Annotated in this window: 47 protein-coding genes and 1 pseudogene (2 of these 48 cut by a window edge); 25 read left to right on the forward strand and 23 right to left on the reverse strand. The window is 64.3% G+C overall.

All coding sequences use genetic code 11. The features are described from left to right. The 4 genes from oxc to ABIB78_RS16450 all read left to right on the forward strand — a co-directional run. Window positions 1–270 carry the end of an oxalyl-CoA decarboxylase gene (gene oxc, locus ABIB78_RS16435; protein WP_429026265.1) on the forward strand. 1,476 nt of this gene lie to the left of the window's left edge, so the window shows 270 of its 1,746 coding nt (coding positions 1,477–1,746); its start codon lies off the left edge, out of view; it ends in the stop codon at window positions 268–270. A 160-nt stretch (window positions 271–430) separates the two neighbouring features. After that, entirely contained in the window at window positions 431–1,708 is a 1,278-nt protein-coding gene (frc, locus tag ABIB78_RS16440; RefSeq protein ID WP_429026268.1) for a formyl-CoA transferase, read from the forward strand. Between the two features lie 148 nt (window positions 1,709–1,856). Further along, on the forward strand, window positions 1,857–2,339 hold the full coding sequence (locus ABIB78_RS16445; protein ID WP_429026270.1) for a hypothetical protein: 483 nt from the start codon (window positions 1,857–1,859) through the stop codon (window positions 2,337–2,339). 259 nt (window positions 2,340–2,598) lie between these two features. Continuing rightward, window positions 2,599–3,819 (forward strand): MFS transporter, encoded by a 1,221-nt coding sequence (locus ABIB78_RS16450; RefSeq protein WP_429026780.1) that lies wholly within the window; start codon window positions 2,599–2,601, stop codon window positions 3,817–3,819. Between the two features lie 84 nt (window positions 3,820–3,903). Here the strand turns inward: ABIB78_RS16450 and ABIB78_RS16455 are convergent, their stop codons facing one another. Both ABIB78_RS16455 and ABIB78_RS16460 read right to left on the reverse strand, forming a co-directional pair. Then, complete coding sequence (locus ABIB78_RS16455; protein ID WP_429026783.1) at window positions 3,904–4,146, reverse strand: helix-turn-helix domain-containing protein; 243 nt, start codon at window positions 4,144–4,146, stop codon at window positions 3,904–3,906. An 11-nt stretch (window positions 4,147–4,157) separates the two neighbouring features. After that, on the reverse strand, window positions 4,158–4,715 hold the full coding sequence (locus ABIB78_RS16460) for a DUF2975 domain-containing protein (RefSeq protein WP_429026271.1): 558 nt from the start codon (window positions 4,713–4,715) through the stop codon (window positions 4,158–4,160). A gap of 134 nt (window positions 4,716–4,849) precedes the next feature. Between ABIB78_RS16460 and ABIB78_RS16465 the strand changes: the two genes are divergently transcribed. From ABIB78_RS16465 to ABIB78_RS16495, 7 genes are all read left to right on the forward strand, one after another. Further along, window positions 4,850–5,356 (forward strand): DUF2147 domain-containing protein, encoded by a 507-nt coding sequence (locus ABIB78_RS16465; RefSeq protein ID WP_429026273.1) that lies wholly within the window; start codon window positions 4,850–4,852, stop codon window positions 5,354–5,356. A 364-nt stretch (window positions 5,357–5,720) separates the two neighbouring features. Next, window positions 5,721–5,858, forward strand: coding sequence for a hypothetical protein (locus ABIB78_RS16470; protein ID WP_429026276.1), 138 nt, complete (start codon window positions 5,721–5,723; stop codon window positions 5,856–5,858). A gap of 255 nt (window positions 5,859–6,113) precedes the next feature. Beyond that, the gene (gene oxlT / locus ABIB78_RS16475) at window positions 6,114–7,406 is read left to right on the forward strand and encodes an oxalate/formate MFS antiporter (RefSeq protein ID WP_429026278.1); all 1,293 of its coding nucleotides are present in this window, start codon (window positions 6,114–6,116) and stop codon (window positions 7,404–7,406) included. 234 nt (window positions 7,407–7,640) lie between these two features. Next, on the forward strand, window positions 7,641–8,957 hold the full coding sequence (oxlT, locus tag ABIB78_RS16480) for an oxalate/formate MFS antiporter (protein ID WP_429026280.1): 1,317 nt from the start codon (window positions 7,641–7,643) through the stop codon (window positions 8,955–8,957). Window positions 8,958–9,199: 242 nt separating this feature from the next. Continuing rightward, window positions 9,200–9,634 carry a CBS domain-containing protein gene (locus tag ABIB78_RS16485; RefSeq protein ID WP_429026282.1) on the forward strand — a complete coding sequence of 145 codons (435 nt, stop codon included), beginning with the start codon at window positions 9,200–9,202 and terminating at the stop codon, window positions 9,632–9,634. Window positions 9,635–9,880: 246 nt separating this feature from the next. Continuing rightward, entirely contained in the window at window positions 9,881–10,876 is a 996-nt protein-coding gene (locus ABIB78_RS16490; protein WP_429026283.1) for an NAD(P)H-dependent flavin oxidoreductase, read from the forward strand. A gap of 178 nt (window positions 10,877–11,054) precedes the next feature. Continuing rightward, complete coding sequence (locus ABIB78_RS16495) at window positions 11,055–12,023, forward strand: zinc-binding dehydrogenase (protein ID WP_429026285.1); 969 nt, start codon at window positions 11,055–11,057, stop codon at window positions 12,021–12,023. Window positions 12,024–12,212: 189 nt separating this feature from the next. Here ABIB78_RS16495 and ABIB78_RS16500 read toward each other — a convergent pair whose 3' ends face one another. Then, complete coding sequence (locus ABIB78_RS16500) at window positions 12,213–12,707, reverse strand: RlpA-like double-psi beta-barrel domain-containing protein (RefSeq protein WP_429026287.1); 495 nt, start codon at window positions 12,705–12,707, stop codon at window positions 12,213–12,215. Window positions 12,708–12,937: 230 nt separating this feature from the next. Here ABIB78_RS16500 and ABIB78_RS16505 point away from each other — a divergent pair. From ABIB78_RS16505 to ABIB78_RS16520, 4 genes and pseudogenes are all read left to right on the forward strand, one after another. Next, a pseudogene (locus tag ABIB78_RS16505) lies at window positions 12,938–13,164 on the forward strand (zinc-binding dehydrogenase); the annotation flags it as partial. 90 nt (window positions 13,165–13,254) lie between these two features. Continuing rightward, complete coding sequence (locus ABIB78_RS16510; RefSeq protein WP_429026290.1) at window positions 13,255–14,565, forward strand: NAD(P)/FAD-dependent oxidoreductase; 1,311 nt, start codon at window positions 13,255–13,257, stop codon at window positions 14,563–14,565. A gap of 886 nt (window positions 14,566–15,451) precedes the next feature. Next, on the forward strand, window positions 15,452–16,825 hold the full coding sequence (locus tag ABIB78_RS16515; RefSeq protein ID WP_429026293.1) for a cation-efflux pump: 1,374 nt from the start codon (window positions 15,452–15,454) through the stop codon (window positions 16,823–16,825). 191 nt (window positions 16,826–17,016) lie between these two features. Beyond that, window positions 17,017–19,338, forward strand: coding sequence for an ATP-binding protein (locus ABIB78_RS16520; RefSeq protein WP_429026295.1), 2,322 nt, complete (start codon window positions 17,017–17,019; stop codon window positions 19,336–19,338). 8 nt (window positions 19,339–19,346) lie between these two features. Here the strand turns inward: ABIB78_RS16520 and mdoH are convergent, their stop codons facing one another. The 3 genes from mdoH to ABIB78_RS16535 form a co-directional block, all read right to left on the reverse strand. After that, on the reverse strand, window positions 19,347–21,470 hold the full coding sequence (gene mdoH, locus ABIB78_RS16525) for a glucans biosynthesis glucosyltransferase MdoH (protein ID WP_429026297.1): 2,124 nt from the start codon (window positions 21,468–21,470) through the stop codon (window positions 19,347–19,349). Beyond that, a complete protein-coding gene (locus tag ABIB78_RS16530; protein WP_429026785.1) occupies window positions 21,458–22,924 on the reverse strand; it encodes a glucan biosynthesis protein G in 1,467 nt (488 codons plus the stop codon). The genes mdoH and ABIB78_RS16530 overlap by 13 nt, the downstream gene beginning before the upstream one ends. Window positions 22,925–23,188: 264 nt before the next feature. Beyond that, entirely contained in the window at window positions 23,189–24,085 is an 897-nt protein-coding gene (locus ABIB78_RS16535) for a LysR family transcriptional regulator (RefSeq protein WP_429026299.1), read from the reverse strand. 256 nt (window positions 24,086–24,341) lie between these two features. On the opposite strand from ABIB78_RS16535, the gene ABIB78_RS16540 reads away from it, so the two are divergent. Genes ABIB78_RS16540 through ABIB78_RS16560 form a run of 5 tightly spaced genes read left to right on the forward strand, consistent with a single transcriptional unit; the run spans window position 24,342 to window position 30,313 of the window. Beyond that, window positions 24,342–24,818 (forward strand): formate dehydrogenase subunit gamma, encoded by a 477-nt coding sequence (locus tag ABIB78_RS16540; protein ID WP_429026301.1) that lies wholly within the window; start codon window positions 24,342–24,344, stop codon window positions 24,816–24,818. After that, on the forward strand, window positions 24,815–26,380 hold the full coding sequence (locus ABIB78_RS16545; RefSeq protein ID WP_429026302.1) for a formate dehydrogenase beta subunit: 1,566 nt from the start codon (window positions 24,815–24,817) through the stop codon (window positions 26,378–26,380). Before ABIB78_RS16540 ends, ABIB78_RS16545 begins: the two co-directional genes overlap by 4 nt. Window positions 26,381–26,392: 12 nt before the next feature. Further along, a complete protein-coding gene (gene fdhF, locus ABIB78_RS16550) occupies window positions 26,393–29,269 on the forward strand; it encodes a formate dehydrogenase subunit alpha (protein ID WP_429026304.1) in 2,877 nt (958 codons plus the stop codon). A gap of 2 nt (window positions 29,270–29,271) precedes the next feature. After that, the gene (gene fdhD, locus ABIB78_RS16555) at window positions 29,272–30,108 is read left to right on the forward strand and encodes a formate dehydrogenase accessory sulfurtransferase FdhD (RefSeq protein ID WP_429026307.1); all 837 of its coding nucleotides are present in this window, start codon (window positions 29,272–29,274) and stop codon (window positions 30,106–30,108) included. Next, window positions 30,092–30,313, forward strand: a complete 222-nt coding sequence (locus ABIB78_RS16560) for a formate dehydrogenase subunit delta (RefSeq protein WP_038382187.1) — start codon at window positions 30,092–30,094, stop codon at window positions 30,311–30,313. The genes fdhD and ABIB78_RS16560 overlap by 17 nt, the downstream gene beginning before the upstream one ends. Before the next feature lie 151 nt (window positions 30,314–30,464). On the opposite strand, the gene ABIB78_RS16565 is transcribed toward ABIB78_RS16560, so the two are convergent. The 12 genes from ABIB78_RS16565 to ABIB78_RS16620 form a co-directional block, all read right to left on the reverse strand. Next, on the reverse strand, window positions 30,465–33,428 hold the full coding sequence (locus ABIB78_RS16565; protein WP_429026309.1) for a bifunctional [glutamine synthetase] adenylyltransferase/[glutamine synthetase]-adenylyl-L-tyrosine phosphorylase: 2,964 nt from the start codon (window positions 33,426–33,428) through the stop codon (window positions 30,465–30,467). Further along, the gene (locus tag ABIB78_RS16570) at window positions 33,425–34,879 is read right to left on the reverse strand and encodes an ATP-binding protein (protein WP_429026311.1); all 1,455 of its coding nucleotides are present in this window, start codon (window positions 34,877–34,879) and stop codon (window positions 33,425–33,427) included. The genes ABIB78_RS16565 and ABIB78_RS16570 overlap by 4 nt, the downstream gene beginning before the upstream one ends. Next, the gene (locus ABIB78_RS16575) at window positions 34,863–35,543 is read right to left on the reverse strand and encodes a response regulator transcription factor (RefSeq protein WP_106319421.1); all 681 of its coding nucleotides are present in this window, start codon (window positions 35,541–35,543) and stop codon (window positions 34,863–34,865) included. The genes ABIB78_RS16570 and ABIB78_RS16575 overlap by 17 nt, the downstream gene beginning before the upstream one ends. Window positions 35,544–35,808: 265 nt before the next feature. Then, a complete protein-coding gene (locus ABIB78_RS16580) occupies window positions 35,809–37,401 on the reverse strand; it encodes a Do family serine endopeptidase (RefSeq protein ID WP_429026312.1) in 1,593 nt (530 codons plus the stop codon). A 170-nt stretch (window positions 37,402–37,571) separates the two neighbouring features. Beyond that, complete coding sequence (locus ABIB78_RS16585; RefSeq protein WP_429026314.1) at window positions 37,572–38,078, reverse strand: cytochrome c-type biogenesis protein; 507 nt, start codon at window positions 38,076–38,078, stop codon at window positions 37,572–37,574. Continuing rightward, window positions 38,078–40,060: a heme lyase CcmF/NrfE family subunit gene (locus ABIB78_RS16590; RefSeq protein WP_429026315.1), complete on the reverse strand. Its 1,983-nt coding sequence runs from the start codon at window positions 40,058–40,060 to the stop codon at window positions 38,078–38,080. The genes ABIB78_RS16585 and ABIB78_RS16590 overlap by 1 nt, the downstream gene beginning before the upstream one ends. Beyond that, window positions 40,057–40,554 carry a cytochrome c maturation protein CcmE gene (gene ccmE / locus ABIB78_RS16595; protein WP_429026317.1) on the reverse strand — a complete coding sequence of 166 codons (498 nt, stop codon included), beginning with the start codon at window positions 40,552–40,554 and terminating at the stop codon, window positions 40,057–40,059. Before ccmE ends, ABIB78_RS16590 begins: the two co-directional genes overlap by 4 nt. A gap of 59 nt (window positions 40,555–40,613) precedes the next feature. Beyond that, the gene (gene ccmI / locus ABIB78_RS16600) at window positions 40,614–41,741 is read right to left on the reverse strand and encodes a c-type cytochrome biogenesis protein CcmI (protein WP_429026320.1); all 1,128 of its coding nucleotides are present in this window, start codon (window positions 41,739–41,741) and stop codon (window positions 40,614–40,616) included. A gap of 440 nt (window positions 41,742–42,181) precedes the next feature. Continuing rightward, window positions 42,182–42,979 (reverse strand): hypothetical protein, encoded by a 798-nt coding sequence (locus tag ABIB78_RS16605; RefSeq protein WP_429026322.1) that lies wholly within the window; start codon window positions 42,977–42,979, stop codon window positions 42,182–42,184. A 116-nt stretch (window positions 42,980–43,095) separates the two neighbouring features. Then, window positions 43,096–44,490: a hypothetical protein gene (locus tag ABIB78_RS16610; RefSeq protein WP_429026323.1), complete on the reverse strand. Its 1,395-nt coding sequence runs from the start codon at window positions 44,488–44,490 to the stop codon at window positions 43,096–43,098. Window positions 44,491–44,602: 112 nt separating this feature from the next. Further along, entirely contained in the window at window positions 44,603–45,979 is a 1,377-nt protein-coding gene (locus ABIB78_RS16615; protein ID WP_429026326.1) for an ATP-binding protein, read from the reverse strand. Between the two features lie 349 nt (window positions 45,980–46,328). Next, on the reverse strand, window positions 46,329–46,991 hold the full coding sequence (locus tag ABIB78_RS16620; protein ID WP_429026328.1) for a response regulator transcription factor: 663 nt from the start codon (window positions 46,989–46,991) through the stop codon (window positions 46,329–46,331). Between the two features lie 405 nt (window positions 46,992–47,396). On the opposite strand from ABIB78_RS16620, the gene ABIB78_RS16625 reads away from it, so the two are divergent. Beyond that, window positions 47,397–47,750, forward strand: coding sequence for a VanZ family protein (locus tag ABIB78_RS16625; protein ID WP_429026330.1), 354 nt, complete (start codon window positions 47,397–47,399; stop codon window positions 47,748–47,750). Between the two features lie 72 nt (window positions 47,751–47,822). Here the strand turns inward: ABIB78_RS16625 and ABIB78_RS16630 are convergent, their stop codons facing one another. Beyond that, window positions 47,823–48,056, reverse strand: coding sequence for a hypothetical protein (locus ABIB78_RS16630; RefSeq protein WP_429026331.1), 234 nt, complete (start codon window positions 48,054–48,056; stop codon window positions 47,823–47,825). Continuing rightward, window positions 48,053–48,562 (reverse strand): hypothetical protein, encoded by a 510-nt coding sequence (locus ABIB78_RS16635; RefSeq protein WP_429026333.1) that lies wholly within the window; start codon window positions 48,560–48,562, stop codon window positions 48,053–48,055. Before ABIB78_RS16635 ends, ABIB78_RS16630 begins: the two co-directional genes overlap by 4 nt. Window positions 48,563–48,688: 126 nt before the next feature. Here ABIB78_RS16635 and ABIB78_RS16640 point away from each other — a divergent pair, with 126 nt between their 5' ends. Beyond that, window positions 48,689–50,257 carry a hypothetical protein gene (locus ABIB78_RS16640; RefSeq protein ID WP_429026335.1) on the forward strand — a complete coding sequence of 523 codons (1,569 nt, stop codon included), beginning with the start codon at window positions 48,689–48,691 and terminating at the stop codon, window positions 50,255–50,257. Between the two features lie 42 nt (window positions 50,258–50,299). Beyond that, window positions 50,300–51,286 carry a UbiA family prenyltransferase gene (locus ABIB78_RS16645; protein ID WP_429026337.1) on the forward strand — a complete coding sequence of 329 codons (987 nt, stop codon included), beginning with the start codon at window positions 50,300–50,302 and terminating at the stop codon, window positions 51,284–51,286. A 21-nt stretch (window positions 51,287–51,307) separates the two neighbouring features. On the opposite strand, the gene galE is transcribed toward ABIB78_RS16645, so the two are convergent. The 3 genes from galE to ABIB78_RS16660 form a co-directional block, all read right to left on the reverse strand. Then, a complete protein-coding gene (galE, locus tag ABIB78_RS16650) occupies window positions 51,308–52,303 on the reverse strand; it encodes a UDP-glucose 4-epimerase GalE (protein ID WP_429026339.1) in 996 nt (331 codons plus the stop codon). Window positions 52,304–52,862: 559 nt separating this feature from the next. Next, window positions 52,863–53,525: an AAA family ATPase gene (locus ABIB78_RS16655; RefSeq protein ID WP_429026342.1), complete on the reverse strand. Its 663-nt coding sequence runs from the start codon at window positions 53,523–53,525 to the stop codon at window positions 52,863–52,865. Between the two features lie 15 nt (window positions 53,526–53,540). Then, complete coding sequence (locus ABIB78_RS16660; protein WP_429026343.1) at window positions 53,541–54,776, reverse strand: glycosyltransferase family 4 protein; 1,236 nt, start codon at window positions 54,774–54,776, stop codon at window positions 53,541–53,543. Between the two features lie 196 nt (window positions 54,777–54,972). On the opposite strand from ABIB78_RS16660, the gene ABIB78_RS16665 reads away from it, so the two are divergent. Both ABIB78_RS16665 and ABIB78_RS16670 read left to right on the forward strand, forming a co-directional pair. Beyond that, complete coding sequence (locus tag ABIB78_RS16665; protein WP_429026345.1) at window positions 54,973–55,899, forward strand: hypothetical protein; 927 nt, start codon at window positions 54,973–54,975, stop codon at window positions 55,897–55,899. A 300-nt stretch (window positions 55,900–56,199) separates the two neighbouring features. After that, window positions 56,200–57,671, forward strand: partial view of a glycosyltransferase family 2 protein gene (locus ABIB78_RS16670; protein ID WP_429026787.1) — the 5' portion only. 808 nt of this gene lie beyond the right edge of the window; the window shows 1,472 of its 2,280 coding nt (coding positions 1–1,472); the start codon lies at window positions 56,200–56,202; the stop codon falls past the right edge of the window.

The raw sequence follows: 57,671 nt of genomic DNA on the forward strand, positions 1-57,671 counted from the left end.
ATCTATCGCGGCACCGACCTCAACAGCGCGGGCGACGATCCGGCGACCACCGTGTTCGTCAAGGGCTCGCGCTACGACAAGATGATGGAAGCCTTCGGCGGCGTCGGCGTCAACGCCACCTCGCCCGACGAGCTGAAGCGCGCGGTCAATGCGGCGCTGGATTCCGGCACGCCGACGCTGATCAACGCGGTGATCGATCCGGCGGCGGGCTCCGAGAGCGGTCGCATCGGCAATCTCAATCCGCAGAGCGTGCTGAACAAGAAGAAGTGATCTGATCAACCCACCGGCGTCATTCCCTGCGCAGGCGGGGAATCCAGTAAGCGCAGAACTGTCGTGAGACGAAGGCTGCGCCGACTGAATCGACGGTGATTACTGGATGCCCGCCTTCGCGGGCGTGACGGCAAACGGATAGTAGAAGGAGCAAAACGATATGACCAAGGCGCTCAAGGGCGTTCGCATTCTCGATTTCACCCACGTCCAGTCGGGTCCGACCTGCACGCAGTTGCTGGCCTGGTTCGGCGCCGACGTGATCAAGGTCGAGCGTCCCGGCGTCGGCGACATTACGCGCGGCCAGCTGCAGGACATCCCGAACGTGGACAGCCTGTATTTCACCATGCTGAACCACAACAAGCGCTCGATCACGCTCGACACCAAGAACCCGAAGGGCAAGGAAGTGCTGACCGCGCTGATCAAGCAGTGCGACGTGCTGGTCGAGAATTTCGGCCCCGGTGTGCTCGATCGCATGGGCTTCCCCTGGGAGAAGATCCACGCCATCAACCCGAAGATGATCGTGGCCTCGATCAAGGGCTTTGGCCCCGGGCCGTTTGAAGACTGCAAGGTCTACGAGAACGTCGCGCAGTGCACCGGCGGCGCCGCTTCGACCACCGGCTTCCGCGACGGACTGCCGCTCGTCACCGGCGCGCAGATCGGCGACAGCGGCACTGGCCTCCATCTCGCGCTCGGCATCGTCACCGCGCTCTATCAGCGCACGATGACGGGCCAAGGCCAGAAAGTCACCGCCGCGATGCAGGACGGTGTTCTGAATCTCGCGCGCGTAAAACTGCGCGACCAGCAGCGCCTCGCCCATGGTCCGCTGAAGGAATACAGCCAGTACGGCGAAGGCATTCCGTTCGGCGACGCGGTGCCGCGCGCCGGCAACGATTCCGGCGGCGGCCAGCCCGGCCGCATCGTCAAGTGCAAGGGCTGGGAGACCGATCCGAACGCCTACCTCTATTTCATCACCCAGGCGCCGGTCTGGGAGAAGATCTGCGACGTGATCGGCGAACCCGGCTGGAAGACCGATCCGAACTACGCCAAGCCGCCGGCCCGGCTGTCGCGGCTGAACGAGATCTTCGCGCGCATCGAGCAGTGGACGATGACCAAGACCAAGTTCGAGGCGATGGAGATCCTCAACAAGGACGACATCCCCTGCGGCCCGATCCTGTCGATGAAGGAGATCATCGAGGACCAGTCGCTGCGCGCGACCGGCACCGTGGTCGAGGTCGATCACCCGACCCGCGGCAAGTACATCTCGGTCGGCAACCCGATCAAGCTGTCGGATTCACCGAGCGACGTTCAGCGCTCGCCGCTGCTCGGCGAGCACACCGACGAGATCCTGCGCGAGGTGCTCGGCTTCAGCGATCACCAGGTCGCCGAGATCCACGATTCCGGCGCCCTCGATCCGCCGCGCAAGCAGGCGGCGGAGTAAGGGCTGGCGTTCACTCAGAACCACGAATGGCCGCGGGCGACCGCGGCCATTTTTGTTTGCTCGAGGCAAACCCTGCGTCCTGTGTTAAGCTTCGACGTCCCGCTTTCACGGGACGCATATTTTTAATCCATTTTCAGGAGGGAATGCCATGCGAACTACTGCATCAGCCATATTGATCCTCACCTCTATGTCGGCGGCGTTTGCGGTCGAACTGCCAAAGGAGGGCAACTACGACTACACTGCGTGCTGGTCCGGCACGAACAGCATGATCACCTTTTCCAAGACCCACACCGCAGGAAGTTATGAAATGACAGGTGCTATCCGAAGCACCGTTCCGGGCGGCATGTTCGACAAGCATACCTTCCGCTGCGTCGGGATGAATGCTTCGCTCGACGGCAAGAATACCGGAACGACGGTGTGCGAGGCCATCGATGCAGACGGCGACAAGCGCTTGTCGTACTTTTCTCTTGCCAGCGACGGCAAGATCACCCGGGAGAATCTCGTCGGCACCGGCAAATACGACGGCATGGTTGCAAGCGGCACGGTCCAGCCGCTGGGACCTTTTCCGATCATCAAAGCCGGAACATTTCAGGACTGCAATCACCAAACCGGCACCTACAAGCTGAAGTAGGCCACAAGCATCGGAACGCTGCCATGTGAACAGCGACATTCTGAATCCATTGCAGCCTGACGGGCCGTCGGTGCTCCCGGCGGCCTTTCTTACTGACCATCTCGCTTACGCTTCCGTCTCGCGTCGCCTGAATGCTAGCATGTGCGAACGAGATGCCGGTGGAGTCCACCGATGCTCACCGGCCATGAGTTGATGGCGCCTGCCGAAGTGAGCCGGCAGCTGTGCCATGGCCGGATCGCCAGCGAGGACGCTGCAGCAGATGACGGCCGAGCCCAACGTACCTTCCCCGCCGGCCCGTATCCCCGCTGGGGTCTGGGCGCTCGGCTTCGTGTCGATGCTGATGGACATCTCGTCGGAGATGATCCACGCGCTGCTACCGGTCTATCTCGTCACCGTGCTCGGCGCCTCGATGGTGACGGTCGGCTTCATCGAAGGCATCGCCGAGGCGACCGCTTCGATCACCAAGATATTCTCGGGCGCGTTGTCGGACTGGGTCGGCAAGCGCAAGCTGCTGGCCGCGATCGGCTACGGCATCGCCGCCTTCACCAAGCCGATGTTTCCGCTGGCGCCGACTGTCGGCTGGCTGATTGCCGCCCGCTTCGTCGACCGTGTCGGCAAGGGCATACGCGGCGCGCCGCGCGACGCACTCGTCGCCGATATCGCGCCCGCCGAATTGCGCGGCGCGAGCTTTGGGCTTCGGCAATCGCTCGATACCGTCGGCGCCTTCGTCGGTCCCCTGCTCGCGATCGGCCTGATGTGGGTCAGCGCCGACAATTTCCGCGCGGTGTTCTGGCTCGCCGTCATACCGGCCTTCCTCTCGCTCGCCCTGATCGTGCTTGCCGTGAAAGAGCCGAAGCGTCACGCCGACGATGGCGGGACGAAAAATCCCCTGGGCCTTGCGGCTGCGAAGCAACTCGGGGAATCCTACTGGCGCGTGGTCGGGATCGGCGTCGTGTTCACGCTCGCCCGTTTCAGCGAAGCGTTTCTGATCCTGCGCGCACAAAATGTCGGACTTGGCGCGATGTGGGTCCCCGCGGTGCTGGTGCTGATGAACATCGTCTATGCCCTCTCGGCCTATCCGGCCGGCGTGCTGTCCGACCGGATCAACCGCACCGGCCTTCTCGCCGTCGGGCTCGGATGCCTCGCCGCCGCCGATCTCGCGCTGGCCACCCTTGCGAATCTCGGCGGGCTGGCGCTCGGCGTGATCCTTTGGGGTCTGCACATGGGGCTGACTCAGGGCCTGTTCGCAAAGCTGATCGCTGACACCTCGCCCGCTTCGCTGCGTGGCACCGCCTATGGCTATTTCAACCTGTTGACCGGCGTGGCGATGCTTGGCTCAAGCGTCATCGCAGGTGCGCTATGGGACGCACTTGGCCCTGCGGCCACGTTCCTCAGCGGTCTCGCCTTTGCCCTGCTGTCGCTCGCCGGACTGCTTGCCGTCGATGCGGTCAGCAAGGATGCGAACGATCAAGACCGTTGAGCAAGATGCCAGGCGAACGGCGCGGCCAGCGGCGGCCTGACCTCGCCGGCCGCTGCGGTTCATTCGGCTTCATCGCGCGCGCGATCAACTTCCAGCGCCGCCCTCGGCGTCGCCGCCTTCATCGCCCGGCACATATTCCAGAATATCCCCCGGCCGGCAGTCCAGCTCGCGGCAGATCGCCGACAGCGTCGAGAAACGCATCGCCTTGGCCTTTCCGGTCTTCAGGATCGAGAGGTTCTGGATCGAAATGCCGATCGCGTCCGCGAGGTCTCCGAGGCGGCGCTTTCGCTTGGCGAGCATGACATCGAGGTTCACCACGATGGGCACAAGCATTCACCTCAGATCGTGAGCTCGTTTTCGGACTGCAGCAGGATGGCGTGCTCGATCACGAATTTCAGCGCCATCAGGAAGACGCCGCCTGCGACGGTGCTGACATCGACGCCGTAGCTCGGCAGGAAGAACTTGATGTCACCGAGCTGATACAGGGCATAGGTCACCGCAACGGTCGTGATCGTATCCACAAACGGCCAGACCACCAGGAAGATCCCCATCCACCAGACACCCTGCAGCGTTTCGGACACGAAGATCCGCCCGTTGGCGAATCGGTTGACCATGCGATGCAGGATGCCGATCAACACGGCGTAAAACGATACCCCGAGCGCGAACAGCGACCAGAACAGCACCTGGCCCTTGGTCGACATCGTGAGCGGGTTGGCGACGATGCTGGCGCACTTCGCCTGCTCGCCAATGAGACTTTCGGCGATCGTGGCTGACGCCGTGATGGTCCGGTAATAAGCCAGCCACAGCACCACCGGCAACGCGGCCCAGATCAACCAGAACGCCCGATCGAGCCGGCGAAACCAAAGCTGGCGCTGCTCACGAACCGATATCCCCATCGCATCCATCCGAAAAATTTCTTGCCATGCAGGCCGTTACGGCCGGACTGCATCATGCCCCGGCAATGTCATTGACTTAACCTTAAACGTGATTTATTTCATGTTTATCATGAAATTTTTCATGAGGAAGGTGGATGATGACGGTACTCCCGGACCATGACGGCCTGCTTAAGGCCCTGAAGCAATTGATCCACGCTCACCTCACGCGCCGCCTGATCGTGGCGGCGTTCTACATCCCGCTGCTCGGCAGCGCCGCCGATGCCGCCAAGGCCAATGACAAAGCCAACGATCCGGCCGGCGTCTGGCTGACCCAGTCCGGTGACGCCAGAATCAAGGTCCACCGCTGCGGCAGCGCGCTGTGCGGCCGCGTCGTCTGGCTGAAGGATCCGACCGACAGGGCAACCGGCAAGCCGCAGCTCGACGACAAGAATGCCGATCCCGCGCAGCGCAGCCGGCAGGTGATCGGCATCTCGCTGTTCATCAACATGCAGTCCGCAGGGCCCAACAAATGGGCCGGCCGAATCTACAACGCCGATGACGGCAAGACCTATGAGAGCACGGTGACGCTGGTGTCGTCAGGCACGCTGAACGTTCGCGATTGCATGGGAACGCTGTGCGCTGGCGAAGACTGGACGCGGTGAAGGGAGTTGGCCCCGACCCTTCATCGGCCAAGAAGAAAAGCAAACCCAGTCACTCAAGGCCGCCCCGTCAGGCGGCCTTCTTTATGGCGTTTATGGCGGCAGCGACGACGTCGGTCCGGCCGCAAGAGCAACAGAAATCCTGGGTCTGGCGAAGGCCCCGACTGCCCGGGCTTGGCCGCTGCTTCGACGCCGATTTCAATGCGCTCCCCTCATTCCGGGATGCCAACCAGCTCGCCTTGCTGCATTGCACAATTTACCATGCTGCTATGCAAACAAGCTCATTGTATCTGGCATCTGGTATACATAGTTTTGCCCTCAGATGATGAGCCGGCCCATTGCTGGCCTCCAATGAAAGGGGACACCAATGTCCAAGACCACCACACTCGGGCTCGCGCCCTCCGCCACCCTGTTGAGCCGCATCCTGGCCTCGATCGACCGCCTGCTGATGAAGAGCGCGGAGATCTCCAACCGCAATGGCGACCTGCCGCGCTTCGGCCTCTAAGCCGTCAGGATTCCCGGCGCTCTTCGCTGAAGCTGCTTCGGCGCCAAGATGCGACCTGACATTGAACCTTCGACCAATGGCCCCGATTTTCGGGGCCATTTCTTTGCGCGCTGAATTAGTGTTCGCGCACGCGTGAGTCCTTCTGCGGCATTTGCGCACGCTGGACCTGCGACAGCTTGATCCTTGGCATATCAGATACCAAGATGGTCAAGCCGCGCCAAAAGCAGAATGACAAAGCGCGTACTGGGAGGATCAATGTCGGACATGGTTCAGGCAACTGCGGCCCCGACGGCCGCGCGTGTCAGCGACACCTATCGCTGGACGCAACTTGCGATCGGCGTCGCCGCGATGGTGATGATCGCAAACTATCAATACGGGTGGACGTTCTTCGTCCCCGACATCCAGAAGAAATTCGGATGGGATCGCGCATCGATCCAGTGGGCCTTCACGCTGTTCGTGTTGTTCGAGACCTGGCTGGTGCCGGTCGAGGGCTGGTTCGTCGATAAATACGGTCCGCGCCTCGTCGTGCTGATCGGCGGTATCCTCTGCGGGCTCGGCTGGGCGATCAACGCGCAGGCGACCTCGCTGAACGGCTACTATCTCGGCATGATCATCGCCGGTATCGGCGCCGGCGGCGTCTACGGCACCTGCGTCGGCAACGCGCTGAAATGGTTTCCCGACAAGCGCGGACTTGCGGCGGGCATCACCGCGGCCGGCTTCGGCGCGGGCTCGGCGCTTACGGTCGCGCCGATCCAGGCGATGATCAAGGACTCCGGCTTCCAGACCACCTTCCTCTATTTCGGTCTCGGCCAGGGCATCATCATCGTGCTGCTCGCCTTCTTCCTGCTCGCGCCGAAGGCCGGTCAAGTGCCGCAGGTGGTGCAGAACGCCAACCTGATCCAGACTAGGCGCAACTACCAGCCGACCGAAGTGCTGCGGCAGCCGATCTTCTGGCTGATGTACTTCATGTTCGTGATTGTCGGCGCCGGCGGCCTGATGGTGACGGCGAACCTGAAGCCGATCGCGGTCGACTGGAAGGTCGACAGCGTTCCGGTGACGCTGATCGGCATGACCATGACGGCGGTGACCTTCGCCGCGACCATCGACCGGGTCCTCAACGGACTGACGCGTCCGTTCTTCGGCTGGATCTCCGACATGATCGGCCGCGAGAACACGATGTTCATCGCCTTCGGCATGGAAGGCATCGGCATCTGGATGCTCTACCTCTGGGGACACGACCCGGTGTGGTTCGTGCTGCTCTCGGGCTTCGTGTTCTTTGCCTGGGGCGAGATCTACTCACTGTTCCCCTCGACCTGCACCGACACGTTCGGCGCCAAGTTCGCCACCACCAACGCCGGCCTGCTCTACACCGCGAAAGGCACCGCAGCGCTGCTGGTGCCGATCGCCAATTACATGCAGCAGACGTCGGGCCATTGGGACAATGTGTTCGTCATCGCGGCGGGCGCCAACATCCTCGCCTCGTTGCTCGCGATCGCCGTGCTCAAACCGTGGCGAAAAATCGTGGTCGCGAAATCGGCTCCGGCCTGAACAGCCGCTCTCATTCCTGCTGACGAAAGCGCCCGGTCAAAAGCCGGGCGTTTTTCGTTTCTTGCCGTCAGACGCGCCGAACCAGCCGCGTCACATACAACTTTGCTGCGACGCAGCAGAATGATGGGCTTGCTTTCTGGAATATAGTATACCAACATCGGTCGAGCGCTTGCGACGATACGCCACAATAATTGCGACACTCGGTCACAAGACCAGCGCGCTCGGGAGGACTTGATGGTTTCCAGCAATACTGCCGTCACACAAGCTCAACCTTCGTCCAGTGGCTTCCGCTGGCTGCAGCTCGTCATGGGCATCGTCTGCATGGCGATGATCGCGAACCTGCAATACGGCTGGACGCTGTTCGTCGATCCGATCGACGGCGCGCATCACTGGGGCCGCGCGGCGATCCAGTTCGCCTTCACGATCTTCGTGGTGACCGAGACCTGGCTGGTACCGGTCGAGGCCTGGTTCGTCGACAAATACGGCCCGCGGATCGTCATCATGTTCGGCGGCGTCATGATCACGCTGTCCTGGCTGCTGAACGCCTACGCCGATTCACTCACGCTGCTCTATGCCGCCGCGGTGATCGGCGGCATCGGCGCGGGTGCGGTGTACGGCACCTGCGTCGGCAATGCGCTGAAATGGTTTCCCGATCGCCGCGGCCTCGCCGCCGGCGCAACCGCTGCCGGCTTCGGCGCCGGCGCGGCGCTGACCGTGGTGCCGATCGCCAACATGATCGCTTCGAGCGGGTACCAGACCGCGTTCTTCGATTTCGGCATCGGGCAAGGCCTGATCGTGTTCCTGCTCGCCTTCTTCATCCAGAAGCCCACGGTCACGATCCCGCCGAAGAAGAAGCAGCTCAATCTGCCGCAGACCAAGATCGATTTCACGCCGCCGCAGGTGCTGCGCAGCCCGATCTTCTGGGTGATGTATCTGGTGTTCGTGATGGTCGCCTCCGGTGGCCTGATGGCGGCGGCGCAGATCGCGCCGATCGCGCACGACTACAAGATCGCCAATACGCCGGTGTCGCTGGCCGGCTTCCAGATGGCCGCGCTCACCTTTGCGATCTCGCTCGACCGCATCTTCGACGGTTTCGGACGGCCGTTCTTCGGCTGGGTCTCCGACACGATCGGCCGCGAGCACACCATGTTCATCGCATTCGGCACCGGCGCGCTGATGCTGCTGACGCTGTCGACCTGGGGCCACAACCCGCTGGTGTTCGTGCTGGCGACCGCCGTCTATTTCGGCGTGTTCGGCGAGATCTACTCGCTGTTCCCGGCGACCTGCGGCGACACCTTCGGCTCGAAGTTCGCCACCACCAACAACGGCATGCTCTACACGGCCAAGGGCACGGCCTCGCTGCTGGTACCGGCCGCCAGCATCATCGCCGCCAGCTATGGCTGGCACGCAGTGTTCGTGATCGCGGTCGCCCTCAACGCCACCGCGGCGCTGATGGCGCTGTTCGTGATCAAGCCGATGCGCCGCGCTTTCATCCACGGCAACGAGGCTGCCGCCGAGGCCGAGACCGCAGCGAGCGCCAAGACGGCTTGAGCCAAGACAGCCTGATCGGGACCGCCTGATCCCGATATTTTCCCGGTGAACGGAATGGAGGCGTACTTCGGTCAGAGATCGTCCATCGATTTGGCAACTCACGGCTGCTCACAATCGTTCGAAATGTCAGCAAACCTGCCTATTTAAGCTGCTTCCTGGTGGGTAGATTTTCTGCGACGGCCACGTTGACAATTGGTATTTTGTATACCAGAATCCTGCCAACGATAACCAAGGAGGTTGCCATGCAAGTCGGAGATATCCTGCGCAAGAAGGCCCCTCGCGTTGCCACGGTTCGCATGAACGAGACGGTGGCGATCGCCGCGCAACTGATGCGCGCCAGCAATATCAGCGCGCTGGTGGTCAAGGATGTCGTTCGCACCGAGGGCAACACCGCCGTCGGCATGTTCACCGAGCGCGACGTGGTGCGCGCGATTGCCGAGCACGGTGCGGCCGGCGCCGGCATGAAGGTATCGCAATTGGTCTCGGTGCAGCAGCTGGTCTCGTGCACCTCGAGCGACACGCTCGAGCACATCCGTCATCTCATGACCAAGCACCACATCCGCCACGTGCCTGTGATCGACAATTACAGCCTGATCGGCGTCGTCAGCATGCGCGACATCTCGGCCGCCTTCGACGAGGAAACCTCCGCGTCGAAGAAGGACGCGGTGCCGGCGTAACAAGCATCTTCATTGCCCTGCTTTCAGCCAGGCGCGGCGTGTCGATCGTCCGCGCCTGAACAGATGACGAAAGATTTCCGCCCCGCCCTCGCCTGACCGCCGCGCCCCATCATTTCCGCATGGGCGCGCCGCAGGTCGCCGGTAGACATTTGCCGGACACAACTGCATCCTTCCGCTCGACATCCAAAAACAACACCGTGCGCGGCCGTCCGCGTCGCGGAAAATTCTGATGGAAACGAGGGCAGAATGATCAAGACACGTTTCACCGAAATGTTCGGCGTCGACCACCCGATCGTGCAGGGCGGCATGCAATGGGTCGGACGCGCGGAGCTGGTTGCCGCCGTCGCCAATGCCGGCGCGCTCGGCATGATCACTGCGCTGACCCAGCCGACGCCGGACGATCTGCGCAAGGAAATCGCGCGCTGCCGCGAGCTGACCGACAAGCCGTTCGGCGTGAATCTGACCATCCTGCCCGCGATCAAGCCGCCCCCCTACGCCGAATACCGCCAGGTCATCATCGAGAGCGGCATCAAGATCGTCGAGACCGCCGGCAACAAGCCGCAGGAACATGTCGACGAGTTCAAGAAGCACGGCATCAAGGTGCTGCACAAATGCACCAGCGTCCGCCACGCGCTGTCCGCCGAGCGGATGGGCGCCGACGCGATCTCGATCGACGGCTTTGAATGCGCCGGACATCCCGGCGAGGACGACACCCCCGGCCTGATCCTGATTCCGGCCGCCGCCGACAAGGTGAAGATCCCGATGATCGCCTCCGGCGGCTTCGGCGATGCGCGCGGCCTGGTCGCCGCGCTCGCGCTCGGCGCCGAAGGCATCAACATGGGCACGCGCTTCATGTGCACCAAGGAAAGCCCGATCCATCAGCTCGTGAAGGAACGCATCGTCGCCAATGACGAGCGCGAGACCGAGCTGATCTTCCGCACCATGCGCAACACCTCGCGCGTCGCCAGGAACGCGATCTCGACCAAGGTCGTGCAGATGGAGAAGGAAGGCGCCAAGTTCGAGGACGTCCGCGAACTGGTCGCCGGCGCCCGCGGCAAGATGGTCTACGCGTCAGGCGATGCCGACGAAGGCATCTGGTCGGCCGGCCAGGTGCAGGGCCTGATCCACGACATTCCGTCCTGCGCCGAGCTCATCTCGCGCATCGTGCACGAGGCGGAGGCGATCATCCGCGAGCGGCTGGAAGCGATGATGTCCGGCGCCAAGCGCCAGGCCGCGGAATAGCCGTTCTTATCGCGTGCGGCTCTGTCCCCTCATCCCCGCGCAACGGCTTTGCCGTTGTCGCTGGAGGAGCTTGCGAAGCAAGCGTCTCGAAGGACGAGGCCACAGTCGGGCCTCATGGTTCGAGATGCGCGAAGACGCGCTCCTCACCATCAGGATTTAGACCGAAAGGAATGACCTCATGAAAGCCTATGTGTACGGAGCCAATGGCCCTGAGATATCAGACGTCGCGAAACCCACGCCGAAGGGCACCCAGGTGCTGGTCAAGGTTCGTGCCTGCGGGCTGAACCGCGCCGATCTCGGCATGACCAAGGGCCACGCCCACGGCGCGGCCGGCGGCGTCGGCACCGTGCTCGGCATGGAATGGGCCGGCGAGGTCGCCGAGCTCGGCCCCGACGCCAGGGGCGTCAAGGTCGGCGACAAGATCATGGGCTCCGGCGGCGCGGCGTTCGCCGAATACACGCTCGCCGACCACGGCCGGCTGTTCCGCACGCCATCGAACATGAATTTCGACGAGGCCGCCACCCTCCCCGTCGCGCTCGCCACCATGCACAATGCCGTTGTCACCAACGGCGCACTGCATGCCGGGCAGACCGTGCTGATCCAGGGCGCGAGCTCCGGCGTCGGCCTGATGGCGATGCAGATCGCGAAACTGAAAGGTGCGAAGCTCGTGGTGGGATCCTCGACCGATGCGATGCGCCGCGGCCGCTTGAAAGAGTTCGGCGCCGATCTCGCGGTGGATTCCAGGGATTCCGGCTGGGTCGATCAGGTGTTGCAGGCGACCGGCGGCGAAGGCGTAGATCTGATCGTCGATCAGATCTCAGGACCGGTCGCAAACCAGAACCTCAAGGCGACCAGGGTCAAGGGCCGCATCGTCAATGTCGGCCGGCTCGGCGGCACCCATGGCGACTTCAACTTCGACCTGCACGCGGCGCGTCGCATCCAATATATCGGCGTCACCTTCCGCACCCGCTCGATCGAGGAGATCCGCGAAATCTTCGACGAGGTGCGCAAGGACATCTGGCCCGCGGTCGAAGCGCGCAAGCTGCAGCTGCCGATCGACCAGGTCTACAAGTTCGCCGACATCGGCAAGGCGTTCGAGCACATGGAAGCGAACAAGCACCTCGGCAAGATCGTGGTGACGCTGTAGCAGCAGGCTCCGGCGATTGTCATCGTCATTGCGAGCGAAGGGCGGATTAGCGAAGCGTAATCCGCCATCTTTTGCTGGATGCAAGCGCGGATTATGCCGGAGCCTGTCATCGGGCCGCGCTTCGCGCGGACCCGGTGGGCTAATCCGCGCCTGCTGCGTGCTATGCCGCGGCTCTTTCGCGTGCGGTGTTCAGCCGGCCGGTCCGGGAATCCAATAATCCCCCGCAAGCGGGCTGACCTTTACGCCGCTAAGGACTCCGAGCTCCAGGCTTGGATCGAAATAGCGCATCGTCCGCTCATTGAGGTCAATGATGCGGCCAGGCCGTAGTGGCCCCACGTCATTTATCTTCACGATGACCTTCTTGCCTACAGCCTCGACGAGGGCATATTTCGGCCTCGCGCCAAATTCGACCCCACCAAACTTCCGACGCAAACTCGTTTTGATGGCAGCCGCCCAGACCGAGCGATCATAGCGCTCGCCGGAGGCTGTGCTCGGACCGCCCTCCTCCTTGCCGGGCTTGAACGGATTGTACATGGATGCCGCGCCAACGATTGCATCCCCACACGCGGCGTTGACGACGGCGCTTGAATGAACCGCACCGATTTCACTTCGAGCAGCGGTGCCAGAAATGGCGAGCGCAACCAGGGCGCCGCAAATTGCGGCGCTCGAGCCGAACAGCATCATAACTCCTTGATTTATTTTTTTTCGATCGCCCGGTTCCCGATGCCGCAAAACACGGACAAACGAACGCGGAGGCGTTAACGCGTGCCAATTCTTTGCGGATTCGCGCCAGTTCCGGCGACGGAACCATTATGAGAACCGGGGCGGTCCTCACACCGTGCCTTCAGTTTCGCGCCCGACTAAGACAGAGATTGCGTCAGCAAAATGACTGAATGGAGCGGTCTTCGACAGCGCGTGAAGAGCATATCGGAGTCACCTTCCGCACCCGCTCGATCGAGGAGATCCGCGAGGTTTTGACGATGTGCGCAAGGACATCTGGCCCGCAGTCGAAGCGCGCAAGCTGCAGCTGCCGATCGACCAGGTCTACAAGTTCGCCGACATCGGCAAGGCGTTCGCGCACATGGAAGCCAACAAGCATCTTGGCAAGATCGTGGTGACGCTGCAGCGGGCAAGTGCGTAGGGAGGATTGGCCGAAGCAGACGCTTGCAAGCGTACTTTCATTGACCAAAGAGCAATGTTTTCTTCCTCCTTCTGATCTGGGCTGGAGTGGTTGCCTCTCGTCAATCGTCGAAAGTTCCTCCATAGTCCCGTTTTTGCGCAATCGATTGTCGATAAAACGGAGATTATGATGACCAGTGCATCGCCGGATATTGTAATAGTTGGTGGAGGTATTGGCGGTGGTGCGCTGGCGAGCGTGCTCGCCCGCGATGGCATCAAGATCGTCGTGCTCGAACGCGAGACCGTCTTTCCCGATCGAGTTCGCGGCGAATGGATCGCTCCCTGGGGTGTTGCGGAGGCGAACCGGCTTGATCTTCTCAATCTGCTGCGGGAGCACGGCGGTCTCTGCATCTCGCGCAACGTTCTGTACGACGAAATCTGGCCGTCGGATGCCGCCGAGCAGCATGCGATGGATTTGACTGTGATGCATCCGGAAGCACCAGGAGCGTTGTGCATTGGTCATCCGCTGATGTGCAATATCCTTCACGATGCGGCTGTTGAGTGCGGCGTTCGGTTCATCAGGGGCGTCGAGCACATCGAGGTGACGCCAGGCGCGCGGCCTGTGGTGTCCTTTGTTCACGACGGACTGACGACAACGCTGTCACCCCGCCTCGTGATCGGGGCCGACGGGCGCAACTCGCAAGTCAGGAAGCGGCTTGAGTTTCGCGTCGAAGCCGATCTGCCGCACAGCATTATCTGCGGCATGCTGGTGGCCAATGTGCCGGATTGGCCACGCAACGTGCAGGCGATCGGAACCGAGGGCAGGCTTCACTATTTGGTCTTCCCGCAGGGCAAGGATCTCGTTCGCCTGTATGCCTGTTACGATTTTGCCGACCGCGCGCGATTTTCTGGTCCCGACAAGCAAGCCCAGATGCTCCGCGCCTTTCGGCTGAACTGTCTGCCGCTGGGCGAGGCGATTGCAGCAGGCACGCCGATTGGACCATTGAACGGAGTCTCAAACGAGGATCATTGGATCGACAATCCGACTGCACCCGGCGTCGCGCTGATCGGCGATGCTGCTGGCCACAATGATCCCATCACCGGACAGGGCGTCTCGATTACGTTGCGGGATGTGCGATTGATGAGGGACATTCTCCTCGCCGACGGCGACTGGAGCCAGAGCGACTTCGCACCCTATGTCGAGGAACGGCGTGAACGCATGCGGCGGCTGAGGATCGCGGCCCGTCTTGCAAGGCAACTCAGGGTGGAGTTCGGTCCTGATGCGAAAGCGCGCCGGGCTCGCGTGACCATGCGTGCAGCTGAGCGTCGCGTGTCGCCTTACCCGGCCGTGCTGATCGGTCCCGAGCGCTTGCCGCCGGAAGCTTTCCTGCCAGAGACTATTGAAAATCTGTTCGCGGCTTAAAATCAGCATTCCGAAAATGTCTGCATCTGGCCCTGGCTGACCGCAAAGGGGTGGTGGAGCGCAGCTACGGCGGACAAGTCGCTCTACGCATCCTACGGTGCGGCTTGCGACGATGGGTGTTGCCAATTCGACACGACGGGCAACTCAGGAAAACACGTCAAGCCCCGCAACAAAAAATATTTCGCTTTATCAGAAACGCAACTCAGTGTATGGTCCGCCCGTCTCACCCGATCGAGGGGCGCTTCGCGATCGTCACGGGTGTTGCGGTGAGATGCGGTGGCCGCCGCGTGTGTGACTGACGAGCATGCATGAGGCGGACGGCGAAGTCGTGTGGTCCTGACGCCCCAGTGGCAGGTGTCCTCTCGCAAAACGTGAAAGCGTTTTTGCGAGGGCGGTGACAACAAAGCCCGGTCTCGCCGGGGAGAGCACGAAGTAAGCCGTAAAGCCATCGCGCAGGGAATGCCGGAGTGCCTCCGCTGAACCTGTATGCGCGTTTTTGTTTCCACTTTTGCACACGAGACCGCGGGTGCAGCGCGCACCCGGCATTCCCTGCGCCCTCTTCCGAGGGCGAATGATCTTGCAAAGCTCGGGCGAAACTCGCCGCGAGAACGAGGATGTATGGTTGACACGTCGCACAACACATCCAGCGTCGTCCTGGCCTAGTGCGCAATTGCGCACGGGAGCCAGGACCCATTACCCCGAATGCGAGTCATGACGCGATGCAGCTGCTACAGCTCATTCAACAACACGACCCTGTGGTTATGGATCCTGGCTTTCGCCAGGACGACAGCGTGATCTTGGCACTACGATGCACTTGCAAGTGAGTTGCGATTGCGCGTTGCGAACGACACTTGATGTTCACAGATGGACTGCTAAACCGCCGCCCATGAGCGCACCCAACACCAAGACATCAGTCGCCGCGATCTCGATCCTCGCCAGTGGCAGCATGGCCGTGGCGAAGTTCGTCGTCGGCATCGCCATCGGATCGCTGGCGCTGATCTCCGAAGCGCTGCACTCTTCGATCGACCTGGTCGCAACCATCATCACCTGGGCGGTGGTGCGGGTCTCGGATCAGCCGGCCGACGCCGAGCATCACTACGGCCATGGCAAGTTCGAGAGCGTCTCGGCGCTCTTCATCATCGCCCTGCTCTATGTGCTGGCCGGCGGCATCCTGGTGCAGGCCTACAGCCATCTGCGCGAAGGTGCACCGCCGCCGTCGATCTCGGCGATTCCCTTCATCGTTCTCGTCATCGATATCGGCGTCAATCTGTGGCGGGCCCGTGCGCTGCACCGCGCCGCGCGCGACACCAAGAGCCAGGCGCTGGCGGCCGATGCGCTGCATTTTGCCTCCGACGTGATGGGCTCGGCGGCCGTCATTGTCGGCCTGGTGCTGGCAGGCCTTGGCTTCTGGTGGGGCGATGCCGCGGCCGCCATCGCCGTCGCCGTGATGATTGCCCTGCTCGGCCTGCGCATGGCGCGGGAGACGGTCGAGACCCTGCTCGACCGCGCCCCCGAAGGCGCGCTGGAGAAGACCACGGCCGCCATCCGGGCCGTGCCGGGGGTCGTCGACGTCGACCGCCTGCGGGTCCGCATGGTCGGCGCAACGCATTTCATCGATGCCTTCGTCACCGTGCCGCGCACCTATCCGATCGACCGCGTCGAGGACATCAAGCGCAGGGCACAGCAGGCGGTGACCAAGGCGCTGGGCGACGCCGACCTCACCTTCACCGCGGTGCCGGTGGCGCGCGACAATGAGAGCGTGCGCGAACGCATCATGGTGATCGCGCGCAATTCCGGCCTCGCCATCCACCACGTCACCGTGCACGACATCGCCGGCAAGCTGATCGTCGGCATCGACCTCGAGGTCGACAGCGACATGGCGCTGAACGCCGCACACGACATCGCCCACGAGTTCGAGCGCGCGATCCGCGAGGACTTTGGCGAGGACGTCGAGGTCGACACCCATATCGAACCGCTCGAACCGGAGCTGCCGTGGGGAACCGACGCCGCGCCCGACCGCGTCGAAGCCATCAAGGCCGCGCTGACCGGATTTGCCGATGGCGGCGCGATCCATGACATCCATAATGTGCGGGTGCGCAATAGCGACGCCGGCGAGATCGTCAACTTCCATTGCCGCGCTCAGCCTTCGATGAGTGTGATCAAGGTGCACGAAAGCGTCGACGAGATCGAACGCAAGCTGCGCCGCGCGTTCCCCACCGTGAAGCGTGTGATCAGTCACGCAGAACCGACGCGCGCGTAATTCTACGGAGCCGTTCCCGTTTCGGACTCACTTTGCGCCTGATGATTCTCTCTTGGACAAGAATTTTTTCGCATTAACGAATCGTTGACTCTCGACAGCCCGGGAAATCTGGATTCAAATCATCATGATTCGGATGCGACGAGGGGAGCATCCGGACCGGGTAAAAATCAGCTTAGATGGGGGTCTAAGGCATGGCGCGCGCGCATGCAGCGAACGCTTGCGTCCAATCCGATTCGATCAAGGGATTGGCGCAGTCGATCGCGAAACCGGCCTATCACAGGCTCCTGACGGCCGAGCCTGCACTGCGCCGCGCTGTCCCTACGCTGATCATCGCCTTCCTCATCACGATCTGCCTCGGCGCCTTCGTCCAGGTGATCGACCAGAACCGGCAGAAACGCGGCGCGACGAAGCGCGACCTCGCCGCGCTCTCCGACATCCTCGCCGAGCGTCTCGATCGCCTGACCTCGGTGCGCCGCGAGCGGCTCGCCAACATCGAGCGGATGCAGGAGCTGCTGCCGGACCTGATCCCGTCCTGGGGCATCGCCTACGGCCGCCACGTCATCATCACCAGCGCCGATCACCGCGTGCTGGCACGCGTGCCGATCGACGGCGCCGGCGAGAACGACCGCATCCTCGACATCGTCTCCACCGCGCAGCTGCTCGTCGCGCCCGGCCAGCAGGGCGTGGTCAATGACATGACGCTGCCGGGCGGCACCGGCGCGCTGGCGATCTCGCAACTCGTCAAGTCGCTGCCCGGCCAGGTCGTCGTCATCCAGGAGATGAACGAGCCGATCTGGGGATCGGACGCCGCGCTCTCGGTGACGCTGTCGGCGACCACGAGCTTCGTGGTGCTGATCCTCGGCTTCGCCTTCCACTGGCAATCGACCCGCGCCCGCGAGGGCGACCTGATCAACGACGCCGTGCGCGGCCGGATCGACACCGCGCTCAATCGCGGCCGCTGCGGATTGTGGGACTGGGACCTGTCGCGCGGCAGGATCTTCTGGTCGCAGTCGATGTTCACCCTGCTCGGCCTCGATACCCGAAACGACCTCCTCACCTTCGGCGAGGTCAACGCGCTGGTGAACTCCGACGACATCAACCTGTTCGACATCGCCGAGCAGCTGATCTCGAACAAGATCGATCACATCGACCAGAGCTTCCGCATGCGCCATGTCGGCGGCCACTGGATCTGGCTGCGCGTGCGCTGTGAGCTCAGCCACGCCGCGGCGGACAGCGGCCAGCACTTGATCGGCATCGCGATCGACGTCACCGAGCAGAAGAGCCTTGCCGAGAGGTCGGTGGAAGCCGATCTCAGGCTGCGCGACGCCATCGAGACCATTCCGGAGGCCTTCGTGCTCTGGGACGCCGAGGACCGCCTCGTGCTGTGCAACTCGCACTTCCAGCGGCTGCACAAGCTGCCGGATTCCGCCGTCAACCCCGGCACCTCCTACGAGACCGTGATCGAGGTCGGCAGCATGCCCGAAGTACGCACCCGCCTGCACGAGAGTGGCATGCCGGCGCCCGGCGCCCGCACCTTCGAGGCTCAGCTCGACGACGGCAGCTGGCTGCACATCAGCGAGCGCCGCACCAAGGACGGCGGCTACGTCTCGGTGGGCACCGACATCACCCGCATCAAGGCGCACGAGCAGAAGCTGGTCGACAACGATCTACGCCTGCGCGCCACCGTGATCGACCTGCAGCGCTCGCAGTCCGAACTGGAACGGCAGGCCGTCGAGCTCGCCGACCTCGCCGAAAAATATTCGCAGGAGAAGACCCGGGCCGAGGACGCCAACGCCGCGAAGTCGAAATTCCTCGCCAATATGAGCCATGAGCTGCGCACGCCGCTCAACGCCATCATCGGCTTCTCCGAGATCATGGGCAGCGGCCTGTTCGGGACGCTCGGCTCGGACAAGTACGCGGAGTACTGCCACGACATCCTGACATCGGGGAAATACCTGCTCGAGGTCATCAACGACATTCTCGACATGTCGAAGATCGAGGCCGGCCGCATGAAGTTCGACATGGAGCCGCTCGACCTCTCCGGCATCCTCGCCGAGTCGCTGCGGGTGGTCTCCGGCCGCGCCGAGCACAAGGGGCTGTCGCTCGAATCGGATATCGAAAGCACGATCTCTGTTGTCGCCGACCGCCGCGCGGTCAAGCAGATCATCGTCAACCTGCTCTCCAACGCGGTGAAGTTCACGCCCGACAACGGCCGCGTGCTTGTGCGCGGCCAGATGCTGGATGACTCGATCGTGCTGCTGATCGCCGACAGCGGCATCGGCATCGCGCCGGAATCGCTGCGGCGGCTCGGCAAGCCGTTCGAACAGGTCGAGAGCCAGCTCACCAAGAGCTACCAGGGTTCGGGCCTCGGACTTGCGATCGCGCGCTCGCTCACCAACCTGCACGGAGGCTCGATGAGGCTGCGCTCCAAGCTCGGCGTCGGCACCGTCGTCCGCATCACGCTGCCCCGCGATCCACGGAGCTTGCAGACGAAAGTGCGGGAGGCTGCTTAAGTCCGGCGTTACTTCGCAAGCACCCCTTGCAGCAGCGCTGGATCGCCGAGCACTGCCAGCGTCTCGCGCGGCGTGAGATGGCCGACCGCCTCGTCGAAGCTGTCGCTTGCCTCGATCCGCGCGCGCGCCACCGCGAGATGAAGGTCGATCTCGCCAGGGCCGCCGCGCCTCGCCGGCGGAAGCGATGACAGATGACGATGCAGCAAGCCGGAATCCCGCCGCAACGCCGCGAGCGCAGGTGCGGAGCCACGCGGGGGTGACGACGCCAGTTCGTTGGCGCGGGCCAGCACGCTCGGCGGCCTCACCTCCTCCGGCGTCGCGAACAGAGCGCGCATTGCCGGCCTGGCGGTCCAGGCCCCGATCGGGATCGCAAACAGCAGGCCGACGATCACCGGCGACATCCAAAGCAGCAGCGGCAATGACACGGCATAGGCGCTTGCCGCCATCGCGATACCGCAGGCGGTCGGGATGCCGTATTTCCGATACAGCTCGCGCCGCTCGACCTCGCCGTCGTCGCGTCGCTGTGTCTGCCAGCCCGCATCCTGCCCGAGCAATATCTCGACGACGGCTATCGACTGGAACACCATCATGACCGGCGCGATCATTGCCGAAATCAACACCTCGGCGATGACACCTGCAAACGCCCGAAAGCCGCCGCCGAATTGCCGGCGCGTGTCCGACCGCGTCAGCAACAGGATGAAGCCGAGCAGCTTCGGCACGATCAGCAGCGCCATGGTGAGACCAAAGACCCAGGCGGCGAGCACGGGGTCCTGCGCCGGCCAGTTCGGAAACAGCGAGAAGCCCTTCGGAAAATACTCCGGACGAATGAAGCGCGCCTGCAACGAGATCAGGATTCCGAGCAGCAGGAACGACAGCCAGAGCGGCGCGGTGATGTAGGAGCCGATCCCTGTCATGAAATGCAGCCGCGAGACCCAATGCAGCCTGCGCGTCGTCAGTACGGCGAGATGCTGCAGATTGCCCTGGCACCAGCGCCGGTCGCGCGCGGCGAAATCCAGCAGCGACGGCGGCACCTCCTCAAAACTGCCGCCGAGCACCGGCGCCATGTAGATGCCCCAGCCGGCGCGCCGCATCAGCGCCGCCTCGACAAAATCGTGGCTCAGGATATGGCCGCCGAACGGCTTTCGTCCGGCCAGCTCCGGCAGGCCCGCCTGCTCCGCAAAGGCCTGAATCCTGATGATCGCATTGTGTCCCCAATAATTGCCTTCGGAGCCGTGCCACCATGCGACGCCAGCTGCGACCATCGGCCCGTAGAGCCGGCCGGCGAACTGCTGCAGACGGCTGAACAGGCTGCGCGCGTTGACGATGACAGGCAACGTCTGCAGCAGCGCTGCCTGCGGATTGGTCTCCATGGCGTGAACCATCCGCACCATGGTGTCACCCGACATCAGGCTGTCGGCGTCGAGCACGATCATGAACTGGTAGGCGCCGCCGAACCGCGTGATCCACTCGCCGACATTGCCTGACTTCCGCGCCGTGTTGTCGGCGCGATGCCGGTAGTAGAGCCGCCCCCCGCCACAGGCATCGCTGAGCGCGAGGAACGCCTGTTCCTCGGCGATCCAGATATCGGGATCGCGCGTGTCGCTCAGCACGAACCAGTCGAAGCCTTCCCCGTGTCCGGTCGCCTCGACCGACTCGTAGATGGCGTGCAGGCGCGCCATCAATTGATGGGGATTCTCGTTGTAGGTCGGGAGCAGCACCGCAGTCCGGCTCGCGATCTGCGGCAAGGGACCATCGTCCTGGATCGGCAAGGCGTTCCCATGGCGCCGAAGCAGCACGAAAAAGCCGGCGAGCGCCGAGACAAACGAAAACGCGACCCAGGCGAGCAGCGCCACGAACAGCACCAGCACCATGCCTTCCATGATCGTCACGCCGCCGACCTGGACCACCATGTACATCTCGTAGGCGCCGGCGCCGGTCAGCGCCGCCGTCAGCACCAGCACAAACGCGCGGCGCATGAACATGCCCGCGCCGACCGACACCGGCTTGCTCACGGCGCGCGGCGGCTGGTCAAGATCGGCCGCGGACATCGCAAGCGGCGTCTCTTGCGGAAGGAAGCCGTCGGTCGCCGTGGCGGTGACGTCGGGATGAGGCGACGAGACTATGGCGCCCATCGATAGACCCAGATCTCCGAGAGCGGCTTGTCATCCTGCGCCAGATGGGCGCGCAGCTCGATCGGGTCCTTCTTGACGGCACACTGGAAGCTGAGCCGCCATCCGCCCGTATTCGGATTTGGCTGCGTGACGACGTTCGTGATCTCGGCCTTCTCGGCCGACACGACGCCCTTGATGCTGCCCGGATCGATCCCCTTCAGATTGTCCCCGAACAGGTCGAGCACGAACAGCTTGCTGTTCTCGTCATGTGCACCGATGCCGGTGCGGGTGAAGCGCGCGAGCGAATGCGGCTTCGGCGCGTCAGGTCCCCAATGCAGGCGGTAGGTGAGATTGGTCTCGCTCTTGGCGCGAAGCGGCGCCTTCGGTCGCCAGAACGCGGCGATGTTGTCGTGGATCTCCTCCTTGGTCGGAATCTCGAACAGGATCACCGCGCCTTCGCCCCAGTCGCCGATCGGCTCGACCCACAGGCTCGGACGCTTCTCGAAGCGCGATTCGATGTCCTGATAGGCGAAGAAATTCTTCTCCCGCTGCATCAGCCCGAAGCCGTGCGGATTGATGTCCTGGAACGTGCTGATCTGGAGGTCGCGCGGATTGCTCAGCGGACGCCACAGGCTCTCGCCCTTGCCGTTGTAGATCGCAAGCCCGTCGGAATCGTGCACGGACGGCCTGAAGTCATCGACTTCATTGCGATCATTGGGCCCGAAGAAGAACATGCTGGTCATCGGCGCAAGGCCGACGTGCTCGAGATCGGCACGCGGATAAAGCGATGCCTCGACGTCGAAGACCGTAGTCGCTCCAGGCCTGATCGTGAAGCGATAGCTCGCCGCGCAGCTCTTGCTGTCGAGCAAGGCATGAATGACCAGCGAGGTTGCGTTGGGCACCGGACGCTCGAGCCAGAATGCCTTGAAGAACGGAAACTCCTCGCCCTTGGCTTCTCCGGTATCGATCGAAAGGCCGCGCGCCGACAGGCCATAGGTCTCATCCTTGGCGACGGCGCGGAAATAACTTGCGCCCAGGAAGACGCAGACCTCGTCGTAATAGTCCGGCTTGTTGATCGGCGCGTGGATACGAAATCCGGCAAAGCCGAGGTCCGTCTCGGTGAACGCAGGCACGGTCTCACCGAACGAAAACATGTCCTTGCCGTACTTGACTTCGCTGACCTTGCCGTCAGCGACCTCGAAGATATTGATCTTGTTCTTGTAGAAGAAGCCGCGGTGGAAGAACTGCGCTTCGAACGGCAGTTTCGCGCCGCGCCACAACGCGCGCTCGGGCACGAAGCGGATCGACCGGTACTGATCGTAGTTCAGGTCGGTCAGGCCATTCGGCAATTTCTCGTCCGGCGCCTCGAATGACTTGCTGGCAAGGTTGCGGGCGAGCTCCCGCACCATGGACGGGTTGAAGGGGGCGTCCGACGTGTTCCCTGCGGCTGCAGCCGCCCGCGGCGGCAAGAACATCAGTGTCGGCAACACGGCCGATCCATGGAGTAACTCACGACGATTCAAGGCAGCTCCTGCTCGCTGATCGGGATGCCGCAATGAAACCGCTCAACCGTCTGTGAGTTCCATTGTTGCTGCGTGCAGCAGAAGATTGCTTCCCGGCTGTGCACCAGGACTTGCTTCAAGGCGAGGCGACAACGCGCGATTGCTTCCTGGCGCGCCTGGCCAGGCGATTGTCCAATATGGAACCGTGGTGGAAGAGCCGCGACAGATCGCCGAAAGCTACGCGCTCTCCAGCGTCGGTGCGACCTCGCGCGCGACCTGCACCAAGGCCGCGATCAGCGGCGTCATCGGATCGCGCTGCGGGATCACCAAGCCGATGCTGTAGTCCACGACCGGATCGACGATCGGAATGCTGCGCACGGCGTCCGCAAGGCCGAGCGTCTCGGCGAGCTTGGCCGGCATCACGCTCGCCCAGCGGCCGGTCTTCACATGGGTATAGAGCACGAGCAGTGAATTCGACGTCAGCGTCGGCGTCGCCTCCGCGCCGACCGAGGTCAGCGCACGATCGATGATGCGGCGGTTCTGCATGTCGGGCGTGAGCAGACAGAGCGGCACGGTGCCGACTTCCTTCCAGGTGACCTGCTTGCGGTCGCCGAACATCGCGTCGGGCGCCGTCAGCAGACGATAGCTCTCATTGTAGAGCGGGATGGTGCGGACCTTTCCGATCGGCTCGTTCTCGATGTAGGTCAGCCCGGCATCGACCTCGAGATTTTCGAGCAGGCCGAGCACGTCGGCCGAGGTACACGACTGGATGCGGAAACGCACCTCCGGATGACGCGCCCGGAACGGCGTGGTGAGCGAGGCCACCATGCCGAGCACGGTCGGGATCGCCGCGATCCGGATCTCGCCCGACAGCTTGTCCTTGAGGCTGTTGATCTCCTGCTTCATCGCCCGCGCATCGCCGACGATGCGCCGCGCCCAATCCAGCGTCCGTTCGCCCTCCGGCGTGAAACCCTGGAAGCGGGATCCGCGCTGGACCAGCATGACGCCGAGGATTTCCTCGAGCTGCTTGAGACTGGTCGACATGGTCGGCTGGGTGACGCCGCAGGCCTCCGCAGCCCGGCCAAAATGCCGTTCCTTGGCCAGCGCCAGCAGAAGTTCCAGCTTGTCGATCAAGATTCAAACCCCTTCGGAAAGCGGTGCCCCAAATGGCAGCCCGACGCGTCCATAGGTAGCACGATCAGGGCGCGATCCCGAAATCCAAAGCATCCCGGAAGTGCGTGATTCCAGAACATTATTGCGATCCCGGATCAACCCATTTGGCAACGCTATTAATCGCGTTTCGCAATCGCCGCATGAGACAGCTTTATTGATGTTTCGAAGGATTCCAATTCTGATGTGCGAAGCAAAAAACTGATCGTGAGTAGCGCTGATGACGGTGGGATACGAACCTTGGGACAAGGCGCGCGGTGCTGAAATCATCGCCGAACATGCCGAGCTTGAAGGCGCGACGCTGGTGATCCTGCACGCGTTGCAGGAAGCCTTCGGCTACGTGCCGGAGCCGGCGATCCCGATGGTGGCGGAGGCCCTCAATTTGTCCCGCGCCGAGGTGCACGGCGTATTCACCTTCTACCATGATTTCCGGAAAGCACCGGCTGGACGTCACGTCCTCAAGCTGTGCCGCGCCGAGGCCTGCCAGGCTGCCGGCGGCGACCGGCTTGCGGCGCGCGCGGAAGCGAAGCTGGGCGTTTCCCTGGGAAATACCACGGCGGACGAGCGCGTGACGCTGGAGCCGATCTACTGCCTCGGGCTCTGCGCCACCGCGCCGTCGGCGATGTTGGATGGCCGCGTGGTCGGCCGGCTCGATGAAGCCCGCATCGACGCTCTGGTCGCGGAGGCACAGCGATGACGATGCGGATCTTCGTTCCCCGCGATGCCGGCGCGGTTGCGGTCGGCGCCGACGACGTCGCCCTCGCTTTCGAGCAGGCCGCAGCGCGCGGCAAGCCGGTCGAGATTATCAGGACCGGTTCGCGGGGGCTGTACTGGCTGGAGCCGATGGTCGAACTGGCGACCCCCCAGGGCCGCATCGCCTTCGGCCCGGTGACGGCGGCGGACGTCCCGTCCCTGCTCGATGCGATGGCCGGCAACGGCCAGCATGCCCTGCGGCTTGGTGTCACGGACGAGATTCCCTGGCTGAAGCGCCAGACCCGGCTGACCTTCATGCGCTGCGGCGTGGTCGATCCGCGTTCGGTCGACGACTACCGCGCCCATGGCGGCTACAAGGGCCTGGAGCGGGCGCTGACGCTGACCTCCGACCAGATCCTTGCCGACGTCACCACGTCGGGCCTGCGCGGCCGCGGCGGCGCCGGCTTCCCCACCGGCATCAAGTGGAAGACGGTGGCGCAGGCCAGCGCCGACCGCAAATACATCGTCTGCAACGCCGACGAAGGCGACAGCGGCACCTTTGCCGACCGCATGATCATGGAAGGCGACCCCTTCGTCGTGATCGAGGGCATGACGATCGCGGGTATCACGGTCGGCGCCACCAAGGGCTACATCTACATCCGCTCGGAATATCCGCACGCGGTCGAGGCGATGAACGCGGCGATCGCAGCCGCCCGGCGCGCCGGCTTGCTCGGCAAGCGGATCGGCGGCTCCGCGCATGAGTTCGATCTCGAAGTGCGGGTCGGCGCCGGCGCCTATGTCTGCGGCGAAGAGACCTCGCTCTTGGAAAGCCTCGAGGGCCACCGCGGCATCGTGCGAGCCAAGCCGCCGCTGCCGGCACATAAGGGCCTGTTCGGCCGCCCGAGCGTGATCAACAACGTGCTGTCGTTCGCGGCGATCCCCTTCATCCTCGACAACGGCGCCAAGGCCTACGCTGATTTCGGCATGGGCCGCTCGCGCGGCACGATGCCGATCCAGCTCGCCGGCAACATCAGATATGGCGGGCTGTTCGAGACCGCGTTCGGCGTCTCGCTCGGCGAACTCGTCGACGAGATCGGCGGCGGAACGTTCACCGGACGCAAGGTGCGCGCGGTGCAGGTCGGCGGCCCGTTAGGGGCCTACTTCCCCCGCACGCTGTTCGACACGCCGTTCGACTATGAAGCGTTTGCCGCGCGCGACGGCCTGATCGGCCATGGCGGGATCGTGGTGTTCGACGACACCGTCGATATGGTCAAGCAGGCGCGCTTCGCGATGGAGTTCTGCGCGATCGAATCCTGCGGCAAGTGCACGCCGTGCCGGATCGGCTCGACCCGCGGCGTCGAGATCATCAACAAGATCATCAACGGCGAGCGCGTGGCAGAAAACCTCGCGGTTGTCGAAGACCTCTGCAACACGATGAAATTCGGCTCGCTCTGCGCACTCGGCGGCTTCACGCCCTACCCCGTGATGAGCGCACTGAAACATTTCCGGGAAGATTTTGGCGGAGATTTAGGTCCCGCACCGGCCCGGCTGCAGGCCGCGGAATAACAGGAGATCACGATGTCGCTGATCCAGGAAACCGATTTCGGCACGCCCAAGTCCAAATCCGAGACGATGGTCACGCTGACTATCGACGGCAATCAGATCACGGTGCCCGAGGGCACCTCGATCATGCGCGCGGCGATGGAAGCCGGCACCCAGATTCCAAAACTCTGCGCGACCGACATGGTCGACGCCTTCGGCTCCTGCCGGCTCTGCCTCGTCGAGATCGAGGGCCGCGCCGGCACGCCGGCCTCCTGCACCACGCCTGTGATGCCCGGCCTCGTCGTGCATACCCAGAGCGAGCGGCTGAAGAAGCTGCGCAAGGGCGTGATGGAGCTCTACATCTCCGACCATCCGCTGGATTGCCTGACCTGTGCCGCGAACGGCGACTGCGAATTGCAGGACATGGCAGGCGCGGTCGGCCTGCGCGACGTGCGCTACGGCTACGAGGGCGACAATCACGTCTTCGCGAAATCCAACGGCGAGGCCAATGCCGCCTGGATGCCGAAGGACGAGTCCAATCCCTACTTCACCTACGATCCCTCGAAGTGCATCGTCTGCTCACGCTGCGTCCGCGCCTGCGAGGAGGTGCAAGGCACCTTCGCGCTGACGATTTCCGGCCGCGGATTCGACAGCCGGGTGTCGCCCGGCATGAGCGAGAGCTTCCTCGGCTCCGAATGCGTCTCCTGCGGCGCCTGCGTGCAGGCCTGCCCGACCGCGACGCTGACCGAAAAATCCGTGATCGAGATCGGCCAGCCCGAGCATTCGGTCGTCACCACCTGCGCCTATTGCGGCGTCGGCTGCTCCTTCAAGGCCGAGATGCGCGGCGAGGAAGTGGTGCGCATGGTGCCGTGGAAGGACGGCAAGGCCAATCGCGGCCATTCCTGCGTCAAGGGCCGCTTCGCCTGGGGCTACACCACCCACAAGGAGCGCATCCTGAAGCCGATGATCCGCGAGCGGATCGAGGATCCCTGGCAGGAAGTGTCGTGGGACGAGGCGCTGAATTTCGCCGCGGCGAAGTTCAAGGGCATCCAGCAGAAATACGGCCGCGACGCGGTCGGCGGCATCACCTCCTCGCGCTGCACCAATGAAGAGACCTATCTGGTGCAGAAGCTGATCCGCGCCGGCTTCGGCAACAACAATGTCGACACCTGCGCCCGCGTCTGCCATTCGCCGACCGGCTACGGCCTCTCGCAGACCTACGGAACCTCGGCCGGCACGCAGGATTTCGATTCGGTGGAAGACACCGACGTCGTGATGATCATCGGCGCCAATCCGGCCTCGGCTCATCCGGTGTTCGCCTCGCGGCTGAAGAAGCGGCTGCGTCAGGGCGCCAAGCTGATCGTGATCGACCCGCGCCGCACCGAAATGGTGGAATCGCCGCATGTGAAGGCGCTGCATCTGCCGCTGATGCCCGGCACCAACGTCGCGGTGCTCACCGCGCTCGCCCATGTCATCGTCACCGAAGGGCTCGCCGACGAGGCCTTCGTGCGTGAGCGCTGCGACTGGAGCGAGTTCGAGGACTGGGCCGCCTTCGTCGCCCAGGAGAAGCACAGCCCTGAAGCGACCGCGATCATGACAGGCGTCGATCCGAAGGATCTGCGCGAGGCCGCGCGGGTCTATGCCGCCGGCGGCAACGGCGCGATCTATTACGGGCTCGGCGTCACCGAGCACAGCCAAGGCTCGACCACCGTGATCGCGATCGCCAACCTCGCGATGGCGACCGGCAATATCGGCCGGCCCGGCGTCGGCGTGAACCCGCTGCGCGGCCAGAACAACGTGCAGGGCTCCTGCGACATGGGCTCGTTCCCGCACGAACTGCCGGGCTACCGCCACATCTCCGGCGATGCGGTGCGCGAGCAGTTCGAGGCGATGTGGAACGTCAAGCTCAACAACGAACCGGGCCTGCGCATCCCGAACATGTTCGACGCCGCGATCGAGGGCAGCTTCATGGGGCTCTACGTGCAGGGCGAGGATATCCTGCAGTCCGATCCGAACACCAAGCACGTCGTGGCGGCGCTGTCGGCGATGGAATGCGTCATCGTCCACGACCTGTTCCTGAACGAGACCGCGAACTACGCTCACGTGTTCCTGCCCGGCTCGACCTTCCTCGAGAAAGACGGCACATTCACCAATGCCGAACGCCGCATCCAGCGCGTCCGCAAGGTGATGACGCCGCTCAACGGCTATGCCGACTGGGAAGTGACGATCCTGCTCGCCAAGGCAATGGGCTTCGAGATGAACTACACCCATCCGTCCGAGATCATGGACGAGATCGCCGCGCTGACGCCGACCTTCGCCGGCGTCTCCTATGCCAAGCTCGACGAACTCGGCTCGGTGCAGTGGCCCTGCAACGAGAAGGCGCCGGAGGGCACGCCGGTGATGCATATCGGCGGCTTCGTGCGCGGCAAGGGCAAGTTCATCGTCACCGAATATATCGCGACCGACGAGCGAACCGGTCCGCGCTTTCCGCTGCTGCTCACCACCGGCCGCATCCTCAGCCAGTACAATGTCGGTGCGCAGACCCGTCGCACCGAGAACGTGGTGTGGCACGCCGAGGATCGGCTGGAGATCCATCCGCACGACGCCGAGCAGCGCGGCGTGCGCGACGGCGACTGGGTGCGGCTGGCGAGCCGCGCCGGCGAGACGACGCTGCGCGCCGAAATTACCGACCGCGTGGCGCCGGGCGTGGTCTACACCACGTTCCACCACCCGGATACCCAGGCCAACGTCATCACGACCGACTTCTCCGACTGGGCGACCAACTGTCCGGAGTACAAGGTCACCGCCGTGCAGATCTCGCCGTCGAACGGTCCGTCCGACTGGCAGAAGGCTTACGACGAACAGGCGCGCCACTCCCGCCGCATCGCGCCGGTCGTGGAAGCGGCGGAGTAGCGATGCGCGAACCCGTCCACAAGGCGATCCGGAAGGTCTGGCGCGACGGCCTCTTCAGCGATGGCGCGCGCCTGATCCCCGAGGAGACGCCGCTCGCGCTGACCTATAACGGCGGCACCTACGCCGTGATGATGGGTTCGCCCGAGGATCTCGGCGACTTCGCGATCGGGTTCAGCCTGAGCGAAGGCATCGTGCAATGGGCGGACGAGATCGAGACCCTCGACATCGTCGAGCTCGACGACGGCATCGAGCTTCGGATGTGGCTCAAGCCCGACAGGGCCGAGCGGATCGCCGAGCGGCGGCGCAACATCGCCGGCCCGACCGGCTGCGGTCTCTGCGGACTCGATTCCATCAGCGAGGCGGTTCGGCCGGCCGCGGTGGTGTCCGCGGGCCGCGTCTTCGCGCCCCGCGAGATCATGACCGCGGTGGCGGCGGTCGCGCCGCTGCAGAAGATCAACCACCAGACCCGCGCCGTGCACGCCGCCGCGTTTTGGACGCCAACGCGCGGCATCCTTGCGCTGCGCGAGGATGTCGGCCGCCACAATGCGCTCGACAAGCTCGCCGGCGCGCTGGCCCGCGACAAAGTCGACGCCAGTAAAGGCATGGTGCTGCTGACCAGCCGCGTCTCGGTCGAAATGGTGCAGAAGACCGCCGCGATCGGCGCGCCGCTGATCGTGGCGGTGTCGGCGCCGACCGCGCTTGCCGTGCGGGTGGCAGATGCCGCCGGCATCACGCTTGCCGCGATCGCCCGCGCGGATGGATTTGAAATCTTTACGCATCCGGAACGCGTCGCAGGCGCGGTGCCCGGCAAGGAGTCCGCTTATGTCGTCGTCGCCTGACAAACTGGTCTATATGGCGAACCAGATCGGAAAATTCTTCCAGAGCCAGGGGCGCGACCGCGCCGTGCAGGGCATTTCCGAACACATCTGGAAGTTCTGGGACCCGCGGATGCGCAAGCAGATCTTCGCCCATCTCGACGCCGGCGGCGCCGGCCTCGACCCCGACGTCCGCGACGCCTTGCAAAAGCTGAAGCAGCAGGCGTAAGCGGCTAACAACCACGCGAAGCTTTCTATCACCGTCACCCTGAGGAGGCCGCAAAGCGGCCGTCTCGAAGGGTCGACGGCCCGACTGCGGCCGTGCATCCTTCGAGGCTCGCAAGAGCTCGCACCTCAGCATGACGGGTCGGCATCGTGGGCTACCCTCCGCCCACGATCGCATTGAAGACGCGTCGCACTTCGCTCTGCGTCTCGCGCAGTCGGGCTTCCAGGGCGGAGAAATCCGGCGCATCCCCGGCCCGCGCCATCACGCGCCGCAGATCCTCGCCCGCGGTCTCCGGATTGAACTTGCCGGTGACGCAGAGCCGCAGGATCTGCGTCAGGTCATGATAGAGCCGCGCCGCCGAGCGCAGGATCTCGGCTTCGGACTGGTCGAGCAGGCCGAGCTTGGCGGCATTGTCGAGCACCTGCAGCGTCGAGACGCTGAGAATCTCGGGCTTCACTGTTGCATGCGCAAGCTGGAGATACTGCGCGATGAAATCGATGTCCACGAGCCCGCCGGCGGCGAGCTTGAGGTCCCAGACATCGTCCTCGCCCTTCTCCAGCGCGATCGCACGCCGCATGTCGGCAACGTCGGCCGCGGTCGACGCCGCATCGCGCGGCCGGGTCAGCACGCCGCGGATGATCGCCTCGATCTGCTCGCGGAACTGCGGTGACGACGAAATCACGCGCGCGCGTGTCAGCGCCATGTGCTCCCAGGTCCACGCCTCGCGCTCCTGGTAGTCGGCGAAGGCGTCGATCCGTGAGGCGACCGGGCCCGCGCGCCCCGAGGGACGCAGCCGCATGTCGACCTCGTAGAGCACGCCGTAATTGGTCCGGGTCGTGAAGGCGCTGATCAGGCGCTGGGTGAAGCGGGCAAAGTACTGCGCGCCGTGCAACGAGCGCTCGCCGTCGGAGTCCGGCGCCTCGCTGTCGAAATCGTACAGCAGGATCAGATCGAGATCGGAGGACGCCGTCATCTCGCGGCTGCCGAGCCGGCCCATCGCGACGATCGCGGTCTCCTGCCCGTTGATCCGGCCGTATTGCGCGGCGAACTGGTCGGTGACAAGGCCGTGCACCGTGTGCACGATACCCTCCGCGACATCGGCAAAGGCCGTGCTGGCGTGCTGCGCCGACACCGTGCCGGACAGGATCCGCGTGCCGATCAGGAACAGGCTCTCCTGGCCGAACAGCCTCAGACGATCGAGAAAGTCCTCGTAAGACGCTGCATCCTGCAGCGTGGTGGCGAGCCGCTCGGAAAGCTCCTTCTTGTCCGGCATCGCGCCGAAGAAGCGCGGATCGACCAGGCCGTCCATGATCTGCGGCTGCCGCGCCAGCATGTCGCCGAGCCGCGGTGCAGCACCGAGAATCAAGGCCACCAGCGCAACGAAATCGCGGTTCTGGCTGAGCAGCGAGATCAGCCGCCCGCCCCGCTGCAGCGCGCTCAGGAAGCGATCGAATGCCGCCACTGCATCGTCCGGCTCCTCGGCATGCGCGAGGCCGTCGATCAGACCGGGAATGAACTCGAGGAACGCAGCCCGCGTCGCCTCGACGCGCAGCGCGCGATAGTCGCCCTCGATCCACTGCTGCACGGTACCGGCAATCGCGATGGGCTTCTTGAAGCCGAGATTGGCGAGATGCTCGATCAGGCGACCGTCTTCGGGCCCGGCACCATAGTCGATATCCGGCAGCTTCGCGCTCCCGGTCGGATCGTCGCCCTCGAACAGCTTGCCGTAATGGTTCTGCACGATCTTGAGCTGGCCGAGCAGATCCTTGGCGAAGGCCTCGCGATTCTCGTAGCCGAAGAAATGCGCGAAGCGTTCGACCGCTTCCGGCTCCTCGGGCAGCGAGTGGGTCTGCTCGTCGGCGATCATCTGCAGCCGATGCTCGACCCGGCGCAGGAATTCGTAAGCCGTGGTCAACTGGTCGCGCGCTTCAAAGGTGATCCAGTTGCTGTTGGAGAGCACGTTGAGCGCCTCCAGCGTGGGCCGCACCCGCAACTCCGGATGGCGGCCGCCGGCGATCAGCTGCTGGGTCTGGGCGAAGAACTCGATCTCGCGGATGCCGCCGCGGCCGACCTTGACGTTGTGCCCTTCGACCGAGATCTCGCTCTGGCCGCGATAGGTCTGCATCTGCCGCTTCATGTCGTGCACGTCGGCAAGCGCGGCAAAATCCAGATGCTTGCGCCAGACGAACGGTGCGAGCTCGGCGATCAACGCATCGCCGGCTTTGGGGTCGCCGGCGCAGGGCCGCGCCTTGATCATCGCGGCACGCTCCCAGGTGCGTCCCTCGCGCTCGTAGTAATGCAACGCTGCCTCGGTCGAGATCGCGACCTGGGTCGAGGCCGGGTCCGGGCGCAGCCGGAGATCGACCCGGAACACATAGCCCTCGCCCGAGCGCTGCTGCAGCATCCGCGCCATCGCCTGGGTGACGCGGACGAAGAACGGCTGCGGCTCGATATCCTCGGCGAGCGAGGTGGCCGCGGGATCGAAGAACACGATCAGGTCGATATCACTGGAATAGTTCAGCTCGCCCGCGCCCATCTTGCCCATGGCAAGCACGATCAGGCCCGAACCCACTTCCGGATGCTCGGGATCGACGGCAGTCATGCGGCCGCGGGCGACTTCCTGCCGGAACAGGTATCGGAGCGCCGATTGCACCGAGGTCACCGCAATGTCGGTCAGCGCCGCCGTCACCCGCATCACCGGCCAGACGCCGCCGATGTCGCACAGCGCGACCATCAGCGCGGCCTCCGCCTTCATGCGGCGAAGCAGAACCATCACGTCGGCCTCGCTGCCGGCCGCGAGCACGTCGCGCGAGGTCGTCTCGATCAAATCGGCAAGATGCGACTCCGGGTCGCATGACAGGATCCGGATCAGCCGCGCGGCGTCGGCACGCGCGAGCTCAAACAGATACGGCGAGAACTCGGCGATGCCGCGCAGGATATCCCGTGCGAACGGATGCTCCAGCAGCGCCGCAAGCGCGGCCGATTGCGCCGGCTCGAGCTCGGCGAACCAGTCGGTCAGGCGCTGATCGGCGGATACGGAAACGGCGACATGCGGTCCGTCCGCGAACCGCGCGGCCAGACGATGTCGATCCGCGTTTCCCGGCGCGGCGGCATTCATGCCGCCTTCTGTGGCACATCCTGCGTTTGAGCCGCAAGCCTGTCACTGCCGCCCGCCCGCGCCGGCAGCACCAGGGTGGCCACCAGCCCCGGATGGGCATCGCCGAGCCGCAGCTCGCCGCCATGGAGCGTGGCAACCGCCGAGGCCAGGCTGAGGCCGAGACCGGAACCGGGCAAGGTGCGGCTCGCCTCGAGCCGCACGAAGCGCTCCACCGCGTGCTTGCGGTCACCCTCGGGGATGCCCGGGCCGTGGTCGGTGACGCTGAGCAGGATCTGGTCGCCCTCTCGCCGCGCCTCGATCACGATCTCCCGCGCATCGGCCTTCATCGGCTCCACGCCCGTGTCGGGCTTGCCGTATTTGATGGCGTTCTCGACCAGGTTGGCGACCGCCTGGCTGATCAATTCGCGGTTGCCGTGAATCGGCGCCGGCGCGGTCTTCACCTGCAGCGTCATGCCGTCGTCCTCGGCCAGCGGCTCGTACAGTTCGTGAATGCCATAGGCGACGTCGGCGCCGTCGAAATCGTCCATGTTGCCGCGCGCCTGGCCGGACTCGGCACGCGCGATCATCAGCAGCGCGTTGAAGGTGCGGATCAAGCCGTCGGATTCCTCGATCGTCCGCTCCAGCGCCGCGCGATAGTCGGCCTCGGAGCCCGATCGCGCCAACGCCTCCTCGGCGCGGTTGCGCAGCCGCGTCAGCGGCGTCTTGAGGTCGTGGGCGATGTTGTCGGAGACCTCCTTCAGTCCCGTCATCAGCGCCTCGATGCGCTCCAGCATGGCGTTGAGATTTTCCGCGAGACGGTCGAGCTCGTCGCCGCTGCGGCCGACCGGCAGCCGGCCGGACAAATCGCCCGCCATGATGCGTTTGGTGGTGCCGGTCATGGCGTCGATCCGGTGCAGCACGCGGCGCGCGACGAAGATGCCGCCGCCGATGCCGAGCACGACGACGACGAGGATCGACCATTGCGCGGCCTTGGCGACGATGCCGAACAGCCGCCGCCGCTCCTCGAGGTCGCGCCCGACCAGCAGGCGGAAACCGTTGTCCATCTCGGTGACCCGCACCAGAGCGCGGTGATCTGTCTTGTCCTGGTCGTCGAACCGGCGATAGGCGGTCTCGCTCCAGCCCTGCACGCTCATCACGCCAGGCGCCAGCGAGCCGACATTGCCGGCCAGCGCCTGCCCGTTCGGCGCCGTCAAGAGATAGAGGTTGGCGCCCGGCCGCAGCGCACGATTGCCCATGGTGGTCAGCAGGCCGTGCAGGCCGCGACGGTTATAGATGGCGGTGATCTCGCCGATCTCGACATTGACCGTCGTGGTGATCTGCTCGGTGATCAGCCGCCGCGTGTTCCAGGCGAAATAAGCCAGCAACGAGGCGGCGAACAGCGCGAACAGGAACAGGTAGACCAGCGTCAGCCGAAACGCCGTGGTCCGTATCAGTTTACCGAATGCCGTCACGGATCATGTACCCCGCGCCGCGGATGGTATGCAGCAGCGGCCGCTCAAAACCCTTGTCGATCTTGGAACGCAGCCGCGAGATGTGGACGTCGATGACGTTGGTCTGCGGATCGAAATGATAATCCCAGACGTTCTCGAGCAGCATGGTGCGCGTCACTACCTGGCCTGCATGCTTCATCAGATATTCGAGCAGGCGGAACTCGCGCGGCTGCAAGGTCAGCTCATCCTTGCCGCGGGCGACGCGGTGCGACAGCCGATCGAGCTCGAGGTCGCCGACCTTATAGGTGGTCTCCTCGGCCGGCCCGACATTGCGCCGCGACAGCACCTCGACGCGCGCGAGCAGCTCGGCGAAGGAATAGGGTTTTGGCAGATAGTCGTCGCCGCCGGCGCGCAGACCCTTGATCCGGTCGTCGACCTGGCCAAGCGCCGAGAGAATCAGCACCGGCGTCCGGTTGCCCTTGTCGCGCAGAATGCCGATCAGCGACAGGCCGTCACGCTTCGGCAGCATGCGGTCGACAACCAGTACGTCGTAGTCGCCGGTCTCGGCCATCGACAGGCCTTCCTCACCATCGGAGGCGAGATCGGCGATATAGCCGACTTCACGGAACGCCTTGACCAGATAGTCGGCTGACTCGCGGTCGTCTTCGATGATCAGGATGCGCATTTGCGGAGCAGTTGCAGTCACGGGAATGGGCCCTCTGTCAGCATGGCGCGGCCGGCCTGCACATGCAAGACGACCGCGAGTATTCCAGATTGTCTGAAAAAAGTGGGCGGTGAGGCTGGGGGACCTCACCGCCCTGAGACCTTCCGACGGAGGGGGGCATATTCCATCGAAAGGCAACATAGGGAGCGAGCAAGGGGCCCGCCCCCCGGAAAGCGCCGTCGGCGGGGGCGACTAATGCCGGCGACGCTTTCCAACTCATAGATAGTTATCCCTTGGCCAGCGGCACTGCCACAAAGCGCGACGAACCGCCGCTCTTCACGCGCATGAGAACGCTGTTCTTGCTGTCACTGCGCGCCGCGGTGATCGCATCACGCACCTCACCGGCGGTGCCGACGGACTTGCCGGCGACCTCAAGGATCACGTCGCCTTCCTTGAAGCCCCGCTCAGCGGCAGCACTCTTGGGATCGACTTCGGTCACGACCACGCCTTCCTTGCCGGCGCCGGCCACGCTGTTGGCGGGCGCCACAGTGAGGCCCAGCTTCGGCACATCGGTGCCGCGGGACGAGTTGCCCTTGTCGCTGTTGTTGTCGGTGTCAGCCTTGGCTTCCAGGCTGTTCGGCAACTGGCCGAGCGTGAGGTTGACGGTCTTGTCCTGGCCCTTGTGTAGCACGTTCAGCTTCACGGCATTGCCGGGCGCGAGGCCGCCGATGGTGCGGGCGAGCTCGCGCGCGTCCTTCACCGGCTCGCCATTGACGGCGGTGATGACGTCACCGGACTCGATGCCGGCCTTCGCCGCCGGGCCGTTGGCCTGCGGTTCGGCAACCAGCGCGCCTTCGGCCTTCTTCATGCCGAGGCTGTCGGCGATGTCGGAGGTCACCGGCTGGATCTGGACGCCGATCCAGCCGCGGCTGACCGCGCCCTTGTCCTTCAGCTGGGCAACCACGCTCTTGACGGTCTGGGCCGGGATCGAGAACGCAATGCCGACGCTGCCGCCGGACGGCGAGTAGATCGCGGTGTTGACGCCCATCACCTCGCCGGACACGTCGAACGCCGGGCCACCCGAATTGCCCTTGTTCACGGGCGCATCGATCTGGATGAAATCGTCATACGGGCCGTTGCCGATGTCGCGGCCGGAGGCGGAGACGATGCCCGCGGTCACGGTGCCACCGAGACCGAAGGGATTGCCGACCGCCAGCACCCAGTCGCCGATGCGCGGCTTGGTGTCGGAGAGCTTGGCAAACTGGAAGTTCGAGCCGCCCTCGACCTTGATCAGCGCGAGATCGGTGCGCGGATCGGTGCCGATCACCTTGGCGGAATAGGTCTTGCCGTCATCGGTCGTGACTTCGACCTTGTCGGCGCCGTCGACGACGTGATTGTTGGTCACGGCAAAGCCGTCAGCGGAGATGAAGAAGCCGGAGCCCTGGCCCGTCACCACGCCACCGCCCCGCGGTCCACCGCGCAGACCCGGGGGCAAGCCGTCCGGACCACCAAAGCGGCGGAAGAAGCGCTCCATCGGCGAACCCGGCTGGAACGGCGAATCGTCATTGTTGCCATTGCCGTCATCCTTCGCGACCTTCTCGCGAATGTTGACCTTGACCGAGATCACCGACGGCTTCACGCGCTCGACGATGTCGGCAAACCCGACCGGCTGCTGAACCTTCTTGACCTCGTTATTGACCTGCGCATGGGCAGGTGTCGTGAACAGGTCGGCCGGGTTGTGCGAGGGGCTGAAGCCATAGGTGGCGGCACCGAGGCCGGCCACGACCGAGGCCATCAGCGCGAGTTTGCGGGCAGAGAACAGCGAGCGCTTCGGCGCCTTGTAGGACGGAAGGGATGAGAGGTCGGGACGGTCGGTCATGTGTTGAAATCTCCAGGGCCAGAATCACTGGTGCGGGGGCAAGCACCTGATGGGTCTGAACATGGGGTCATCAGCCTTACAGCGCGCTGGCTGCGGAATTAAACTTTGGTAATTGAGCCGACCGGTGCTGCGGCAGAATAGCGCAGGCAAATAAAGGACTTAGAAAGGAACTAAACCTGCTTGTCCGGCGCGGATTCCGCCGCCAGCAGCCGTTCCAGGCGCGCCTCTTCGTCGGAGGTCAATCCGGACGAGGAATCACCTCCGGCGACCGCCAGATTTGCCTTGCGCCGGCCGAGCCGCCAGAGCGCAAAACCGCCCAGCAGGAGCGCCAGCGGCGGGGTCAGCCACAGCACCAGCGTATGCTCGTTGAGGCGCGGCTTCAGCAGCACGAATTCGCCATAGCGGGCCACCAGGAAATCGATAACCTGCCGGTTGCTGTCGCCGGCCGAGATGCGTTCACGCACCAGCAGGCGGAGGTCACGCGCCAGCGGCGCTTCGGAATCGTCGATCGACTGATTCTGGCAGACCATGCAGCGCAGTTCCTTGGAGAGCTCGCGCGCCCTCGCCTCCTTGGCCGGATCCGCCATGATCTCGTCGGGCAGCACGGCGCGGGCCGGCATCGCGCCGAGCAACAGGGTCGCCGCAAGCACGGCGGCTGCAAGAGCGCGCGACCGCATCACTCGGCCGCCTGCAAGGCGCGCGACGCTTTCGCCGGTTTCGGCGCGCCGACCCGCAACCGGCGGTCGGACAGCGAGAGCATGCCGCCGAACGCCATCAGCACCGGCCCCCACCAGATCATCAGCACCAGCGGCTTGTGATAAATGCGCACCGCGATCGCGCCGTCGGCCGAGGTATCGCCGAGCGAGATGTAGAGCTGGCTCGCGCCGCGCGTGAGCAGCGCGGCCTCCGTCGTCGAGGCGCCGCGGGTCGTGAAGTTGCGCTTCGACGGCGTCATCACGCTGACCTTCTCGCCGTCACGCGTCACGGTGAATTGCGCGACCATCTCGCGGAAATTCGGCCCCTGCCGCGGGTTCAGGCCGTCGAGCCGCAGCTCGTAGCCGGCGACGCGGGCGACGTCGTCCGGCTTCATGGAGCCGATATATTCGCTGTTCCAGGTAGTCTCGCAGACGATCCCGATCAGTGCGACGCCGAGACCGGCATGCGCGAAGACCGTGCCCCAGGTCGCGCGCGGCAGGCCGCGTGCGCGGCGCAACGAGAGCGACAGCGGAATCCGGAACAGCGCGATGCGTTCGGCGAGATCGCACAGCGCGCCCGCGATGACGAACACCGCAAGCGCGATCGCGAGCGGCGCCAGCGTCGCACCGCCATAGGTCCACGCAAACGCGACCGCGATCGCAACCAGCGCGGCGATGCCGGCCACCATCAGCCGCTGCGCCGCGCCGAGCAGGTCGCCGCGTTTCCAGGCCAACAGCGGCCCGAACGGCACCGCGAGCAACAGCGGCACGAACAGCGGTGCGAAAGTGAAATTGAAGAACGGCGCGCCGACCGAGATCTTTTCGCCGGTCAGCACCTCGAGCGCCAGCGGATACAGCGTGCCGATGAATACCGTCGCGCATGCGGTGGTGAGCAGCAGATTGTTGAGCACCAGCGCCCCTTCGCGCGAGATCGGCGCGAACAGCCCGCCCTGCTTCAGCGCCGGGGCGCGCCAGGCATAAAGCGACAGGCTGCCGCCGATGAAGACGAACAGGATCAGCAGGATGAACACACCCCGCGTCGGATCGGTCGCAAATGCGTGAACCGACGTCAGCACGCCGGAGCGCACCAGGAACGTGCCGAGCAGCGACAGTGAGAAGGTCAGGATCGACAGCAGGACGGTCCAGACCTTGAGCGCGTTGCGCTTCTCCATCACCAGCGCCGAATGCAGCAGCGCGGTGCCGGCAAGCCAGGGCATCAGCGAGGCGTTCTCGACCGGATCCCAGAACCACCAGCCGCCCCAGCCGAGCTCGTAATAGGCCCAGTAGGAGCCCATCGCGATGCCGAGCGTCAGGAAGATCCACGCCATCAGCGTCCACGGCCGTACCCAGCGCGCCCAGGCGGCGTCGATCCGCCCCTCCAGCAGCGCCGCCACGGCGAACGAGAACGAGATCGAGAAGCCAACATAGCCGAGATAAAGCATCGGCGGATGCACCGCGAGGCCGATGTCCTGCAGCACCGGATTGAGGTCGCGTCCCTCGAGCGGCGGATTGGCGATGCGCAGGAACGGGTTCGAGGTGATCAGGATGAACAGATAGAAGGCGCTGGCGACCCAGGCCTGCACCGCCAACACATGCGCGCGCAGCGACAGCGGCAGATTGTTGCCGAAGGCTGCGACGAGGCCGCCGAACAGCGCAAGGATCGACACCCATAGCAGCATCGATCCTTCATGGTTTCCCCACACGCCGGTGACCTTGTAGAGCAGCGGCTTCAGCGAATGCGAATTCTCGTAGACATTGGCGACCGAGAAATCCGAGCTGACGTGCAGCGTCACCAGCGCCGCGAACGACGCCGCGACGAACAGCAACTGGGCGAGCGCGGTCGAGCGCGCGACGTTCATCAGCGCGGCATCGCGCCAGCGCGCGCCGACGATCGGCACGATCGACTGGATCAGCGCGAGGGCGAGCGCGAGCACCAGGGCGTAATGTCCGCTTTCGGCGATCACCGCATCGCTCCCTGGGTCGGCGCCGCGGAGGCGCTCGGCATATTGCTTGATTTGGCGCCGTAATCGTCCTTCCAGTGGCCCTGCTTCTTCAGGGCGTCGGCGACGTCCTTCGGCATGTAGGTCTCGTCATGCTTGGCGAGCACGGTGTCGGCGCGGAACACGCCGTTTGCGTCGAGCGCGCCTTCGGCAACGACACCCTGCCCCTCGCGGAACAGGTCCGGCAGGATGCCCTTGTAGGCGACCGGCAGCGTCGCGCCGCCGTCGCCGACGGTGAAAGTCACGGCGAGATTGTCGCCGCGCTTGAGCGAGCCTTGTTCAACCAGGCCGCCGAGGCGGAAACGCTTGCCCGGTCCGAGGTGCTTTTCGGCGACCATCGACGGCGTCGAGAAGAACACGATGGAATCGCGCAGCGCGTTGAGCACCAGGCCCGCGGCGATCGCGAGCACGACGAGCGCGCAGCCGATCAATGTCAAACGCCGTTGCTTCCTGGTCATGGTGCATCCTTGCGCATGACGTTCTCCGAAAATAGCTGCGCACGTTTCGGCGTCATGATCTATCCATCCAGCCCGAGATTCTTCAGCCCCTCATTGAGCTGACGCAACCGATCCGCATTGTTGGCCACCGCCTGACGGGCATCCGCAAGCGCGCTCATCGCCTTGTCGCGCTCCCCCATCACGAGATAGGCGCGCACCAGCCGCAGCCAGCCCTCGACATCGTCGCCGTTGGTCTTCAGCCGCGTTGCCAGCCGCTCGACCATGCTGTGGATCATGGTGCCGCGATCGGCCTCGCTCATGTCCTTGGCCGCAGCCACCGCACCGTCCGGCAGCGCGGGTGCGCTGGCGCCGCCGGGCGAGCTGACGCCGCCGCCGACCCGCACCAGCGCAGCCTGCACCAGCGGCCGCCACGGCGCGTCGAATGGCGCCTTCGCCAGCATCTTCTGCCAGAGCGCCGCGGCGTCAGCCTTACGACCGTCCTGCTCGGCGGCGAGACCGAGGAAATAGTTCGCCTTGGCGTCGTCGCCATTCAGCGCGACCGAGCGCTCGAATTCCGCCTTGGCGTCCGCGGTGACGACGCCGCCGGCGCTCCCCATCAACGCCTCGCCGAGATCGGCGCGGCGATCGGCGCTGTCGCCGGCATAAGTGATGGCGTTGCGATAGGCGCGGACGGCGTCGTCGTAGCGGCCGAGGCGCGACAGCACCGGCGCCAGCACCGTCCAGCCGCGGCCGTCGGTCGGGTTCTTTTCCAGATGGGCCTCGACCTGCGCGACCAGATTGGCGAGCGGCTGGTTGGCATCGGCCACCCGGCTGCGCTCGGCGAGCGGAAAGTCGCCAAGGCGCGGCGAGCCGAGCGCGAGATAGAAGCCCGAAGCAATGACCGGCAATCCGACCAGCGCCACGATCGCGGCAGCGCGCCGCAGATTGAGACTGCTTTGCACCGGGGTGTCGCGTCCGCTCTGGTCGGCGGCGGCGAGCAGCCGGCGGCTGATCTCGATCCGCGCGGCATCGGCCTCGGCGGCGCCGATGATCCCGGCGGCCATGTCGCGGTCGATTTCTGCGAGCTGGTCCCGGTAGACCACGACCTCGCTGCCGCCGCTGTCCGCCCGCCCGCGGCGGCTGAGCGGCCACAGCACGGCAAAGATCGCCGCGACCGTCATCAGCGCGAACACAAACCACAGCGTCATCAAGCGGTTCCCGGATGGAACGGCGGCTTCCGGCAAGCCGCCTTAGAATCGCTTTACACTACCGGCGGCGAGCCCGGCAATTGACAATTGCTGGATCGACCGAAGGTCGAAATCAGCCGGTTTCCGGTGCCGTTCCGGCGGTGTTGCAACGGCGTTACCCGGCGAAGGGTGCGCACCACCAAAATATCGAAAACAACCCCATGCACAGTAGCAGGGGGCCGCCGTCACCAAAATGACGACTTGACACGTCGGGCAACTCACGCCAAACTTCCATTATTCCGAAATTGCGCAAATGCTTGCCGTCCCGACTTGGCGGGCTCGTCGGCTTGCCGTCGAAAACGCTCAGGACTTACGCTTGACCTAGATTGTCCGGCAGTGCTTCTCGTCAGGGTGCGACGTTGCAATTGAATGCACTGTCACCGCAATCCTGCGCTCGCCTGTTATCGGATAGTCTCAAATGACGCAGCAACAACATCAAACAGTTCAATGTAAGCTCGGATTCCGAGAACATGGTCGCTGGCATCCCCGCCGCCACCGTACAATCGACTCCCGTAAACGAGCCGATCAAACGGATCGTTACCTCTCATTTCAAAAGCACAACCTGGATCGCCCTCGTGGAATATCCGGAATACCAACGGGTGCCCTAGACGCTTGGGATCGCCCCCAAGATCCAGTCCAACCTCGAAGATGAGACCGCAACCCAGCTTCTTTTGCCAACGGTTCCGGCGACGCTTGAATGCGAGCGCGGTGCAGAAATGGTCGACAAAAGGAATGACCCCCCTCTTTTTTCCCGTCCATCCTGTCGTCTGGATCTCTAAACGCTCACTTTCGCACTTTCTCCAATTCCTAATGGCGATTAATTCGTTCTCTCTAAACTCCAGATCATGCAAGTACTTCCTGAAATGCTCGAGCAGGCATCTGACAGGAGGTCCATTCGGAACATCCGGGTGAGGAAAATCTTTGCGGGCGAACAGCTCATCCAAAAAGGCCGAGCGATATCGCGGCTCAATGCGAAATGTCCTGTTGTCCGAATTCACCTTTCCAACGGCTCGCATCGTCTCTATCGCTACCTCATCCCAATAGCGATTGAGCAAGTCCGACTGGCTCGCTCCGCAGAACTCGATCATCCTGTTCTGCCACGCAGCCGGCATCAAGAAGCCGCGCGCTTCAAACGCAAGCTGCGTCGAAACTCGGCCTGGCCAGTTTGCCAAGACATCAAAAATAGGGTGATCGTCCATTCAGTTAAGTCTCATGGGGGATTACGGTGACAGTGCACTTAGCTTCTCGTTGGCGATTGAGTGCATTGTCACCGTAATTCTTGCCGTCGAGAATGCTAGCGAATTGCGCGGTATCGCTACCCCGCGCGCGACGACTTGCGCTCGCCGGTCACGGCGTTTTCCGCCGCCCGGTTCATCAGGGAGGCGTAGTCGTGACCGAACAAGACCTCGCAGAAGCGGATCGCGGCCTTGACCTGCTGCTGGCGGAACGCCCGAACCCGCGCGTCGCCGGCGCGCAGCGACTGCACCAGCCCCTCGGTCGATTGCTCGACATAATGTTGCAGGTCGGAGAAGGTCCGCAGCGTCACCTCGTTGATCGCGAGCTCGCTGGCATAGGTGCGGCACACCGCGACGAAATCGATCAGGGCGGCGGCGTCCTCGACCTCGGACATGTCGATCTTGGCACCCGCCGCAATATCCTTGTCGGCGCGCTGGCGGAGGATGCGGCGGACCCGGCCGGGCACGCTGTCGATCTCGAACTGCAGCGCGTTGGACGTGTCGGCACGGACCGACGTGAGCTGGCGGCCCCAAGTGGAATCGTTGCGCAGATCAAGCTCGGTGCGCAGGCCACGGACACCATCATGCAGGGTCTTGAGCTGCTCGCCGACATAATCGAAATGCCCGCGCTTGATATCAGTGCGCAGGCAGGCTGCGACGAACGACAGGTCATGCAGCGCGATGGTGACGGCGACGCCGTACGGCGTTGCAGCGACCCGCAGCTCATCGTCCGAAGTGGCCATCTTGATGGCGAGGCGGATGATCTGCCATGGCGCGGCGAGCCGCTGCGCAATCAATGACAGCGCAAACGGCAGCAGTTGCGGCGTCTGCAGCGACGGCAGCCTGAGCGCCTCCGTGGCGGAGGCGATCTGGGAGTCGGCAAACACGCGGATCTGGCTCGGCAGGCGACTTCCCAGGGTTTCCAGCGCCTCGCGGGCCTGCAGCACCAGGCCGATCGGCAGCAGGTCCTCGACAACGCTTGGCGGGCCGACGCGCGACAGTGCGCGCTGACGGTCGTCCTGGGCCGGCCCTGCGATCTTCAGGATGGATTCCGCAGCCGCAAGCTGGAACTTGCGCGCGGCGACTTCCATCGGACCACTCTCCGAAGCCGCCGCCAGCGCCGCCTCGAATTCGCGGGCCGCCTCGGGCGCACCCTCGCGGGCCAGCCACTGCCAGATCGGCAGCAGCGAGGCGCGCCGGAGCTGGCCCGGTCGCGTCGGGAAATTGGTCTCGGCAAGGAACGGCTCGAGCGGCCGGAACAGGAGCCGCGCCGGGTCGTCGCTGCGCGGCTGGATCTGCTCGTCCTGCTCGGCCCCTCGCACGATCTTGCGCAGTTGCTCCAGCACCAGATTGGCGATGCCGACGTCATCGCCGCGTTCGACAGCGCGCTCCAGCTCCCGCATCAGCAGCGCCTGCGATTGCGGCGGAAGCTGCGCGAGATAGTCCCTCAGCCGCTCGGTCGATTTCTGGCTCATACGCCCGGTCGTGAAAGCTTGGTGCCCGGCGAAACCGCCGCAGCCCGTCCGCCCGCGATGATAGAGGTGGGCGCGTTAAGAAGCCGTTTAGGAATAGTCGGCGTCGAGCCCGCTAGACCGCCGGCAGCATGAGTTCGGCCCGCAAGCCGCCGATCGGCGCGTCACTCAGGGTGAGATTGCCGCCATAGAGGCCGGCAAGATCGGTCACGATCGATAGTCCAAGCCCCGAGCCGGGCTTTGATTCGTCGAGCCGCTGGCCGCGCTGCGACACCTGGGCGCGCTCGGCCTCTGACAGACCGCGCCCATCGTCGTCGACCACAATGCGCAGCCTGGGCCCCGCGCCAGACGCCTCCTGCGGGATCAGCGTGACCTCGACGAACACCTGCGAGGCCGCCCATTTGCAAGCGTTATCGACGAGATTGCCGACCATCTCCTCGAGGTCCTGCCGCTCGCCGCGAAACCGCGCCGCCGGATCAGCCTTGGCCTCGATGGAGAGATCGCGATCGCGATGGATCTTCTCCATCGTCCGGCGCAGCGCCTCGATCGCAGGAGCGACGTCGGTGATGGTGCTGACGATGGTGACGCGGGCGGCGATCCGCGCCCGCTCGAGGTGATGCGAGACCTGGTCACGCATCAAATCGGCCTGCTCCAGCACCTTGCTGGCGAAGGGATCGGCGGCATGCGCGGCCGCCTCGTTCACGATCACCGACAACGGCGTCTTGATCGCATGGGCGAGATTGCCGACGTGGGTGCGCGAGCGTTCGACGATCTCCCGGTTGGCATCGATCAGCGCATTGGTCTCTCGCGCGAGCGGCGCGATCTCGACCGGAAAGCGGCCCTCCAGCCGCTCGGCGCGCCCCGAGCGGATATCGGCGATCGCATCCGAAATCCGCTTCAGCGGCGCAAGGCCGTAGCGCACCTGGAAAATCGTGGTCAGCAGCAGCACGATGCCGAGGGCCGCGAAGGTGCCGCCGAGATAGTAGTCGAAGCTGCGCGTCTCATCGAAGATCTCGGTGGCATCGCCGGCGACGCTGACCAGGAACTTGCCGTCGGCACCGAGGTCGACCGGCCGCTCCACCACGCGGAGGCTCTGGCCTTCGGGCCCGTCGACATAGCCGAGACGGACGCCGGCGGCGGTCAGCTCGGCGCCATGCTCCTCGAGCTTGGGCAGCTTCTTGTCCCACAGCGAGCGCGAGGCGCGGGTCTCGCCCTTTTCGGTATCGGTGCGGTTGATCTGCCAGTACCAGCCCGACAACGGCAGGTCGAACAGCGGCTCGCCGAGCGACTGGAATTGGCGGTCTGCCGGCTCGTCGGGTGTCGCCACTTCCGCAATCAGGGTGCGCAGATAGAGATTGAGGCGCCGATCGAAGGCGCGCTCGGTCGCGTCGCGGTAGACCGACGACAGGATGACGCCCGTGATCGCCAGGATCACCACCACCCAGGCGGTCGCCGAGACGAACAGGCGGGTCGCAAGAGAGCTGCCACCCATCAGAACATCGTGTCAGCGGCAACAGACATCAGGGATTCAGACATTGGCGAATCCAGTCCTCCCGGCGCGGATCATGCCGATGCCCGCACGCCGATCAAGCGCCTTAAGAGCATGATCCGATTGAACAGGATATGCTCGCATCCTCTTGTTTGGTCGCGTTTTCTTCACGTGAAGACGCTCCAGCACTACAATTGTCATTCGCCGCGAAAGCGGGGAATCCAGTACGCCGCGGCCCCTCGATAAGACATCGGCGTCCCGGAATCTTGGATCGTCCGCCGGAGCCTGTCATCGGGCGCGCATTCGTGCGACCCGGTGGCGGACGATGACACCGAATGAACCGCAACTGTAATTAGGTCGGCGGCGACAGCATGTAGCCGAGGCCGCGCACGGTCTGGATGATATCGACTTCCAGCTTCTTGCGGATGCGGCCGACGAACACCTCGATCGTATTGGAGTCGCGGTCGAAGTCCTGGTCGTAGAGATGCTCGACCAATTCGGTGCGCGAGACCACCCGCCCGGTGTGGTGCATCAGATAGTCGAGCAGATTGTATTCGTGCGAGGTCAGCTTGATCGGGTTGCCGTTGACGGTGACCCGCTTGGTGCGGGTATTCAGCGCCACCGGCCCGCAAGTCAGCTCGACCTGGGCATGCCCGCTCGCGCGGCGCAGCAACGCGCGGATCCGCGCCAGCACCTCCTCCAGATGGAAGGGTTTTGCGACATAATCGTCGGCGCCGGCATCGAACCCTTGAACCTTGTCGCTCCAGCGGTCGCGCGCGGTGAGAATCAGCACCGGCATCACCCGCTTGTTCCGCCGCCAGGCCTCGAGCACCGAGATACCGTCCATCTTCGGCAGGCCGATATCCAGCACGACCGCGTCGTAGGGCTCGCTATCGCCAAGGAAATGCCCCTCCTCGCCGTCGAACGCGCGATCGACCACATAGCCGGCGTCGGTCAGGGCGGTGGTGAGCTGGCGGTTCAGATCCGGGTCATCCTCAACGACGAGCAGACGCACTTTGGCCTCCGAGAGTGAGCATTGCGATAGTCCGGCATCAAATGAGCCCTTCCGGCCGTGAACGGCCTATGAATGGATCCGCAAGCGAAAGCTAATTTTTTCGTCAGCGCACCATCCCGGGAACCCGCGCAAGCACCCCTTGTTCCATGGATCAGATGCGGACCGCGCGAGATCGGGTTTCAATTAATGGTAATTTGACACCGCTTACCAGGTGTCAGGTCACCCCGGTGTCGCGGATCCAATGCCGTCAGTGCGGCGAGCATTTTCACAGACAGCCGGGAAGTTAACCTTGGGCGGCCATTTCCATGTCGCTGATGCGGGCGATGCGCTAATCCAGCGGCAGTGCATCTGGGGCACCGGGATCGGGATACTTTGTTGCTTGTTTCCAAGATGAGGACGTTCGGAGTGATTGCAGGCTGGCTTGCCCTTGCCTTCATCGCCTTCGTAACGCTGTCCCCGATCCAGGACCGTCCCTCGCTTTTCCATCCGCAGGCCGAGCATTTCGCGGCGTTCGCGGTGATGGCGCTGGCGTTCGTGCTGGGCTATCCGCGGCGCACCGCACTGATCGTGCTCTTTGTCATCCTCAGCGCATTCACACTTGAGGCGATGCAATTGCTGACGCCTGACCGTCACGGCCGGCTGCTCGACGCGATCGTCAAGGTCGCGGGAGGACTGGCCGGCATCGCCACCGGTCGCCTCATGCTGCTGGTGCTGCGCAGCCAGTTCGGCCGGCTGAGGTCGCGCGCGGACGCAGCCTAGATTTTTGTTTTGACGCGTTTTCTTCACGCGAACCGGTATCCACTTTGCTCGAAAACGCTCTGGTCTTCCGGCTCAGTCGCGCTTCGGGGCTTGCGCCGACTTTGTGCCGTCCTGCGCCATGCATTGCTGAAAGAAGTGCAGCCGGTCGCCGTTCATCGGCGCGACGCCCGGTCGCTTGTACGGATAGACCATATTGGCCGCGCGCGAGCACCGCTTTGCCGTCTCGGCAGCGGGTGCTGCGATGGCGGCATCCGACAACAACAAGAGCGCCAGCATGGCGCTGAGCCGGACCGACGCGCCGCTCACGGCTTCTCGCATTCCGAGTAGAACACGCCATTCGCAGCCGCCAGCCGCTGCAGGCAATGCCGTTTGTCGGTCACCGCTCCCTCGACGGTGAAGTCGTAGGCCTGCGCCTTCAGGATCAGCGCGTAGCGGTCCCGGCGACAACGGCGCGTCGTCGCGCGGCTGGACCTCGAACATCTGCGGATCCGCGCAGCGCCGGCCGCCTCCAGGAAAGCGGGCAGCGCCCGCGCCGGTGGCACCGAAAACTTCTCGACCAAATTGTCCTTGGTGTGCGCTTCGACGCCCTCGATCGCCACTTCCAGCGCCCGCATCAGGCGCGCTTTTTCCTTCGGATCCTCGTGCGCGAGCTGCTGCAGCTTCTGCCGCGCGAGCTCGTAGACCGCGCTGCGCAGTTGCTGCGGGTCGGCGCTCACGGAATCGATGGTCCGCGCCAGCACCAGCGCGAACTCCACCTCCGGGTGCGCAGGGCTGATGTCCCTGACCGTCCTCTGGGCCGGCGTCGACGTCATAAATGTTAGTCTGGTTTGCCCATAATGTTACAACATTCTAGGTGCCTTTTGCTGTTAACACAAATGACGAAGCCCGCAGATGACGCCGCGGTCTGACGTTACCGATCCGAGCAGCAGCAGGGTTCATTGAGCCGTTCTTTGCAAATCCTGGACAACTGGTTCTTCGCACCGAAGCGGAACCGTCGATCCTGGCTCGACATCCTGCTCCTCGCTGGATGGATCGCGCTGGTAGGCTTCCAGATCGCCCGTCACGTGATGTGGCGCGATGAAGTCCGCGCGCTCACCATTGCCCTGAACGGCGACGATCCGATCGCCATGCTGAGAGGGCTGCACGGTGAAGGCCACCCCGCGCTCTGGTACCTTCTGCTGCGCGGCGCACATGCCGTGTTCGACCGGGTCGAGGTGCTGCCCGGCGTCGCCTTCGCGGTCGGGCTCATCACGGTCGCGCTGCTGATCTTCCGATCACCGTTCCCGCGGCCGCTGATCGTGGTCCTGATCACGGGCCATGCGCTGCTGTTCGAATATGTCGTGACGGCCAGGAATTACGGCATCTCGGCCCTGTTCCTGTTCGTAATCGCGGCCTGCTATCCGGCGCACCGCGACCGCGGCATCCTGCTCGGCGCGCTCCTGCTCCTGCTCGCCAACACCAATGTCGTCGGCGCGATCATGGCCGGCGCATTCCTGCTGTTTTGGCTGCTCGACCTGCTTGAGAGCCACGGCTGGCGCTGGTCGCCGCAACTCACAAATTTCGCGATCAATGCAATCATCGCGACGATTGGCGTCGTGATCTGCGCGGTGACGATGCTGCCGACCTATAATGATGCGGCGGCCCGGGACTGGTCGCACGATTCACCGCTGACGGCCGCAATCCTTTCCCTGATCAATCCCGGCGCGACGTCGCTGGGAGCGCTGTTTGCCAATCTACTGCCGGGGATGGTGGGATCGGCGCTGCTGTTCGCCGCGACGCTCGGGCTGCTGCCGCGGCGTCCGGCCTTTCTCGCCGCCATCGCCGCGCTGCTGCTGACGTCGCTGTTCTTCGCCATCGCCGCCAACGGCGCCTACCGCCACGCCGCGGTCTGGCTGTGTTTCCTGATTACGCTGTACTGGATCGGCTGGAGCAAAGTCACCGCGGCATCCACCTCTCGGGCATGGCTCGCCGGACTCCTGCCGGCGACCGGACGCGTGTCGCTGCTGCTGGTGCTCGCGATCCAGGCCGCCGCGGGCATGAACGATCTGCGCAACGCAGCGACCGGTGTCGTCGCGAGCCGCAGCGCCGATCTCGGCCGCCTGATCGCCTCGCGCGCCGATCTCGCCAACGCCGTGATCCTCAGCGAGCCGGAATATCTGGTCGAGGCGTTGCCCTACTACGTCAAGAACCCGGTCTATCTCGCACGCGACCGCAAGTTCGGAAGCGTCGTGATCTTCTCGCGCAAGGGCAGGATGGACAGCGATCTCGGCGAGACCTTGCGCCTGGCACGCGAACTCCGCGAGACATCAGGTGCGCCCGTCATCATCCTGCTGGCCTATCGGCTCGACGAGATCACGCCCGACCGGACCTACGACGAAGGCAAGGACTGGAGGACGTTCCGTGCCTCAGCCGCGCAGATCCGCGATTTCCGTGACGCGACCACGATGATCCGCCGCTTCGGCCCTGCCAGGATCGACGAGAGTTTCGACGTCTACCTCCTCAAATAGGCGATCGGCCACGATTGAGGACAACAGGAAAAGGACCGCGCGATGGTGCTGATGGACAGCAAGGCCGAAGCCGGCAAACTGCCTGCCGCAAGCATCCGGCAGTACCTTGCCATCCTGCGGCTCGATCACAGCACCAAGCATATCTTCATCGTTCCCGGGATCATTCTCGCCTGGCTGTTGCGCGGCGCGAGAGGCGAGCATCTCGCCACCTGCATCGTGCTTGGCCTTGCAGCCGCAGTCTGCATCGCGTCGGCCAACTACGTGATCAACGAATGGTTCGACCGCGATTTCGACCGGCACCATCCGACCAAGTCGCAGCGCTCCGCGGTCCAGAGCGCGATGGACGGCAAGATCATCGGGCTCGAATGGCTGCTGCTGGTGGCGCTCGGCCTCGTCTGCGCGGCTGCGAGCAGCCGACTGATGCTGTTCGCAACCAGCATGTTTGCCCTGCAGGGCGTCGTCTACAACGTCCCGCCGCTCCGCAGCAAGGACAAGGCCTATTTCGACGTCATCTCGGAGTCCGTCAACAATCCGCTGCGGCTGCTGATCGGCTGGGCGATGATCGACCCGACCTCGCTGCCGCCGGGATCGGTGATCCTGTGCTACTGGTTCGGTGGCGCCTTCCTGATGGCCGCCAAGCGGCTGTCCGAATTTCGCGAGATCGCAGCATCCCACGGCAGGGAGCTGCTGGCGCGCTACCGCGCCAGCTTCGCAGACTATACCGAGGTGTCCCTGACCGCCTCGTGCCTGAGCTATTCGCTGTTCTCGGTGTTCTTCCTCTCGGTGTTCCTTGTGAAGTACCGCATCGAGTACATCCTTGCGATGCCGCTGGTGGTGATGCTGTTCACCACCTACTTTTCGATGTCGACATCACCGGGGTCGTCGGCGCAAAAGCCCGAGAAGCTCTACGGCGAGCGCGGCCTGATGCTGATCGTGCTGGGCCTGGTCACCGTCTTCCTGGTGGCAAGCTTTGTCGACATGCCGTTCCTCGCCCGGCTGGCGGAGCAGCATTACATCACGCTGGATTGAGGCTTTGCGAGCGCGATTGGGTCAGCGCCGGCGCGGATGCGCCTTCTGGTGCCACGCCCAGGCCGAGCGAATGATGTAGCCGAGATCGGACCGCCTCGCCTTGAAGCCGAGGCCGCTCTCCGATTTGGAGGGATCAGCCACCAGGATCGGCGGATCGCCGGCCCGGCGTTCGCGCACCACGCTCGGCACCGCCTCGCCGGTCTCGGCGCGGATCGCCTCGAGCACCTCGCGTACCGAATAGCCGGTACCGGTGCCGAGGTTGAACACACTGCCGGCATCGCCCTTCAGCAGCAGCTCGAGCGCGGCGATATGGGCGGCAGCGAGATCGTCGACATGGATGTAGTCGCGCACCGCGGTGCCGTCAGGCGTCTCATAATCCTCGCCGAAGATCGCAAAGTCCGGCACGTGTCCCAGCAGCGCCATCAGCGCGCGCGGAATCAAATGCGTCTCGGGATCGCGGAGCTCGCCGATGGTGGCGGAGGCATCGGCGCCGCAGGCGTTGAAGTAGCGTAGGCAAACCGATTTGAACTGATAGGCCGCACGGTAATCGGCCAGGATCTGCTCGATCATGAATTTGGAGCGGCCGTAGGGATTGACGGTCGGTCCTGCGGCGCTCTCGGGAATGGGATCGCGCCCGGCGTTGCCATAGACGGCGCCGGTGCTGGAAAACACCAGGCGGTCACAGCCCGCCTCCCGCATGCCGCGCAGCAGGCCGAGCGTGCCGGCAACATTGTTGGTGAAGTATCTCTGCGGATCCGCAACGGACTCGCCGACCGCGCTGAACGCGGCGAAATGCATCACGGCGAGCGCATTGTGCTCGCGGATCGTGGCTGTGATCTTGTCGTGATCGGCAACGTCGCCGATCACAAGCGGTCCCCATTGCACGAAGTGGCGGTGGCCGGTGGACAAATTGTCATAGACGACCGGGAGAAACCCGGCCTCGGCGACGGCCTTGGCGCAATGGGACCCGATGTATCCCGCGCCGCCCGTGATGAGAATCGAACCCCTGCTCGCCATCGAAAATGTCGTCCCTGCGCGGACCAATCCCGCGTCTCAACAGACGCAGCGTCTGCATGGGTACGACATTCCGTCTGGCGCGGCAAAATGACGATGGGAATAGCGTTAAGACCGAAGGGATTTTTGCCGCCGAGTTGACGGTTAACGCGACCCCAGCGGAACGTTGGTTTGTTGCCCGACCGGCGGCGTGTGTCGCGATGGCCTCCCGTAAGGGTAAACCGGTGTTGCCGGCGGGACCGGCCGGGTCGCCTGCGGCCGCGACGTCGGAACGCCGCCGCCCGGTCCATCGATCGAATAGCGGCTTGCGCCCTGCGTGGTCTGCCCGGTGCCCTGTGCAAGCACGGGAACGCCTGGGGCGGCGACGAGCGTCGCTGCTGTGACAAGCCCGGCCAGCTTCATGTCGATGCCTCGATGGGTTGCATCGGGATCAACCGGTCGGGCCGCCAAACGTTCCGGGAATGCCGTCGCAGCACTCTGGGATCTCCAGCATCCCCAAACGAAAGTGGCGCGGCAGGATGTCTCGCCGCGCCAGCCGGCGTGAGGCAGCCGGCGCGCTCTGTTAAATCGTCACGCGCTGCCGGGGTGCGATCCCGCACCAACTCATCACGAGATCGGCGAGCGTCTTGATCTCGAGATCCGCGGGCGTGCCGCTGGCGAAATCGGCCACCGACTGCCCCAATGCGACGGCGCGAACATAGGCCGAGCGGCTTCCGATCATAGGCCCGATCTCCTCGTCGAGCGTATCCAGCTCCTCGATCAGTTGCTGGCCTTCGAGCGTGCGCTGGTCGACGCGGTTCGGCACGATCATAGCACGGAGCGCCGTTCGCCGCGTCGCACGCACCTCCCGCACGATGTCGAGCGTCCGCGCCGTGGCCTCGATATCGAGGCCGGACGGCGTACAGGGCATCAGCACGATATTGGCGACCGCGAGCACCGCCCCCAGAACCCGATCGTTGGGCGCGGAGTCCACGACGATGATCTGATGCGGGATCTGGCGCATCAGCTTGGCCCATTCGGCGACCGGCCGGGTTTCCGGATCAAGCTGGTAGACGGGGAACGACAGATTGCCGGGCTCGGCCCAATGGCAGGCGGACGCCTGGGAGTCGGCGTCGACCAGTCCGACCACGCCCGTACGCCGGTCGAGCTCTGCGGCCAGCAGGACCGCAAGAGTCGTCTTTCCGACCCCGCCCTTGCGCTGGGCAACCGAGATGACAAGCGGCATCGCAAGCTCCTGGCGTTATCCCCCGTGGGTGCGCGGGAGGACACCTTCATCAACGAGCGTCAGCATCCGGGGCAGACAGACCCGCTTTGCGTCGTAATTGTCCCTCACGAAGCTCCTCGCCTTCATCCGCATCTTCTTGAAGGCCTTGGGCCGTGACAACACCGAGACTACCTGATCCGACAGCGCATCAATATCAAAAAACGGCGCCAGCAGGCCGTTGCCGTCCGAGATGATGTCGCGAAGCGGGGCCGTGTCGGACGCCACCACCGCACATCCCGCGCTCATGGCCTCCAGCAGCGACCATGACAGCACGAACGGATACGTCAGGTAGACGTGCACCGAGGAGATCTGCAGCAGTTCGAGATACGGTTCCCGAGGAATCCGGCCGAGGAAATGCACGCGGCGTAGGTCGATATCCGATTTGATCTCGTCCAGGAACATCGACTTCCAGCTCAATCCCTTGGGCGGATTTGCGCCGTAGGATGTCCCGCTGCCGCCGACGATCACAACCTGCGCGTTCGGCCGCGCAGCCAGGATCCTCGGCAGGGAGCGCATGAAGATATGGAATCCGCGCACCGGCTCCAGATTGCGCGAGACGTAGGTGATCACTTCGTCGTCCGCCGACAGTGTCGCGCCGTTCGGAAGCTGAAACCTCGCGACCGGATTCGGCTTCACCTCATCGGTGTCCACGCCTTCGTGGATGACCTCGATCTTGCCCTGAAACTCGCGGGGAAAGGTCGACCTCTGCCACGGCGTCGGCGAGACGCCTGTATCGCATTCGGTGAGCGCCAGCAGCGTGGTCGCATTCTTCAGGTGGAGTGCGACATTGCCATCAAGGCCCGTCATGGGAAACTCGGGATCGAAACCGACGTCCCTGCCCTCGGCGCCGTAGTAGAATTCGCAATAGAGGATGATCCGCGCCCTCGGAAACATCGTGCGCAGCGGCAGCGTCTCGCCCCAGCCGGGATGCGCGAAGATCAGGTCGGGCACGAAGCCCTGGCCCGACAGCGATGACAGCGCATACAGAACCTCTTCGGCACGTCGCGCTTCGACATCGAAGCGGCGGGCAAACGGATGGACGACTGCGGAATCCGACTTGGTCGTCGAGTATTTAAGCAGTCGGATATCCGGCGTGGTGCTCGCGGTCGATGAACCGACGGCAACGACCCTGTTGCCGGGCTGCTCCGCAAGCGCGCGCGCAATGTGGCGGTACTGGGCTGGAAAGTTATTGTGGACGAAGAGGACGTTCATTGGCGGGCGAGCGCGCCCCCCGGCCGCGCGATCTTCGATTGGGGTCAGGGTCTGCATCATGACCGGCGGTTTGTCATCGGTATACACGGGTGAAACTATCTTGGCGGATTAACATTAAGCCCCCTTCTATCACACAGATTTTTGGGGCACACTGTGGGAGACATATCAATCCATTCCGTTAGGCTCGCAGGCGACGATGAACGAACAGATTCAGCAGAAAACCATTGATCTGGCACGGGGTCTTTTCCTGGTTCGGTACAATGGCGCAGACGATAAAACGTCACCTCCGGTGGTGCGCGTATACGCGGATCGCGCCAGTATTAACAATTGTAATATCATTACCGGACCCGATGCGGTCAATGGAACCCTGTTTGCGCCCGAGAGCGCGCTGGTTGTGTCGGTCGCCCGGCCAAGCCGCGTGATCGTCGAGGTCACGGCAGGACGCGCCGGCGCGTCGACCGCCGCCAACATCAAGATCGAACCGCTGACGCAAGGACAACCGGCCGTGCAGCCGGCGAGCCAGCCGTTCGACACGTTCGAACCCGCGGCCGGTCCCGGCGAGCTGATCGACCTCAAACTCCTCGCACATGTTGCCGGTTTGGGTGACGTGACGGTCGGCCCGGATACCTGGATCGCCGGACCGTCCGCTCCGGCCCGAATCGAGGGCATTTCCCTCGAATGGCCGAACAAGCCGCACGATCTCAACCTGCAATATGCGGTCAAATTCGCCAGGCCGCAGCGGGGCGACAACCAATTCGTTCCGCTCGGGACCTTTGCCGGAACCCGGGGACGCGCGCTGGCCATCACCGGGTTCTCGCTGGAAGCCACAGGCCCCAGCGCGGATCGCTATGCCATCTCGGCCGAGACCATATTCCTGGGGGCCCCCGCCTTGCGGGTCACCGGGAACCGGATTGTGGTGTCGGGCCCTTCGGGTCGGGAACCCTTGGTGGGCCTCAAGCTCAATCTCGAAGAGCGCCGGGTGCAGGCAGCGCCGCTCGCGCCCCAGCAGCCGAGGCGCGCTGAACCCATCAATCCGGTGCCGCGCGTGGACGACGGACCACGCCTCGAGGGACGGGTGCGCGTGTTCCGTAGCCGTCAGAGCGCAGTCAAGACGGCCGGCTGACATACAGGCAGACAAGGGCGACAGTTGACCGCCAACGCGCGCAGGATCGCCTTTACGTCCAAACCGCTCCACCACGTCGATCTCGAGCGGGCCGCTGTAGCGGCGCTCGAGGCGCGTGATTTCCGTCGCGCGTTCGCGCTCGCCGATCGCCGCTGCCGGATCCTGCCGCATCCGGGCGCCCGCGCCCATCTGCTGCGCGCAGAAGCGCTGTTTCACCTCGATCTCAAGGATGCGGCTGTCGCGAGCGTGGCCAGGGCGATCGAGCTTGAACCGGATGATCTGGTCGCAGCGCGGCGAATGATGGCGTGGGGTGACGGCCTTCAGCAGATCGAAGCGGCACGAAGCGTCGCGCGACGCGACGACGATCCGGATTCGGTCAGGAGTGCCCTCCTGCTGCTCGAACAGAGCGGTCAGGACAGCTGCGCTCGCGTCGACTTCCTCGACGAGGAGGTGAAGGGATGGGTGACGTGGCGAGGGGCTGATGACCCGCACCTCTCGCTGGCGCAGGCGGATCAATCCAGCGCTGTCCAGCTTCCGTCCGATTCCCGTCACAGATTCGCTCTCGATGGGCGGCGCGCGGCGAGCTTCCGTCTGATACGACCGGCGTCCACGACCTCGCAACGCCTCGAGATCACGCAGGCGGACCGGGTCATCGCAAGCATTCAACTCCCGGCCAACCGCGTTCCGGATCGCCGGAACGCACCGCAACGGTCGGCTCGCGCTCGAAACGGCGAAACTCCCCCGCTCACCATTATCATCCCGGTTTACCGGGATTTGGCCGCAACGCGTGCCTGCATCGAAAGCGCATTGACTGCTGTCGCCTGCACGCCGGGCTCGACCGTCGTTGTCGTGGATGATGCGTCGCCCGAGCGCGACATCAAGCGCCTGCTCGGCGAGCTGGCGGCGGAATTGCGCATCCGGCTCCTGACCAACGAGCACAATCTCGGCTTTGTCGGTGCAGTCAACCGGGCACTTGGCGAGACTGGCGCCGGCGACGTTGTGCTGCTGAACTCGGACACGATCGTGCCGAAATACGCGCTGCAACGCTTGCGAAGCGCCGTGCAATCGACACCGAGAGTGGGAACGGCGACGCCGCTCTCAAACAACGGCGAGTATACCAGCTTTCCAGTCCCGAACCGGTCAAATCCCCTGCCCTCGCCCGGCGAACTAGAGTTGCTGGACGAACTTGCGGGCAGTGCAAATCCTGGGGTTGCGGTCGACATTCCCAACGGCATCGGGTTTTGCCTCTACATTACCCGCGAATGTCTCGACGCCGTGCGTGAGCTCTCCGACGACTTTTATCGCGGCTATCTCGAGGACGTCGACTTCTGCCTGCGCGCCGCGGAGGCCGGCTTCCGTAACGTATGCATCCCTTCGGTCTTTGTCGGACACGAGGGCTCGCGCTCGTTTCTCGGCGAGAAGCGTTCGCTGGTGCTGCGCAATCTTCGCATTCTCGAGCACCGTTACCGGCGTTATGCGACGGAGTGCGCCGCGTTCCTGGTTGCCGATCCGCTCCGCGATTGCCGCGCGGCGCTTGAGCTCAAACTGCTCTCGAACGAACGGCCCGCCGCCGGCCCACACGTCATCCTCTGCGGTTCCTCCGTCGGCCGGGAGATTGCCATCCGGCGGTGCCGGCAGCTCGCGGCGGAGGATCAGCGCGGCCTGGTGGTGCAGATCCGCGCAGAGGGAAAACGCCAGCTGGCCGCAATCTTCGATCCGGATGGTGGCGCTCCGCAGTCGATCGCACTCGACGTTGCGACGCCTGCGGGTCG

Origin of the sequence: Bradyrhizobium sp. I1.14.4 (genome assembly GCF_050435825.1) — a bacterium.
Classification (GTDB): domain Bacteria; phylum Pseudomonadota; class Alphaproteobacteria; order Rhizobiales; family Xanthobacteraceae; genus Bradyrhizobium.

Excerpts from the sequence above, each read along its gene's own strand:
- ABIB78_RS16605 (WP_429026322.1), bottom strand. The coding sequence starts at position 42,979 with ATGGACGATCACCCTATTTTTGATGTCTTGGCAAACTGGCCAGGCCGA.
- fdhD (WP_429026307.1), top strand. The coding sequence starts at position 29,272 with ATGCGCGAACCCGTCCACAAGGCGATCCGGAAGGTCTGGCGCGACGGC.
- ccmE (WP_429026317.1), bottom strand. The coding sequence starts at position 40,554 with ATGACCAGGAAGCAACGGCGTTTGACATTGATCGGCTGCGCGCTCGTC.
- ABIB78_RS16580 (WP_429026312.1), bottom strand. The coding sequence starts at position 37,401 with ATGACCGACCGTCCCGACCTCTCATCCCTTCCGTCCTACAAGGCGCCG.
- ABIB78_RS16665 (WP_429026345.1), top strand. The coding sequence starts at position 54,973 with ATGAACGAACAGATTCAGCAGAAAACCATTGATCTGGCACGGGGTCTT.
- oxlT (WP_429026278.1), top strand. The coding sequence starts at position 6,114 with ATGTCGGACATGGTTCAGGCAACTGCGGCCCCGACGGCCGCGCGTGTC.
- ABIB78_RS16445 (WP_429026270.1), top strand. The coding sequence starts at position 1,857 with ATGCGAACTACTGCATCAGCCATATTGATCCTCACCTCTATGTCGGCG.
- ABIB78_RS16545 (WP_429026302.1), top strand. The coding sequence starts at position 24,815 with ATGACGATGCGGATCTTCGTTCCCCGCGATGCCGGCGCGGTTGCGGTC.
- ABIB78_RS16540 (WP_429026301.1), top strand. The coding sequence starts at position 24,342 with ATGACGGTGGGATACGAACCTTGGGACAAGGCGCGCGGTGCTGAAATC.
- oxlT (WP_429026280.1), top strand. The coding sequence starts at position 7,641 with ATGGTTTCCAGCAATACTGCCGTCACACAAGCTCAACCTTCGTCCAGT.
- ABIB78_RS16465 (WP_429026273.1), top strand. The coding sequence starts at position 4,850 with ATGATGACGGTACTCCCGGACCATGACGGCCTGCTTAAGGCCCTGAAG.
- ABIB78_RS16515 (WP_429026293.1), top strand. The coding sequence starts at position 15,452 with ATGAGCGCACCCAACACCAAGACATCAGTCGCCGCGATCTCGATCCTC.
- ABIB78_RS16495 (WP_429026285.1), top strand. The coding sequence starts at position 11,055 with ATGAAAGCCTATGTGTACGGAGCCAATGGCCCTGAGATATCAGACGTC.
- ABIB78_RS16655 (WP_429026342.1), bottom strand. The coding sequence starts at position 53,525 with ATGCCGCTTGTCATCTCGGTTGCCCAGCGCAAGGGCGGGGTCGGAAAG.
- ABIB78_RS16575 (WP_106319421.1), bottom strand. The coding sequence starts at position 35,543 with ATGCGCATCCTGATCATCGAAGACGACCGCGAGTCAGCCGACTATCTG.
- ABIB78_RS16470 (WP_429026276.1), top strand. The coding sequence starts at position 5,721 with ATGTCCAAGACCACCACACTCGGGCTCGCGCCCTCCGCCACCCTGTTG.
- ABIB78_RS16610 (WP_429026323.1), bottom strand. The coding sequence starts at position 44,490 with ATGAGCCAGAAATCGACCGAGCGGCTGAGGGACTATCTCGCGCAGCTT.
- ABIB78_RS16450 (WP_429026780.1), top strand. The coding sequence starts at position 2,599 with ATGACGGCCGAGCCCAACGTACCTTCCCCGCCGGCCCGTATCCCCGCT.
- ABIB78_RS16460 (WP_429026271.1), bottom strand. The coding sequence starts at position 4,715 with ATGGGGATATCGGTTCGTGAGCAGCGCCAGCTTTGGTTTCGCCGGCTC.
- ABIB78_RS16645 (WP_429026337.1), top strand. The coding sequence starts at position 50,300 with ATGGTGCTGATGGACAGCAAGGCCGAAGCCGGCAAACTGCCTGCCGCA.
- ABIB78_RS16530 (WP_429026785.1), bottom strand. The coding sequence starts at position 22,924 with ATGTTCTTGCCGCCGCGGGCGGCTGCAGCCGCAGGGAACACGTCGGAC.
- ABIB78_RS16565 (WP_429026309.1), bottom strand. The coding sequence starts at position 33,428 with ATGAATGCCGCCGCGCCGGGAAACGCGGATCGACATCGTCTGGCCGCG.
- fdhF (WP_429026304.1), top strand. The coding sequence starts at position 26,393 with ATGTCGCTGATCCAGGAAACCGATTTCGGCACGCCCAAGTCCAAATCC.
- frc (WP_429026268.1), top strand. The coding sequence starts at position 431 with ATGACCAAGGCGCTCAAGGGCGTTCGCATTCTCGATTTCACCCACGTC.
- ABIB78_RS16660 (WP_429026343.1), bottom strand. The coding sequence starts at position 54,776 with ATGAACGTCCTCTTCGTCCACAATAACTTTCCAGCCCAGTACCGCCAC.
- ABIB78_RS16520 (WP_429026295.1), top strand. The coding sequence starts at position 17,017 with ATGGCGCGCGCGCATGCAGCGAACGCTTGCGTCCAATCCGATTCGATC.
- galE (WP_429026339.1), bottom strand. The coding sequence starts at position 52,303 with ATGGCGAGCAGGGGTTCGATTCTCATCACGGGCGGCGCGGGATACATC.
- ABIB78_RS16500 (WP_429026287.1), bottom strand. The coding sequence starts at position 12,707 with ATGATGCTGTTCGGCTCGAGCGCCGCAATTTGCGGCGCCCTGGTTGCG.
- ABIB78_RS16615 (WP_429026326.1), bottom strand. The coding sequence starts at position 45,979 with ATGGGTGGCAGCTCTCTTGCGACCCGCCTGTTCGTCTCGGCGACCGCC.
- ABIB78_RS16635 (WP_429026333.1), bottom strand. The coding sequence starts at position 48,562 with ATGACGTCGACGCCGGCCCAGAGGACGGTCAGGGACATCAGCCCTGCG.
- ABIB78_RS16585 (WP_429026314.1), bottom strand. The coding sequence starts at position 38,078 with ATGCGGTCGCGCGCTCTTGCAGCCGCCGTGCTTGCGGCGACCCTGTTG.
- ccmI (WP_429026320.1), bottom strand. The coding sequence starts at position 41,741 with ATGACGCTGTGGTTTGTGTTCGCGCTGATGACGGTCGCGGCGATCTTT.
- ABIB78_RS16560 (WP_038382187.1), top strand. The coding sequence starts at position 30,092 with ATGTCGTCGTCGCCTGACAAACTGGTCTATATGGCGAACCAGATCGGA.
- mdoH (WP_429026297.1), bottom strand. The coding sequence starts at position 21,470 with ATGGGCGCCATAGTCTCGTCGCCTCATCCCGACGTCACCGCCACGGCG.
- ABIB78_RS16490 (WP_429026283.1), top strand. The coding sequence starts at position 9,881 with ATGATCAAGACACGTTTCACCGAAATGTTCGGCGTCGACCACCCGATC.
- ABIB78_RS16485 (WP_429026282.1), top strand. The coding sequence starts at position 9,200 with ATGCAAGTCGGAGATATCCTGCGCAAGAAGGCCCCTCGCGTTGCCACG.